Source organism: Vibrio sp. YT-17, from assembly GCF_033337375.1.
GTDB lineage: Bacteria > Pseudomonadota > Gammaproteobacteria > Enterobacterales > Vibrionaceae > Vibrio > Vibrio alginolyticus.
Window position 1 is genome coordinate 115,344 of sequence record NZ_JAWOQP010000011.1, and the last position, 53,118, is coordinate 168,461.

Sequence of the window (53,118 nt, forward strand, 5' to 3'; positions counted from 1 at the left end):
CTCTGGTGTTCTTCTGCAACCAAAGATCTTAGTTGAACAGGAAATCCAATCTGGTGCCTTGGTAGAAATTCTGCAGCAACATGCTCCCAAGCCAAAACCGATCCACCTGCTTTACCGTTCAAAACAGCTTTCCCTTAAAAACCGTACCTTGGTCGATTTTATTCTTTCTCATGTGAATCCATAACGTCACCCCATAAAGCGGCGACAATTTAATCATTTAATTAACTTTTATTCTCGATATGACAAATATTATTACTTGTTAATTGTCTTTATTTTTCATGTTGTTAGTCAGAGACACCCATTAACTAGGCATAATTTATTGATTCACACCAATTGCATTGCTCTGACAAAGTGACTAGGATTGCCGCCTTTCCTGAGTGAACTATCAAAAAAATATCGAGAAATTTAATCTAATTTCTCTTCCTGTTCGTGTGCAATCACAACATTTACACTCATTTCAAATTGCATAAGCACATTCCTTTGCTTATGAAAACGACATTGATTTCTCAACGCTTTTAGTCACGTATGTGACTTTTTGGCTTGAGAGAGATTTTTATTCAAGGTAGGTCACAAGGACGCTACCCCTTGACTGCATTTACTGGAGGATAAGATGCCTAAAGGTCTAATGCTGACTGACTTAGCCATCGCTGGCTTACTATTGATTTTGGCAAAAGTCATTCGCGTTCACGCGCCATTACTACAGCGTATGTACATTCCATCGGCGGTTCTCGCAGGATTATTCGGTCTAATTTTTGGACCAGCCCTGTTAGACTTACTGCCTTGGACCGATACGTTTACCGCTAACGCAAGCCTATTAACTGCTGCACTTTTTTCTGCGTTAGGTCTGGCAACGGATGTTCCATCACCTAAAACCGTCGCACAGCGTGCTGGCTCATTGTGGGCATTTAACCAAATCGCTTCTGTTTCTCAGTGGTTGTTTGCGGCAATGTTTGGTCTAGTTCTCACAACCTTCTTCTGGCCAGAGATTAATCCCGGCTTTGGTGTGACAATGTCTGCGGGCTTTATGGGCGGACATGGCTCTGCATCTGTTGTTGGTGAAATCTTCACGGGGCTTGGCTGGGAAGATGGCTTCACACTTGGCTTAACGTTCGCAACCGTGGGTATTTTCATTTCAATTTCTGTCGGCATGCTCATGCTGCAATTCGCATTGAAGATGGGTTGGATTCGTAGCTTTACGACCTTCGACAGCATGGATGAACACGAACGCAAAGGCCTTGTTAAGCCTGTTGATCAAGAACCGGTAATGAAAGACACCATGTCTTCCCTGTCAGTCGATTCTTTCGCGATTCACGCGGCGTTGGTTGTAGTGGTAACGGCTTTCTCGTATGTAGCGGCTAACTACTTATCTTCTTTCCACGATAAGGTACAAATTCCTACGTTCGTAACCGGCTTCCTTGGCGGCATGCTTGTGCGAATCATCGCGAAACAAACGAAAGCTTCACGCTATCTTTGTGACGGTGCATTCAAACACGCTGCGGGCATCAGTACTGATTATTTGATTATCTTTGGTATCTCAGCCATCAAGATTACCGTCTTAGCTCAGTATTTAATGCCGATGGTAGTGCTTGCAATCGGCGGTATCACCTTCACACTATGGCTAATCTTCTGGGTTGCCCCACGCATCATGGGCGAAGATTGGTTCGAGAAAGGCATTTTCTCTTGGGGTTGGTTAACCGGTACGGTTGCCATGGGTATTGCGTTGCTTCGTATTGTTGATCCAAAAATGCGTAGCAAGGTGCTTGATGATTACGCCATCGCTTATGTCCCAGGCTCAATCACTGACATCTTCATCATCTCTTTGATGCCAATCGCGATGTATAACGGCATGCACTGGCAAGCGCTTGGTGTAGGATTAGGTTACATCGCAATTGTCTTATTTATTTGGCGATTCATTTTTAAACGTAACCGCAGTGCTCTGACACACGAATCATAGTCGCTTTACTCGGGAGGATTTTGTCCTCTCGAGTTCATTCCTTGGTTTTTCTCAAAATCACTCCCTACCTCAAAAATAAGCAACTTGTTTTATATTTGAGATTTGCAATCCCGATCTCTTACTATCATTCTTTTTTAATACTTGACCTGAAAGTTTCTATATCAGAATAGCCGCCTATTCGTTTCTAAAACATGGAGAAAGGCTGTGCGTCGCTCTCAAGGATTTACTCTTATTGAACTCATTGTGTGCATCATCATTCTTGGTATTGTAAGCGTCGTTGCATTTCCTAAATTTCTTGACTTACAAAAAGATGCCAGAGTAGCGGTTCTATATGGAGCCAGAGAAGCACTCATGACCGCCAACAACTTTGTCTACACCAAAGCAGTGATTCAATCTCAAGAGACAGTAGATGGCGGCATAAAATATAACATTGATCTAGATAATGACGGCCATAACGACCTAATTGGTTACTTTGGATTTATCAAAAATGTTATTCCAGCAAAAGAGCTAGCAGGCTTTGATCCACAACTCACTATTAACACTTGGTACGGGGTAGACAGTCCAGACGAGCCCTACTTCCTTATTGGTTTTGCAAACAAGCCTGTTGGTCCAGAACATATGTGTTATGTCGAAGTTTACTACCCAGAAACTCCTGGTGGCCAAGTGAAATACAAAATACAAACTGACGATTGCTAATTCCCATAGAGAGTGGCAGTAACACTTTTACTTTTGGTGTCTTCATCGTTATTGCAAGGTAATGGCTCCAAAACCACCATTAACAACTATTTCACATAATGTCGTCGCACAGTTAGCTCATAGAGATAAAACCAGTAATTTGCGCCGACACATGGCTATAATTGAAACAATCTATCGTTTTTAAACCCGCCTATAACTTGTGCTTGTAAACTCATCATTTCGCTCAATAATAGTTCTATAACAAATTCAATAATTTAAAGCGGGAGGCGTAATGAGAATATTCTGGCAGCTACGTTGGTATTTCCAACAAAAGTGGAGGCACTATGTCGGATCCATTCTGCTTTTCGCTGTGATATCAGCACTACAGCTTGTTCCGCCCAAAGCAGTTGGCATCATAGTTGACGGCGTCGTAGACAACACTTTAGATACAAATACGCTGATTCTATGGCTCTCAGGGTTAACTGTACTGATCTTTACCATTTATGGGTGTCGCATCTTATGGCGAATTTGGCTTTTCGGCGCAAGCTGGGAGCTCGGGACCATTCTACGTAACCGTCTATATAGGCATTTATCGACACAGCCACCTCGTTTTTTTGAACGTTACAAGACGGGGGATCTGATGGCTCGTGGCACTAATGATGTGCGTAATATCGTTATGACAGCCGGCGAAGGGGTTTTAACCGCCGCAGACTCTTTGATCACTGGTATTGCGGTTTTAATCATTATGGTAACGCAAGTAAGCTGGAAGCTCACCGTAATGGCGCTTCTTCCAATGCCATTTCTTGCCATCATCATCTTCTTTATTGTGCGCATCCTACATCAACGCTTTCGTGTCGCTCAGGAAGCCTTTTCTACCATGTCAGACATGACACAAGAGTCACTTAATGGCGTGCGAATGCTGCGTGCTTTCGGATTAGAAAACCAAGAGCAGCAACGTTTTGAAGAGGTTGTGGATGATACTGGCGAAAAGAACATCGCTGTTGCAAGAGTCGATGCTAGATTTGACCCGGCAATTCAGTTAACCATCGGTCTTTCTTTCCTTCTTAGTGTCGCTGCTGGTGCTTACCTTGTTGATAAAGGTGAGATCACGCTTGGTGATCTGACCGCATTTACGATGTATTTAGGGTTGATGATATGGCCGATGCTGGCATTCGCATTCCTATTTAACATTTTAGAAAGAGGCTCAGCTGCATGGAACCGACTACAAGAGATCTTTGATGAAAAGCCAGAAATTATCAGTGGTAATAAGCCAATAGAAAATAAACCACTTCCGTTGAAAATTGATATCGACGATTTCCACTGGTCTAGTGATTTACCGCCCGCTTTGACGGAAGTAAACATCGAACTTGAACCCGGAAAAATGTTGGGAGTTGCAGGGCCTGTAGGAAGCGGAAAATCGACCCTGTTAACACTACTTTTGCGTCAACATGATTTAGAAAACGGCTCAATTAAATTCGGTGATGTCGAGATCAAGGATGCCCTACTTCCACAGTGGCGCAACCGTTTTGCTGTCGTTAACCAAAGTCCGTTTCTATTCTCCAAATCTATCTTCGACAATATTGCCTTAGGCAACCCTAATGCAGAGAAAGAAGAAGTCTATAAAGCAGCAAAGTTAGCCTGTATACATGACGATATTGAGAAGTTTCCTGAAGGCTACCAAACAGAAGTTGGTGAAAAAGGCATTACACTCTCCGGCGGGCAAAAACAACGTATTGCGATAGCACGCGCTATGCTGCTGAATGCCCAAGTGTTGGTTTTGGACGATGCACTTTCCGCTGTTGATGGACGGACCGAACATCAAATCCTTAAGAATTTGGAAACACACTACCGTGATCAAGCCCTAATCGTTATTGCACACCGCCTCACCGCATTGGAAGCAGCAGACGAGATCATTGTCTTGAATCACGGCCACATTACTGAACGTGGGCAACATAGCGCTTTATTAGCGCATCAGGGATGGTACGCCGAAATGTTCGAGTACCAAAAACTAGAACAGGCGATGGAGGAATAATGAATGAACCAGACCAGCACGTTTAAACGGTTAATGTCTTACCCATTATCTCAACCAAAGCCAATGATTAAAGGACTCGCCTTGCTGTTTATTGCAGCGTTAGCTAGCGCCGGCGGCCCTTGGTTGATTCAATATTTCATTGATGAGCACATCGCTAAAGGTGACTATTCACAAAATGTTCTGATTTCGCTAGCAGTAGGTTATATCGCTCTTCAGATCGTATCGGCAACATTCCAGTATTTTCAGTCATTGCAATTTAGCATTGTCGCGGCTAACACGATCAAAGCGATTCGTAAGCAAGTATTTTCTGGCGTGATTAAGCAGCCGTTATCTGCGTTTGATTACACGCCTGCTGGAAAATTGGTGTCGCGAATTACCAACGATACGGAATCTTTACAGCAATTTTATGAGCTTTTGATCGCGACCGTGGTAAAAAACGTGGTCATGATTGTCGTAATGCTTGGCGTTATGTTTTTCATGAGTTGGAAGCTCACACTCGTTGTGCTTGTATTGCTGCCGATCGTCATCGGCTTTATGTACTTGTTTAAACAGCTAAGTACAGAAAGCTACCGAAAGATGCGTGACCTATTGACCGATATAAATGCGAATCTGAGTGAATCCATTCAAGGGATGAGTGTCATCCAATTAATGCAACAAGAAGAGCGTTTTAATAAACAGTTCAACGAGCTAACCGCAGAGCATCTGGTGGCATCTAAACGAGTGATTCGGCTAAACGGCTATCTGCTAAGACCATTAATGGACTTACTCGCTGGTCTTGCGTTGCTTTGCTTGGTTGCGATCTTTGGTTTTAATGGTATTGAGTTGATTGGTGTGGGGGTACTGTATGCATTTATCAGTTATCTTGCTCGAGTTACTGAACCACTAATTGAGATGACTCAGCAACTTGCTCTACTTCAGCAGGCGTTAGTATCAAGCGAACGTGTTTTTGAATTGATTGATGCGAAAGAACAAACTTACGGGGGCTATCATCAACCATTAAGGTCAGGTGCTATCGAACTTAAAGACCTCACATTTAGCTACGATGGTAAACAGGACGTCCTAAAAGACATTTCGTTGAAGGCCAACCACCAAGACTTTATCGCGCTTGTCGGGCATACGGGAAGCGGTAAAAGCACATTAGCGTCACTGTTAATGGGCTTTTATCCAACGCAATGTGGTGAACTGCTCATAGATGGTCGTCCACTTAAAACATTAGGGAAAGACGTACTTCGCAAAGATGTGGCAATGGTTCAACAAGATCCACATATTCTCCCTGCTTCAGTCAGAGAAAACATCTCTCTCAGTCGGGCGGTTGATGACAATCAAATATGGGATGCGTTAGACAAGGTAGGTTTGGCAGAACAAATTCATCGTTACCCTAACGGGCTAGACACGCAGTTAGGTCAAGGCGAAACTAATTTATCTGCAGGTCAGAAACAGCTTTTGGCGTTAGCACGTGTGCTTGTGGTAAAACCTAAGATATTGATATTAGATGAAGCAACCGCAAATATTGACTCAGGAACAGAGGCTTTAATCCAAAAGAGCTTGGCGGTACTCAGACAAGACATGACGCTCGTTGTTATTGCTCATCGGCTTTCAACTATCCTAGATGCAGACCAAATCATTGTTCTTCATCATGGGGAGTTAGTCGAGAAAGGCACACACAAAGCACTCTTAACGCAAAATGGTCGTTATGCTCAAATGTATCAGTTACAGCAAGCAAACCGACATCTACAACAGATTGAAGAAGACACCAAGCAACTCGAAGAAGCGGTGTGATTTTATGCCCGTGCCTTCTTTTTATTTAGTTGGCATGGGCATAATTGGTGTAACTTCAAAATTTAGCCTTGTTAGCTTCCAATTTCTTCATAATGTGAACTAATTTTCTATTTCTTACCTATTATTGACATAACCCCTCGCTATATCGCGCAAGGTCGTTGTAAAATCGTACGGTACTTAAGTCTACTGCCTGTGGCATTGGACGGAATTCCGCTTTCTAATTATGCACATTAATCTCATGACACAAGTCCATGGACAAAGATAAGTTTACTAACATCTATCGCTTGCCTGGTTCGATTCAAATTCGTATCGGTAAATGGCAAAAGACGTTCCGCGGCACCTCTGATTTAGTTTTACATCAGGCGCTAATGGAGCGTAATAAGCAATTTAAGAAGCCAGACTTTTTACCTAAAGGCTGGTGTGTCACTCCTATTGATGAAAACGACATTACCATTACGCATCACGGTAAATATATCCAAACCGTTATGCGCACAATGCTGGACAGAAAGGTCTCATACAAGCGACTGTTCCTATCTCGAATGACTCTCGAAGAAGGTGAAAAAGTGCTCCACAATTACAAGCTGGAGTGGGTAAGAAAACATAACCAGATCGCCAAAAAGTACAATCAAATTAAAAAGAAACAATATATGAACTTTGCAAGAGAAGAAGAGGAAACCCTCTACCCTTCGATTCCAAAGGGTGAGTTTGACAAAACGTTATGGAACAAACTTGTCGTATCATCGTTTGGCCCGCAGAAAAAGTACAAAAACCCGCACTTTGTCCGTAAAGCCGATTTCTAAATAAACACCCCTAAAGTTAGGGGTGTTTATTTATACGTTAACTCACCAGTCGTAAGTTAAACTTGCAATAACATTTTGTCGGTCGCCATACCAACAAAAACCATCACATGTCGCTATGTACTTTTTATCCGCGATGTTTTTAGCTGCGACTTGTAGCTTGTAATCGCCGATTCGATAACTGACCGTCGCATCCATTAAGAAATAACTTGGTACTTTTAGTCTCTCTTCATTGTCTCCGTATGACTCACCTGTATAGCGCGCGCCTAAGCCAACAGCAAAGCCATCAAGAGGTCCATCAAAGAAACGATAATGTGCCCAAGCTGATGACACGGTATTCGCCACTTGGGAAGGTGTTTTGCCAACCCATGCCTTATTGATGTCTTCTTTTATCTCTGCATCAACGTACGCAATGTTCCCGATCAATGTTAAGGATGGTGTCACATTAGCTACAGCTTCAAACTCAACGCCGTTATTTTCTATTTTTCCTATTTGCGTTAATTCACTCAAGTAGATACGAGCCAAGTTTTCTTTTGTTGCCCGATACGTTGCAATATTGAAATAACCATCAAATGAATCCGGTTGGTATTTCATACCGATTTCAAATTGATCACCGCTTTCAGGCTTCGCTGGCTTACCATTGCTGTCTTCTTGAATAATTGGATCAAAGTACTGAGAGTAACTAAAGTATGGCGTGAAGCCAGAATCAGAAATATAAGCCGTTCCCACGCTAAACGTCCACTCTCCATTATCGACTTTCGTGCGAGCACCCGTGGTAACATTATGTACTTCATTACTTGTATCGTCGTAACGTGCGCCCAATAACATCGCCCATTTATCGTTGATCAGCATATGATCTTGAAAGTAGACGCCGAGCTGCTGATTATCGATTTTCGTTCTTTGTTTATCGGTTTCGCTCAATGGTTGTAGCGTATTCGGATCGAGTAACATTATGTTATCCAAATAAGTAGGATTAAATACATTAAACCTAGGATCGGGCAAAGCTCCCATTGGTGTGTTTAATAATGCATTACCATCAGCAACTATAGGGTCATTGGCAAAATCTTTACCATCGATACTGATCATTTGAAAATCTATGCCCAACATCAAGTTATGCTCAACACTTCCCCCATTTACTTGGTGCATCAAACGATTATCGATATTAAAAGCATCAGATGACCCATCTTCTGTTGAAGCACCCCGAAGTATGGTTTTGCGTTCATTTGATGGGTCCAAAGCCGGCCCCAACGCAGGCACGTCAGCCGAGTAAACGTACGAATACATTTGTCTTAGCTTAACATCCATTTCGCTGTAACGAGCTGCTTGAACAAATGAAGTGGTATCATTAAATGCATGAGAAAACTCATAGCCTAAAGACACCTGCTCACGCTCAAACGTCTCCCAGTTAGGATTGCCTATCGCTAAACTATCACTGATCTTTCCATTTTTGTTTGGCGTTAACGTTCCTTCAACTGGCAAAAATTGCAGATAAGGATCTGAGTCGTCTTTTTGATAGCTCGTTAGAAAGGTAATTTCAGACGTCTCATTAAATTTGTACGTCATCGATGGAGAGAGAAGAATGCGCTCTGCTTCTACCCCACTAATTCTCGTCCCATTTTTTCTCGCTAACCCTTGAAAGCGGAAAGCTAACTGCTCACTCACCTCAGAGTTTACGTCAAGAGAAAGTTGTTTACGGTCTTCAGAACCGTACTCCAAAGATACAAGTCCTGACCCCCCATCAAATTGAGGTCGCTTACTGACAACATTGATAACCCCACCTGGAGGGTTTTGCCCATAAAGAACAGACGCTGCACCACGTAAAACTTCAACCCTCTCTAACGCAAACGGATCTATTTGCCAACTATAGAAGCCAGAAGAATATAAACGGGTACCATCTTGATACAACCCGCTGTTCGCCTGTTTAAAACCACGAATAATAAACCAATCTTGCTTGTTATCTTCGCCAAAATAGTTAGTTTGAATGCTTGGTGTGTACTGTAGCGCGTCAGAAACGCTAATAGAGGCACGATCATCCATTTGCTCTCGCGTAACAACAGACACCGCTCTTGGAGTCTCATTGATGGCAATATCAGTTTTTGTCGCTGCCCGACTCTTCGCTCCAAGATAACTAAAATCAGGACCAACTGCACTGTCTTGCTGCTGTCCAATCACAACTATATTTTCATCTTCCTGAGCCAAGACATTTGGCGTTGATAAAGCTAATACAATCGCCATTGACGTTGGTGTCAGCATAAACTGCCGAGTCATATTCTTCTCCTTTTTGTCGGCAGCCAAACCAACCCTTCGTGAATTCAGCGACCGCTGAAAGAAAAGCGAGTTACGGCATCGCCAGTTGTTTCCGTAAAAGACAAACCAGAGGTTTTGCATAAAGCACTCGCATAGGTTCCGAATGCCACTACGAGTGCTTATTTGTATAAGTACTTTCTTGGTTGAGGCTTAGCTCATCTCTATAAGCGGCGTAAACCCCACATTAAATACAAACCGCCAATGAGAGACGCCATAAGCCCTGTTGGTATTTCTTGCGGGTAAAGGACCTGTCGTCCCAACCAATCAGCCAACAACATCACCCCTGCCCCCAGTATCGCGGCGCATAACATGTGTTGTGACGCTTTGTTAAAACCAAATAAGCGAGCTAAATGCGGAGCCAACAACCCAACAAAGCTAATCGGGCCAACAACCAATGTCGCACTGACCGTGAGACAAGCAACTAAAAGAAGCAGTATTGCGCGTGAACGATCAACTCGAATTCCAAGTGCTTTAGAGGAAGCGGCACCGACAGGAAGAATATCTAGCCATCTTACGCAGAGAAAACTCAACCCTATAAAGACAAGCGCAGATAAAGACAATGGGAGTAACGTTTCAACCGAGACATAGTAGGTAGACCCAGACAACCAAGCCAATGCTTGATAACTTCTTGGGTCACCAGTGGCTAGAATAAAGCTCTGTATTGCATTCATCAGTGCGGTTATCGCAATACCAGTCAACAAAATACGCTCCGGCTGAAAGCCTGACTTACGGTTTAGCAGCACAATGACTAATACCGTCGCTAATGCACCTACGAGCCCGCCTAGAGAAAGAGTGAAAATTGACGAACCAAACCCAGTAAACATCGCGATGATCAATCCCATTGCTGTCCCTGAACTGATACCGATCACTTCAGGACTTGCCATTGGGTTTCCACTTAGGCGTTGAATCATGGTTCCAGCAATCGCTAACATTGCCCCCGCAATTGCTGCTGCAAATAATCTAGGTGCGCGCCACTCCAAAAAAATCCAATTTTGGCTAGCAAATAAGTTTGCCCACCCTTCATTTTGCACAGCAACCGTGGCAAAAAGAACAACAGAAATTAACGTGCCGATCAACGCCAATGAGATCGCTTTAGGGTTTAGCTTGTAAACATGTTCACGATGTCGAGTTAACACTGTTTGAGTATGGCCCTGCGTCTTTTGTGATAAGCGAGGTAACAGCCATAACAGTAGCGGAGCGCCCAGTGCAGCGGTTGCAGCTCCCGTTGGTATAAAACTCGCCATTAGCCCTGGCAGTTGCTGAATAACCAAATCGGTTAAAGTCAATAACATGGCACCAATCAGCATTGATACCCAAAGCTTATGCTGGATTTTATTGATACCTATCAATCGAGTAATCGCTGGCGCCGCTAACCCGATGAAACCGATGATTCCTACCGCAGAAACCACCCAAGAAGTGATTAACACCGCAAGCCCAAGACAGACAAAACGCAACTTAGCTAACGAGACACCTAAACTCTTGGCACCTTGCTCGGAGAGTTCCAACAGACTTAACGGCTTTGCAATCACAAATGCAATGATCGTAGCAAGTGCGATTCGAGGGGCAAGATACGAGAAATCTCCCCATCCACTCTGAACAAGCGAACCCGCTCCCCATATCATTAACCCATTCAGCTTTTCGGTATTCATCATCAGAATAACCGTACTTAATGATGCAAAGTACAGGTTTATCACTAACCCAGAAACGACGACAACCGTTGGAGATAACGCTCGTCGCCATGACAACAGCATCACCAACCCCATCGATATCACACCGCCGATGAGAGCAACCAAATTAGGCGCGATATCCAACATCCAAGGTGCGAATAGCGTAGCTAACATCAAAGCAAAACTTGAACCGCTCGCCACACCAAGTGTCGTGGGTGAAGCGAGAGGGTTACGCAGCACTTGCTGCATCAATACCCCAGCAACCGCTAATCCAGCACCAGATATAATCGTGGTGAAGACTCGAGGCCACCAGCTAAAGTGAAGTAAAACAGAATCGATAGATTGAAAGTTAGGCTCCCATAAACTGATTAGAGCCAACGAAAATGAGCTTACTTGGTACAATTGGAAAGCACCAATAGAAAAGGTAAATGCCGAAAGTAACACCACAAAGCTTAAAGGCATCGTTTTCATTGTGTTAACTCCTCGACCTTACTCGCCGTAACTAACTCTGCGAAACGGAGAGCTGAAGGCATAGAACCAAAACTCCAAACGGGTGCGACTTGCATGACCTTTTCACCAGATTGTTGAACAACATATTGCCAAAATGGGTCTTGAGAGAGCTGCTCCGCTCCACCGTAAGGTAATGGCTCTACGATAACAATTTGAGCTTTTATGCCAGCTAACTTGTCGATGCCAACTAGGCTAAAGCCCCAGCTATTCGTCTTTTCATTCCATGCATTACTCAGCCCAATCTTTTCGATAGCCTGAGAGTAAAGACTATTTTGACCAAAAACACGAACGTGCTTCGTATCCATAAACTGAATCATTAAAAGCGGCGGCTGGTCTTTGTTTATGCGCTGTTTTAATAAAGAGAAACGTTTTTCATATTGTTGGATAAGCGCCTCTGCTTCCGCTTCTCTTCCCAGCTCTTCACCAAACCTCCGAGTGAAACGAGTAAGTACCGACCAATCTGTGATCCCGCTTTCATATAAGTCAATCGTGGTAACGGGGGCAATATCGACTAAACGATGCTTCATTGAGGAGAAGTACGGGGCAATAAAAATACGGTCAGGTCTGAGCTCGTAAATACGCTCTATATTGGGTTGAGTTCTTAACCCTACATCCTTAGTTTGAGGTGGTAACGGTGGCGATTTTACCCAAGCATCGTAATCTTGCCCTTGAGCGACGCCTACGGGCACAACCCCTAACGCCAACATCGTTTCAGTTTGTGTCCAATCAACCGACATCACCCGAGGTGATGCGTCAGCTAGTGCTTGAAAAGAACTGACCAAAAGCGCACTAAGTGAGAGAGCGAAAGAGAAATGTTTAAGTCGAGTGTTTGTACTGCTCATTATTCCAACCTTTAGCTTGGCATCGCCACCGGGTAACCCGCAGGGTGGTCAGAGATCATCATCTCTATCCCATATATGTCCCTCAACTTAGGTTCAGTAAACACCTGTTCAACATTGCCTTGTGCAATCAAATCACCTTGATGTAATGCAACGATGTAGTCGCAAAATCGTGCAGCCAAGTTGATGTCGTGTAATACGATAATAACGCCCAAGCCCAGTTCTTGACTGAGTTTAGAGATAAGCTTCAACATATCGACTTGATGGCTGATATCTAGCGCAGACAAAGGCTCATCAAGAAGCAAATACTCGGTTTTTTGGGCTAACAGCATAGCTAGCCACACACGTTGACGCTCTCCTCCAGATAACGTGTCCACTAAGCGATCTGCGTATTTTAGTGTGCCTGTCATCGCCATTGCTTCTTCAACAATGTCGTGATCTTTCTTACTCAAACGTCCAAGTAAACCATGCCATGGATAACGACCAAAACCGACTAAATCTCGACCTAAAATACTGTCGGTCACTGGAAGATGCTGAGGCAAGTAGGCAATGTGTTGGGCGAATTTTTTCGCTGAGAGATCGTTAATGCTCGTTCCATGCAGAACCACGTCACCAGCGGTGTATGGCTGTTGCTGTGCCAGCAACTTTAACAATGTGGATTTTCCTGAACCATTGTGTCCAACAAGAGCGTATGTTTTTCCGGGTTCAAATGTCACATCAAACGCTTTTAGCAATGACTTGCCTTCAATCTCAAACTGGAGTGCTTTAGCTTCCAACATCCCTACTTCACCTAATAGCCATTTACGAATAACAGTTATTCAGAGCTCTCATTCGTTGATCACGTTTGCCGTTCTTATTCAACAGAACGATTAATAAGGGAGGTTTTATATAACAACAAAGATACAAATGCAAACCGTTGTCATTATCATTACATCAACAAGATCATTGAGAGAATTGCTAAGTGTTAGTGATAATTTGCTCTGCTGAACTTCATTAGTAAATTATAGGCAGGTCAACGAGAGCAGCGGTCTCCCACTGCTCTCGCATAAATTTGAACGAATACTGCAGCGTATGAAGAAATGAAAAATGCCGCAGTGAATACATTAATGACGAGCGTCAGCGCCAAACTCTACTTCTTTATAGATATCGGCCAGCGACTTTTTACCTTGTTTGTCTTTGGCTGAACGCTTTTTCTTAGTTTGATAATGGTATTCTTGCTCCTGAAGTGCTTGTTCGTGCTCTTTTGCTGACTCAACAAACTCAGGATTTGCAAGTGCTTGTTGGCGTAAGCGGTTTACTCTTTCAAGGGTTTCCCACAACATACTTCACCTCCAAACTTATTACTGTATATAAAAACAGTATTGTTTAAATATTCCTCCTCGTCAACATTTCAACTTTGTTACTGCTCTTCACATTAACCCCAAGCCTGTATAGTGCTCGGGATATTTGTGGATGATTTGCTTTATATAACCTTGATGCTCTCGCAGAGCATCAACACATTCTCGAGATAACCATCCCTGATATACCCATTTTTCAAGTTCTAACAATGCGTATGGGATGGACCACGCTTGTCTATACGGATGGTGCGTCGTCATAAAATCAAAGGCATTTGCGACAGCCGTAATTTGCGCGGCGATTGGTATATCATCATTGGTTAAACCATAAGGATAACCAGTGCCATTTAAGTTTTCGTACTGATAAGTAACCATCTGCAAAAACAAAGTCACACTCGGGTGAACCGGATTTCCGATACGGGTAACTATGTCATCCGCTGAATCGATACAACGCTCAATATGTTGAATCAATATCGCCTCTTGTTCTTGAGAGTAATTTGTTCGGCGGCTAGCAATTTCAACTGGCAGCTGACTATCACCGAGCGCATGGAACTGAGCAAAAATACCAATATCTTCGACCATTTCGTCATTCAGGTGATAACGATCCGCTAACTGCGTTGCGATAATTTGACTGTAGTACTTCATGCGTTTGGTATGCGCGTAATACTCAGGTGAATAGCCTGGCATCATACATTGCATTCGGTTCGCTAGCGTTTCTATCGCATTGACTACTTGAGTCTCTGATTCAACCGCAAATCGAATCATTTCGAAATAAGGTTTAAGACCATTCAGCGCTTCTAAACTAAACGCATCACGTTGAGTGGAGTTCAAAAATACAAAACCAGTAAAAGCTTTATTGTCATAACAAGGAATAGCAGCCGACGACTGATATCCGTGTTTGAGTAAAATTTGAACCCGAGGACAGTGATTAATATCATGAAGGTCTTCGACGATACGAGGAACCGCGTTTTTAGAGGCAATATTGAGGTGGTGGAGTTTACGGAATGCTGATTCGTGATGGGCTAAACACCAAGTGTCAAACTCACTTTCTGCAAATGATTTGAGCACATCTTGGTCTGGGTGATATTTTGCAAATGACACCCTATCAATACATGGCAAGTGCGCCTGCATCCTGCCTTTTAGCGTTTGCAGTTGCTCGTTAAGCGGTTTTGCAAACGGGTAAAAACTCCGGTGCGCCATGCTTCACCTCCACACCAAAGCAGAGAAACAAGAAAAGCTCATTGTGTTGCAAATTCAATGGTATTTTGAGCGGTTTTCTCCACTTAAATTATCGATATACCACAACTTAAGTGTACGAAATAAAAGCACATTTCTACCAATTTTTTCACCGGATATCTTACGGTAATTTGATCCAGATTAAAAAAGCCAACGAGCAAAACTCGTTGGCCTAACAATACTGATTGATTACGATGGATTCAGTAACTAGAGGTTATTCAAAGAACGTTCTAAACAACTAGCCTAGAGCAGGAAGCACACCTAGCGTAATTAACACCTGAGCTAATACGATACCAGTGCCAGCAATGCCCGTTATCACTAGCGCACCTTGACCACCAGCGACGCGGTACTCCCCAGTAAAATCATCCGATTTACGAACCTTGATCACCATAACCAAAGGCAAAAAGATGGCTAAAATCGCTAAGGCAATCGCTGCATAGCCCAAAGCCATAATAAAGCCTTGAGGATAGAAAAGTGCGAAGCCTAGCGGTGGAGTAAACGTCACTAGTGCCGCAATCAAACGATTAGGCTTATCGTTACTTCCTTTGATGGTATCACCCAAAAATTCGAATAGACCCAAACTCACGCCAAGGAACGATGTCAACAATGCCAAGTCAGCAAACACACCAACAATGCTACCCAAATTTGATTGGTGTACTGTCTGAGATAGTTGACCAATCAGTGCGCTCAACCCTCCGTTCTCAACAAGCGTACTTTGGCTAACCACACCCAACGTCACGATTTGCCAAAAGATATAAATAACGAGTGGAATCGTCGAACCAATAATAACGGCTTTGCGTAAAGAAGAAGTGTCACCGTCTAAGTAATTCACAATTGCAGGTATACTTCCGTGGAAACCAAACGAAGTAAAGATCACCGGAATCGCTGCTACAACAAGGCCTTGTTCGATTGGCATACTTAACAAGTAAGATTCCGTAACGTTTGGAGCAAGAAAAGAAAGCACCGCAACCATCGCAATGAGCTTCATCGCGAACAGAACTCGGTTTACTTTATCGACCGTACCGGTACCCACTGTCACAACTAAAGTCACAATCAAGGTAAAGATTATCGTTGATGTAGGCCCTGAAATATCGAGGTCAAACCATTGTGCAAGGCGGTCTCCGAACTGAGCACCACCGCCAGCGATATACGCTGCACATAATGAGTAGAAAAGAAACAACATCGCAAAACTTGCCACCCACTTGCCTTTTAGACCTAGGATCTGTTTCGCCAAAGTATGAAGTGTAGCACTACTCTCCGCATGTTGATGAAGCTCAAGCATAAGCAAGGCAGTGAAAGCCATCAGAGCCCATAAACCTAGCATGATGATAATTGAAGTTGAAAAACCAATGCCGGCAGAGGCAAGTGGAAGCGCTAGCATACCAGCGCCTATTGTAGTGCCCGCAATAATTAGCGTACTACCGAATACTTTAGAACGACTCATTGTATATTAATCTTTACACTTTATTAGAAATTATCAGTATTAGATCGGGCAACGGCGGACCGAAACCAACACCATATTTGTATTGCCGTCGATATTGTAGGATCTTTAGCAGAAGATCAAGCAAAGTGTAAGGATAAAAAACCACACATGTAAACTATAATTTACGCCTTGCTGATATTTAACAATAACTGTGTGCATTCTTCCCTGTTCATGAACTTGGGAACAGGGTAATTCCAGTGCGCCTCTTTCAGAATTAAATCAACAAGCGCATCAGCATCTTCACGTTGAATGAGCGCACTGGTTTGCTCAATATCAATAGTTGAAAACAAGGACTCCAGATTCGCCAAAAAATGCTGAGCACTTGCGTTACCTAACTGCCCCTCGGCCGTCAACTCATCGAGCTTTCTTAGTTGAGGCTCAATCTCTGATAATGAAAAGCGCAGCACAGGCAACAAGGCTAATCCGTTTGCCATACCATGAGGTATTCCATATCTCGCACCGAATGTGTGAGCAAAGGCATGAACATAACCCAAACTCGCTTTGGTAAATGCTAAACCCGCGTAATAGGATGCCATAGCCATTTTATGACGAGCTTCGACATCATCCCCTTGCATCACAGCCCTAGGAAGATATTTAAAAATGAGTTTAATAGCGGCAACCGAATAAGCCATCGTTTCTTGAGTAGCGTTTTTCGATACATAGGCCTCAATAGCGTGGGTTAATGCATCAACGCCAGTATCAGCCGTGATCTTAGGAGGTAAACCAATCATTAAATTCGCATCTAAAGCTGCCATTAGTGGCACCAACTTTGGATCCATTAAAGGGGTTTTAATGTGTGAGGAGGGATCTGACACGACCGCAGCGATAGTAACTTCACTTCCGGTTCCAGCCGTTGTTGGAATAGCAAAAAGCGGCGCTGGCATTCGCCATACTTTCAATAGTCCAGCTAATTTTTTTATTGGCCGTTTATTGGTAACTTTCGCAGCGATAACTTTTGCACAATCCATTGCAGAGCCGCCACCCAAAGCTAATATGCCCTCACAATGAAAACGATGATAAGCCTCTAGACCACTCTCTACCTGATCATAGGTAGGATCGGGCTTAACTTGCGAGAAAACATCTAACTGTAAATCGAGTTGTGCTGCTGCCTCAAGCACCTTATCTACAATACCGACTTGGACCAACCCTTCGTCGGTAACTAACAAAACGCGTTTAAATCCCAGCTCGGCCATCGATTCTAATAGCTCATTCATCGAACCAGGGCCGGAAAACAAGGTTGGTCTCGGCATAGGAAGGATAAGGGCTGCTATTTTTAACCCTGCGGTGTAAGTCCGATATAAACGATGCTTCAACATACGAAATCCTTTTCATTTAGAGCTATCATTCTAGCTACTTTTACCACCTATGCTTACTTTGCAATCACACATTTTCAATAAACTTATCTCACCAAAAAGGCTAACATCGCTGGGAAGCCGTACCATTTTATTATCTTTCCTCAACAACATGAGCTACAGAGAAAATATTTTCAACGACGCTCTATTGTCATGTTGTTAACAAGCTGCTTTACCTAATACTCTGTTAGTTACAGAGCAAGCCTCGAAGAAGTCTTCTTATTTTTTGCCTTCAAGAACAACAATATAAATTCTGTTAATCACACATCAATACCGTGTGTCTCTGGTTGAGCCCGAACACGATTTACAAAAATAAAAATAAGAATGCGTTACATCATGATTTATTGTCGTTTTCAAATAAGTCAACAAGAGCAACAATAATCTTTCAAAACTTATACTTAGTTCAAATATCTGACTCTTAACCATGAGCTTCAGGTGATATTATTATGCAACTAGGATTATTATCCCGCCCATAATCAAAACTATGTCTAAACGCCCACCTTTTTGGGGTCTATTCGCTGTCGTACCCAATTTTTCCTATCACCTTCTGATTTGGGTTTAGCGTGGGCTAATTAGCAATGTCGGTATAAACCATGAATCATTCTTGCCATTCCCATACGGACATGGGCTTTGAAGTCGATCTGAAACAAGCACTTATCTGGGTTGCTCGAGCACTCGACTATGTAGGTGTTGATGATACGCACCATAGCCATCGTGTCGCTTACATCGCTTACCAATGTGCTCGGGTCATGAACTGGGAACCAGAAAAAGCGGAGTTTTGCTACTTCGCAGGGATGATCCACGATTGTGGGGTCTCCGAAACACAAGAACATAAAATGTTACTTGAGGAGTTGGTGCCACAAGATGTAAAAACACATTGCTTAAGAGGATACCGAAGCCTCAAGCAGTGTCGTTTGTTGCGTCAGTTTGCTACACCTGTTCTTTACCACCATACACATTGGAGTGAACTAAAATATCTTGATTTACCGCCTTTTGAAAAAGAGGTCGCTGCCCTACTCTATTTAGCCGACCGTCTCGATTTTATGCGTTCCAAATACGTCATGAACTGCCACTGTGACATTGTCACACTTCATGAAGAACTAATTGCAGAATGCATCATGGCAAACGCTGGAACTTTGTTTAATCCAGACATGGCTAAGGCAATGGTTAAGCTCGTTATGACCGACGCATTTTGGTTCGCGATGGAGTCTGAAAATATAGAAACCATCGGATTAAACTTTAAAAGCATTGATTGGCTTCAAAAACAGCTCACCATCCAAGATATGAATAGTTTGGGAATGTTTATCGCTCGAATTGTTGACGCAAAAAGCCCATTTACTTATCAACATTCGCAAAAAGTGGCGGAGTTATCTCGGTATCTAGCCATCAAGCTTGGGTTCTGTGAGCACGACCAAGAGATGTTATTTATTACTGGGTTGGTGCATGATATCGGAAAGTTAAAAACACCAGATGAGATTCTTCATAAAGAAGGCTCTCTTAATAAACAAGAGTATACGCGCATTAAACGCCATACAATTGATACTCAGCTCGCATTACACAAAGTGTTTCCCAACGCTAAAATAGCGGAGTGGGCCTCTAATCATCACGAGCGTTTGGACGGTTCTGGCTATCCTTATCATAAAACAGGAGACGAACTCGATGTACCTTCGCGTATTGTCGCGGTTGCCGATGTTTTTCAAGCTCTGTCTCAGGACCGTCCCTACCGAGGACGAATGGCGCAAGCACAAATCGCCGCGATTATGGGCGAGCAAGTCGCTAAACAAGAACTTTGTTCTGACGTCTATGCAGTGCTAGAGCGAAACATGACCGAGTGTTACGAGCTATCAACTAATGTTTAATCGATAAAGGGCGTATCTACGCCCTTTGCTGATTTTGTGCAGGTTGTAAACCAATCATTTTGCAATATCAAGTACATTGTCTCGCACACCATTGATTCTGAACCAACCTGCAATACTGAAACGCTCAGCATTGGTCGGTAAAACCTCATGCGGGAATTGCTCAGATAAGAATAAAAGTAAGCGTCCTGATTGAGGAGGGATGGTTGCTATCTTATTATCATTTAGATCGTAAACCACCAATTCACCTGCATCCTTTTCCGTCCAAGATTCGTTCATGTAAAAAACGGTTGTCAATCGACGGTTTTCATTACCTTTAAAACAATCTAGATGCTTTTGGTAGAAATCCCCTTCCTCGTACTTGGCAAAGTGAGCTTCATACTCAAAAAGTCCTAGAAACAAGTGACGGTTCACTTCTTGGCGTATTTCTTCCATCTTATCTAAGTAAGAAGTAACCGCGTGCCCCATATTGGGCGATAACCATTGAATTTTGTCACTTCGAATTGACTCAATACGAGTCACATCGTCATTACGACCAATACGCGCTTTTTTCCAGTTACTTGGAATGCAGTCTCGTAATTGAGCCACTTCTTGTTCAGAAAGAAAATCATCCCAGATGTAGTAGCCATGGGTTGCTAACGCATCGATCATTTTATCCATTATTGTCGTTCACTCATATTAGTTGGGCGGTCTATATAAAAAATCTTCAACCTCACAACAAATGCGATTTTTTGTCGAAACGACAACAAAATAAAAAGAGAGCAAAAATAGGTGATGACGAATATAAAAATGCCGCTCATATGAGCGGCAATATCTTTTATTATTGACGAGCTTCTAATCTCGTTGGATGAACTCGCAACGGACTAAGACGTTTAATAGTCGGGCGTTGTTTGTTTTTTAACTGGATATGACAAAGTTCCAGAATTAAGCCGAATGCCATCGCAAAGTACACATAACCTTTGTTGATATGAATTTCGAAGCCTTCTGCCATCAATAAACCACCTAACAAAACGAGGAATAACAAAGCAAGTGTCTTAAAACCAGGGTAACACGACACCAGGTTATTTATTTTTTCGGCTGTCATGACCATCACGATAGCTGACGAAACAATCGCTGCGACCATAAGTGGGACATCACTTGTCAAACCAACGGCGGTTATCACCGAGTCCATCGAGAATACAGCATCCACGGCAACAATCTGCAACAGAACTACCGCTAAACCAGTACGGGCGTGAGTTGAGTGAGCAGACTCGTTGTGATTTAACCAACTCCACAACTCTTTCAGGCTTTTAGCCAAGAGGAATGCACCACCCGCAATCATGATGATGTCTCTTCCGGTAAACGATTGTTTCGCCAAAGAAAATAGTGGTTGAGTCAGTTGCATGATCCAAGAGATTGAAAACACTAAACCAATACGAGCAATAACAGCAAGACCAATACCAAGGTTTCTTGCCAGCTTACGTTGGTGCAGCGGCAGTCTTTCACATAAGACAGAGATAAAAACGACGTTATCAACGCCTAAGACAACTTCAAGCGCAAACAAAGTGGCGAAAATAGCCCAAGCTTCTGGTTGCATAAAAAGTTCTAGCATGAGCATGTCTCCAATAATAAGAAGACATATGGTGAAGGGTTTTGTCGACTAAAGGGGTCGTCCATTAATTATTTATACCTTTGTTACTGAGGGAGCATGAGTAAATCACCAAACAATCAACAAAACAATATCTATTTTAATTAACAAGGAACAAGTTTAATTCGTGTACAAATCAATCAACTCCTCCAAATTGATTAAAATTACATAGAAGCTTTAGAATTGAATAAATGAAAGCATTAAAGTCCAACAAAACTAAGATAAATTTCTAGACTTATAAGCACCATCAATCCTTATGCAACCCATCAAATGCATTGAGCTCAAAGAGAAACAGGCGTATTTCCGAGATAAACAATAGTAAAAATTTGTTTCATGCTGATATACTGCCAAAAATCATAAGAAACCATGCTATTTATGGACTACATTGCTCTTTCGCGTATAAGCCTTAAACATCTAACTGTTTTACATATGTTGTTAACCACTCACAGCGTCACACTTGCGGCAGAACGCTTGTGTGTAACACCATCGAGCGTCAGTAAAACGCTCGGACAGTTGCGCGAAACGCTAAAGGATGACCTTTTTTACCGTGATGGCACTCGCTTAGTGCCGACAGCATTTGCGCTGCATATAGGCCCATCAATCCATGGCATACTCTCCAGTATGAATGGGTTATTACATCAAGGCTCTTTTAATCCGGCTTACTATCAAGGTAGTTTTTCATTAGCAATGCGTGAAAGTTCGTTTGAGCTCTTTGCGCCAGTTCTACAGCACTTGTCCCAACAACTGAGCAATCACGCGCACTTGAATGTCCATGCGAAAGAGGAAATGAGTTTCGATGCATTAGCAAGAGGTCAAGTGGATTTTTTGTTGCTTCCTCACGATCTCAGCCAACCACCCACACAAAATAAAGACTTGGTATGGAAAACCATTTTGAAAGACGAAATGGTTTGCTTAATGAGAGCATCGAACCCACTCGCTGAGCAACCCTTATCTGTTGAAAGTTACCTTTGTGCAAGACACATCGGTATTCATGATAAAGATCTGTCACAACCTTATTTTGAGCAAAATCTCACCCAAAGGCATTCAAAGCGAAACTTGGCCATGCGTGTAGCCGACTTTGGTTCAGCTGCGGTGATGTGTCAGCACTCGGATTACTTGTTCACATGCTCCAAGCTTTGGGCAAGAGCGGCAATGCAAGCAAAAGGTTTGGTTGAGCAAGCTCTTCCATTCGATTACGGGCAAGTAGCCTACAGCCTCGTTTGGAACAAAGCGAGCTTAAACGATCCCGCTTTAAAATGGTTACAGCAACAATTACTCGACGCTTGCGCCATGTTAGATTTAGATGCCTGTGATGCGTAAGCATAGATAAACAACGGTACTACGTGAGTACTGTCGGCACGGTGATAGGGTTACTCACGTAGCATCGAAGCTCTGATTTTAAGCGTTCGATATCATGATGAGAGCACATATCCCAAGTTAACGCCTCCCCCATTACTCCGTGATGCTGAAAGGCATTTAAACGGATAAGCACCGATTCAGGAAGAGTACTCAAGTAACGTCCAATTGCTACGATTTCTATATCTAAATCACTTTTTTGGGGAATATGCAGTAAGCGGACCTCGTACAATTTTTCGTGTTCAGCTAGGTAATGAAGGGTTTTAAATACACGATGATTATCACGCCCAGTTAGCCACTGATGCGTCTCCGTCTGCCACGCTTTCAAGTCGATCATTGCGCCATCCAGAAAAGGGAGAATACGCTGCCAACCAGCAACCGCTAAAGAACCGTTACTGTCGATGAAACAAGAGAGGTGCCGTAATTCAGGATCTTGTTTTATCCCTTTAAACAGCTCAATAATGAAAGGAAGTTGTAAGGTAGATTCCCCACCGGATACAGTAACACCACTGATGAAAAAGCGATGTTTGCGTATCAAATCGAGCATTGTTACTACAGAGTAGTCAGTAATTTTTGGATTAGATTGGTTCTGACATATCTCTATACAATGATCGCAGTGGGTGCACTCCTCTTTAAGCCAAACAACGTTGTTGTTTTCGTCGAACTTCAATGCGCCTGCTGAACATTCACTCACACACTCACCACAATGATTACAATGGTTTATCGTGTGAGGATTGTGGCAGTTCAAACACTGATAGTTACAACCCTGTAGAAAGATGACTAGACGATTTCCTGGCCCATCAACACAAGAGAAAGGAAGGATATGAGTGACTTTTGCCAAAAGGCTTCCACTTCGTCTAGACATCTTGTTCTTTCCTAAACCGAACTTATGCCTGCGTGTAAGTCGGTGTTACTTCATGACTCACCACACGTGGTGAGCGTTCTAAAATTTTGGTATTTTTTGCTGCTTCCGCACCTAGAAACGTCGTGTTGGTTCTCGAACCTTCTTTATCATATTTCGCGACATCTGAAAGTTTGATCATGTAGCCTGTCACGCGAATTAAGTCATTTGAAGTGACATTCGCGGTAAACTCACGATAACCAGCATTTAGTGCCCCTTTACATAAATTGAACATCGCTTCTGGGTTAGATTTCACCGTTTCATCAATCGTCAAAATATCGCTGATACCCGCACGATAATACTGATGATGCTTCGCCGTTGCTTGTACATAAGTGACAGGGTCTGGCTCTGCACCATAAGGCAGACGTACACCTGGCGTAGCATCATGATCTAAGCTAATGCCGCCTTGTGCATGTAAGAGCGCTTTGCCATCTAAACCATATTTCACCGGGGTTGAGTCTACCAGTTTAGCCAGTGTTGCTGAAACATCATGAGCAAAAGTATTTGCTCGATCATTTTTTCCGTATCGCCCTATTTGCCCTTCTTTTTCAAATAGAAGGTTTACCGCTTCGGCCATGCCGTACACGCCATACATTGGCGCGAAATAGGACTCTTTTATCAACCCTTCTTGCGTCAAAAAGCCTTGAAAGAAGTTCGATTTTTCATGCAAGTGCGTGCTTCTTGCGTTTATGAGCTCGACCATTAATCGATGGTAAGAAGGCAACGCACTGTTTAAGAAGTCGTTACAGTCTGATGCTCGTTTTGCAACTTCTTTTAAATTCATTCGCACCAATGTGTTCGATCCACCTGCTAATGGAAGCGAGTTGTAGCAACTTACAATACCAAAGCGTGAGCCGTTGTAGGCTTTCGCGTGCATTGGGTAATTGGCGATATGCGGTTTACTGCATTCACAAATGTTCTGTGTCGCTTGACGAAGTAAATCATCAGGTGTAACTGTCTCGTCGTACATAAAGGTGAGATTCGGTGCGATCTGCTTGAGCTCCGCATCTACTTTTAAAACAGTGCGACAAATAATGTTGTCTGTCGGTCCGACATTCACATGCATAAACGCATCTGGCAATGTGCGATCCAGCATGACCCAAAAATGTTTTAACTTTTTGTAAATCTGGCTCTCTGTTAGGTCGCCTATGTAAGGCAACAAGACATCATCTAACTGACCTAAGTAAACCGGAATGTTCGTTACCGAAGGAACATGATGGTAAATGATGGTAAGCATATTCAGCGCATCATCGAAATCATCAGCCGGAGACAACTCTAAATAGTCTGAGCCTTGCGATAGAAATTTAGCGTAATCAGGCAACACGTAGCGAGGTTTAAACGGTGCATGACCTTCAAACATATCGCAGATGATGCCTTCATCCATTGCTTGTCTCAGTGATGGAGATACGGTCATGTAAGGAATGCACGCTTCCGCCTCTAAAGCTAAAAAACTCGACTTCTGTTTTGGAGAAAGACGGACGTCGGTCGCGATATCTAGAAAACGTTGTTGTAGTTTAGAAAGGCTTGTCATCTAAGATATTCCTACAAAGTAACCACAAGCCCACAAGACAAAATACGAGCTCTACCCCTAAAGAGTAACGTGATTTTACTCCTGCTTGGCTGTTGCCACTAATGAAAATAAACAAAACGTCTATTTCCATTCTGGAAATAAGACAAAGCTAAATTAGCGCATTCCAACTTACTATATGGGAAAACCTAACTGCGTACCGAAGTCTGTCTTATTTATCGGTTTGCCGTCGACAACATCACGCCAGCACCAATAAATACTCCACCAGTCAAACGATTGAACAACTTCGCTCTTCCAGCGACAAACAACCAATCAGAGGCTTTTACCCCTAACAATGCATAAAATGTTAGCCAGCTAAGCTCAAAAACCACAAATGTAGACGCGAAAATCGCGTATTGAGCCAGTAGCGGTGCGGAAGGTTCAATGAATTGAGGAAACAAAGCGGTGAAAAAGACTATCGCTTTGGGGTTACTAGCGCCAACAATGAAACCACTAGTGAACGCGCTGAACGCTGTCGCGGAACTTTGAGTCGTTGCCGTTTTATTAAAATCTGTCTGAGATGAGCGCAACGCTTGAATACCTAACCAGATTAAATAAGCGGCACCACACCATTTGATAATATTAAAAACTAACTCAGATGAAGCAATGACAACTCCCAGCCCGGTAAATGAGAGCGTAAGGATGATCGTAATCGCAGACAAACTGCCAAGTGCAGTCATGAAAGCAATACGAAACCCACTACTCACTCCTTTACTCAAACACAACAGTGAGCTTGGTCCTGGTGAAGCAGTGAGCACGAGAATGGCAAGAGTGTAAAAAATCCATGTATCTATTTGCATTGGCATCCCTTCCAGAAAAATGAGGTTTATAGCCCATTGTGTATAGAACTATTTTATCGCCCGGTTTCTATCCATGAAGCCGAGGTCTTAATAACCATCTTGCATCTAAATAACTTAGAAAAAATTAATAGATAGTTATGCAAATAAAATACGATCTACATGCAAGGATGTAAAGCCTGTTGTATAAGCTTATCTATTTCTCTTAATCATAAAAAGGCTTAGGATCGATCTCTAACGATGAAGGCGCTATCGCTCTTTCAATTTTGTACGCACTCGTTTTTAAATCCACCATCGTGACATCAATGTATCGTTTATACTTGCGGGAGTAGAAACATTTCACTTCTGGCTTTAATGCTTGAGATTCATTTGAAGACCAAACAATACCAACACGCCCATCGTTCAACTCGACAATGGAGCCTACGGGGTACATCCCAATGCAATTAATGAATTTGTAAACTAAGTCGGCGTCTAAATGAAATGGCGTTAGACTCAACAAGATTTTAAACGCTTCGGCAGAACTCATGCCTTTTTTGTAACAGCGATCAGCCGTTAGCGCATCGTAGATATCTACAATACAGCTCATACGGCCGTGAATTGGAATCTCCTCCCCCTTCAAGCCTCTAGGATAACCATTGCCATCTAACTTCTCGTGGTGCATCAAACAAACATCACGGCTTACTTCACTAAGCCCTTTTACGTGAAGGATAATCTCACCTGCGAACACTTGATGTAGCTTCATATGTTCAAATTCTTCAGGCGTTAGCTTCGCTGGCTTGTGCAAGATCTTATCATCGACTTTAATTTTACCTACATCATGAATAATGCCACCTACAGCAAGCTGTTTTAGCGTTGGTTTATCCAAGCCCAAGTACTTACCGAATGACACTAAAAGACAAGCGACATTGACGGAGTGTTCCAATAAATAAGAATCTTTTTTTCGGAGTGCAGAGACACACTGCAACGCATCTGAGTCAATAAAAACACTCTCAATGACATCGTCAGCCCAAGCTTCTACTTCATCAACTTCTATGATTTTTCCTTCAAAAGTTTGATTCAATAGTTTTTGCGCCAAATCTTTTGCTTCGGCGATCAGCCTTTTGGCTCGCTTGTGTTGGATGTCTCTCGAACGATAAGCTCGTTGACCCCTCTTAAAATCGGAGTGTTTCTGCTCTCGCGTCTCTTTAGTGGCATCAGTTGATTCATCTACAGGCTTGAAGACACACTGCTGCGAAGATAATGTTTGATCTACCCAAACATACTTTACGCCACTTGTAGCAAGCTTCTTAATGCCTTCAGGGCTAGATATCCGCCCTGCATTGGCTAAATTGACGCGCTTGTTGTGCTCTATCGCGGTAACAAACATACCAACGCCGATATCAGCGAGCGCAATTTTGATTGAATTTTTCGGATCGTACTGCATATAAAGAAGGCTTACTCGATATTAACGTCCGCATTATAAGAGATTTGATTACTTGGCGTGATAATAAATTTGAATTGATTACAATTAATGAGCATCCTGTCAATTAATAATCGGTCGCGCTCATTAAGTCCTTTTTGTTATTATGGTTTTATCCAAGATAACATATATACAAATGACGTTAGAAAACCGCACATTGATACCGACACAACTGAAAATAACTTTAGGATAATTATTCATAAATATTTATAGATTGCGGACGGCATCAATAACTGTATTTTATAAATGATTTTTACTGTTGACTATTTTTTATAAATGTCGATGATTAGCCGCCTAATCTTAGTATGTTATTAACCTAGTAGCGCATAAAATGATAGCCAAACAATTTGAACTGACACTTTTGTGATTGTAATGTACGCCAGCAGATCAACTCTATGTTATCAACCCCAACACTCATCTCTGATGCTAAAAGGCTCGAGGAGGAAATATCTTGACCACCATATTTGACCAACAAGTCTCAGATAGTGACCGAGAGTTCCTAAAAATCGTCGAAGAACGATTCATTCATATCTTCGATGTATTTAACGAAGGCCTCTTTTACATGGATGAGTTTGGCACCATGGTATTTTATAACAAGGGCTTTTATGAGCAGCTTGGTATCAACGCTGGTCGAATCAGCTTAGAGCAATGGTTAGACCTTGTTCACCCTCTCGATCGAGAAAGACTCTCCACTCGGGTCGATGCTCACATCATTACCAACAACACGAGGGTCACAACGACCTACCGCGTGCGTAAACCCAATGGACAGTACGTCTGGATTGAAGGCGTAGCCATGACCAAAGAAACAGAACATGGTCATTATATGGTTGGTAGCCACCGTGATATTTCTGAACGCAAGCTGATGGAAAGCTACATTCATCAAGTCGCATTTCATGACAATGCGTCAGGTATGGCTAATCGCGCCCATCTCTTGCTGGATATTGAAGATAGTGTGCGAGCCACCGATTCTTGTGCATCTATCTGTTACATTCAGATAGAAGAGATTAAATCTTACTTAAATCAATATGGCAGCGAGTTGGTCGATGGGTTAGTGGAAAAATTGCTACAAACTCTCAGTCACCTACCTTCTCCAAATAGTTCTGTATATCGCGTACATGATGATGACTTTGCGATTTTGATTCACGATGAATGCTCGGTAGAAACGCTGCAAAGTTATGCCGAAAGTTTAAAGGAAACCTACCACGAGGCAGTGATTGAAGAGGGCCAATACTTAGGAAGTAACATTAGTATTGGTTTGTATCCTTGCATAGATCCAAGTCACTCAGCAGAGGAAATATTACGTAAAGCAGCACGAACTTGTCAGTACGCAAGCGAGCAGAATAAAGACCGTGTTGCGGTTTACAGTGAGAAAACTCAGCATGCCGTAGACCGTTATTTCTTTATTGAGCAAGGTCTAAAAAGTGCACTAGAAAAACAGACATTAAGCGTTAAGTTTCAGCCAATTATTGACGCCAAAAGCTCAAAAGTGGTGAGCTTCGAATCTCTGGTTCGCTGGCGTAGCAAAGAGTTTGGCGAAATTTATCCAGACGAATTCATCCCCGTGGCAGAGAACAAAGGTTTGATTGTCGAACTCGGATATCAAGTCTTTGCCAAAGCGTGTGAATTTATCAAAAACTACCGTGAGCGTTACCAAAACCAAGTTCGCGTCAACGTGAATGTTTCTGTACTTCAGTTAATGAACAGTGAATTCCCTGCGCGAATTAAAGCCATGGCGGATGAGGTTGGTGTCGATCCTGAGTCTATTGTGTTGGAACTAACAGAAACGTTTATTTTGGATAATAATCAGACAGCCATTGCCCCTCTGAATACCCTCAGGGAACTAGGATTTGCACTCTCTCTGGATGACTTTGGATCGGGTTACAGTTCATTAAATAGCTTCTTCGACCTCCCGATGACACAAATCAAAATTGATAGGTCGATGGCGTGGAAAACACTAACCAACCGCTCTTCACAAGAATATCTGAAGTTTCTTATCACTATGTGCCAGGAAAATAATATTGAAGTAGTGATTGAAGGAATTGAAGACGCCAAAATGTGTGAATTTTTTACCGAAATGGGCGTCGATTATCTGCAAGGTTATTGGTTCTCTAAGCCACTTTCTGTTGCCAGTGCAAGCCGCTATTCGTTGAGTTAAGCATACTAGAGCAATATTCCGCACGGCCACGTTAAACATGCTGAACTATTCACTATAGATTTCAGACACTAACTGGCCGTGACGAAAACAAGCTTAATGTCCCCCGATTAACGTAGACGTTCAAACACCACACTCTGATCTAAATGCTCGTGATACTGAGTGTAATCTAAGCCCACATCAAAGATATATTGGGTCACCAGGTTTCTAACGCACTCTATTAATTGGCTTGCTTGCCATGGTTTTTCAAAGTAGCGGTCAATGCCTGCGGAGTTGATCGCATTAATCGTATCGGTGTGCGTCGCTTGCCCGGTAAGAAGCACTTTCCTCGTAAAGCCAAAACGACCGTCCTTTGATACATCGGTCAGCAGTTCTACTCCCGTTTTACCTGGCATCACATGATCGGAAATAATCAATGCGATCATCTCGCCTTCTGCATCAAATTCATCCATCAGTTCTAGAGCCTCACCTGCTGATTCGCAGTCTTCGACATTCAACCACTGATTTAACGGCTCTAAATCTTGTAGAACCGCGCTTAGTACCTCTCGTTGGTCATCAACGCAAATCACATTAAGCTTCTCCATGTTCACCCTCTACTGGTAACTTGATTCTAAAAATCGTTTTTTCACTGTCGCTCTTTACCACAATAGAGCCGTTATATCCGGCGATAATGCGCTTTACAATCGACAGACCTAACCCTAAACCAAACGACAAGCCCCCCTTTTTAGTAGTGAAGTTTGGCCGGAAAATTTTTCTACGTGTCGCTTCATCAATTTCTGGTCCGTTGTTAGCAATCGTGACCAAAATTTTACCCTTACTCTCCCGAGTATGTATTTCGATACCGGGTTTCTCCGTTTCACCAAGTGCATCGCACGCATTCTTTAATATATTTACCCAAACTTGGACGAGTTCGGTTTGAGAACCAATAAAAGCAGGTAAATCCGCAGGGCTAAAACGAACACTCACTCGTCTTAAGTCACTTTGCAATAGAGCCAAGGCGCGATTGATTGAATCATTGATGTTAATCGCTTCATCCAAGTCGATATCCGTGCGCCCCAATTGTTTTACGGATCGTACAATGCCAACGGTATGTTTAGAGGCAATGCGTAAGTCATGGAGATCTCGTCCCATTTGCCAGAAACGTATCGCTTCTTCTGGTCTTTTTAGCCAATGTTCCGAAAGGAAATTATTTGGAACGGCACGTGCAAGATCACGAGCAACCTCCTTGGTTAAACCGTAGTATTTTTCGAAGTGGCGCCCCCGCTTTCTCGCTTCGCTAGAAGAGACTTTCTGCCCTTGCATTAAACCAAAATCAAAAAATTGACTCGCTTCCGGATGAACTTCTTCAAGCAGTTCCATGATAACTGTCTCTAGCCGTTCTGATTTACTGCTTACAACGCCTATCGCATTGTTCAACTCATGAGCAATACCCGCTGCAAGCTGCCCCAACGTTGTCATTTGCTCTGCGGTATGAAGCTTTTGTAGTGCTTTTTCTTTAGCCAATGCCTCTTGCATTGCGCGCCGTTGACGACGAGATAATTCGTTAACCATCACAGGCATAAATTGTGTCGTCAATGGTCCGTATGTCGCCTCTTCCACGGCGGGCGTATCGCGCTGTATCCAAGCCAATTCAACATCGGTTTGAGCAATCACTGTCGAAGAGGCAGTCCACGTACCAGAAAAGAAACTGTGTACGCCAATAAACGCACCTTGAGACGCAGAAAATACCTGGATCGGTTTCTTGTCATCTTCCGCGTAATAGCCCGCCAGCTCTCCCGAAAGCACATAGTACAAGCGATCGTTGTAGCCTGCTTGCTCAATAAGCACCGACCCGGATAAAACCGTTAATCGGCGTTCAAGGTGATTAAAGTAGCGTTGTACTAACGCGTCTAACTTCGTTTCGTACATGGGTTATCCAATATGCCCAACAGTATGTAAAATCCACACCATCACAAAACTGAGTAATACGCCAATCACGCCTAGCACGGCACCGATACGAGCCATTTGGCCGCTCTCGACATGCCCTGTTGCATGAGCTAACGCGTTTGGTGGCGTACTGATTGGTAACGACATACCGAGTGAAGCGGCAAATGTCACGACCAAGATTAGAGTAACTTCACCGCCGAGAGGCGTTAGCGAAGCCATAGAAGTACCCAGCGCAGCCATAATCGGCATCAGCAAGTTTGCGGTGGCTGTATGCGACATAAAGTTTGCCATTAACAAGCACAAGAAAGCCGCACCAAACAAGACAACATATGGCGAGAACTGATCAAACGGAATGCTGTGTACCACCAGCTTCGCAAGCCCGGTTTTATCTAGAGCAAGACCCAGAGCAATACCGCCTGACACCAACCAAAGCACATCCCAAGAGATTTTCTTCAAGTCTTCTTTGTTGATGATGCCCGTCAATGAGAACACTGCGACCGGAATTAATGCTACTGTGTAAGAATTCATTCCATGTGCAGAACCCATCAACCAAAGAATAATCGTGCCGGCAAAGGTGACGTAAACCATTATTGCTTTGGGTGTTTTCAAAAACTTGCTTTTAATGTTCAGATCGATGGTGGTTTGTTCGGCTTTATACAAAAAGCCAATCAGAAACCAGGCTAACGCCATCATCACGATAACGAATGGCACACCAAATACCATCCATTCACCAAACGTAATTAAGTTGTCACCAACCAAATATTTTAGGGCGATGGCATTCGGTGGCGTGCCGATTGGAGTACCAATGCCACCAATGTTGGCCGCAACAGGAATACACAAAGCGAATGCAATTCGACCTGGGTCTTTAGGCCCGAAAACCGCTATCACAGGGGTTAAAATGGACAACATCATCGCTGTTGTTGCGGTGTTTGACATAAACATGGAAAAAACAGCGGTGATCAGCATCAACCCCAGCATAACGAACTTTGGTTTTTGTCCAAATGGTTTGAGTAACACTCGGGCTAAGTTGACATCTAACCTGTACTTTGTCGCCGCCATAGCCAAAAAGAAACCGCCGAGGAAGAGCATGATAATCGGACTAGCGAAGGTCGCCATTATCTCGTTGTATTGTAATAGCTCACCAAAATGTGGCTGCCCTTCTTGCAAACGAAAGAGCACAATACCTTTATTTGATACAAGCAATAGCTCTAGGACAATGATCACAACCGACGTGGCGTAGATTGGAATTGGCTCGAATACCCAGCAAAGTGCGGCAAGCAAGAAGATTGCAATCACTCTTTGCTGGATGATAGTAATGCCATCAAATGGGAACGCAGAGAGAGGCATTAACCAAACAAGCAATGGTATCAATGTTGGAACAACGTATTTGAGATAAGGGCGCATAGTACTACTTCTCTTCCTGAGATGGTTAGCCAGACACATTTGGCGTTTGGAACGCTATTACCCGCCGCAAAACCAAAACTTTCAGACTGTTTTTAAGCCTTCAGAGACGAAATGCGGTAATGGCGTTCCAGAGAAGATTATGTACACTGTTTTCAAACAAAACATTGGTGCGAGATCAATGAACTCGCTTTCACATTGGAAAACATTTTATATCTGTGTTCAAGCTCACTAAATGCTCACTATTTAAGTTAAATATACTTTTCCATCATAAAGTTAGTTAAGGTTTCTCCCCTAACCTCAACACGTTGTCGAGACTTAACTGTGAAACCCATTTTCTCGTAAAAAGGTCGGGCGGTAATACTCACTTCAGAATACAGTCGTTTTATCCCCTGTACTTTCGCCTGTGAAAAAAGAAAAGACATCAAATCACGACCAACACCTTGTCCTTGGTATTCATGATGGCAAAAGAAATGATCAATCAAGCCGTCACCTTGCAAATCACAATAGCCAACGACCTGCCCTTCTATCTCCGCGACATAGGGTTGAATATCGTCCATTTTGCGTTGCCACACATCGAGGTCAAAATCTGATGGTGCCCAAGCGGAAACTTGTGATTCCGTGTAATCGCGACGATTAATGATTCGCACAGTATGGTAAAAGAGTGCCCACAGTGTTGGGGCATCCTCGGTGCGATAGCAGCGTATTGAGAGCATCAATTTCCTCATTCTTATTCAATAAATACTAAGCATTAACGCAAAGTGATACTAGTGAACTCATCATTTTCAATGCCAATCACTAAAGGCTTCCCAATCTGATCACTGTTCATCAGTACGGTTGTATTCAGCTCTCGGCTTGATCTGCGTATTTTGCTTTTTCTTATGATATGAACATTCACAATATAATCGGAATACTCCTTTATGATTCCGCCGGAAAATTCTACGTGCTCACTTTCATTGTCTCGGACAACATGAAATTTTCGATTGGCTTGAATATCAGTACTGATGGAGGAGTCACCATAGCTCAGCACAACGGACGTTGGTTCGCTATCTTGATTGGCAAAACAGCCAAATGCGAACATGCTTAATGCGAGTATACTTTTTGATTTAAACATTAATTATTCTATTTCTAGTTATTTTTCTGCTATTTGCATGACCAAACAGCACTTGTTCTGTGAGCGCCTATTGTGCCATAGCTGAACGCTGACTCTAAACGCGCAAAAAGATGAGCGATGAAAATTCCGTCCAAAACAAGCAAATGTGAGACAATGTGAGGGTCCCAAACTCACTCAATCAGTCAAAATCCACTGTAAACCTCTGTTTTTTAATGCTTTTAATTCATGTAGCCGTGTAAGGAATACATACAACCTCTTACTTTTTCATACGCAACTAGACGAATCGTTCGAGAAATACGGCATCGTCTATGCCACATGTTACAAATCGGCTTACCTTATTATTACGTATGAACTGGAATTATGGCACTAACTTCCCTCTCTCTTTTAATAAGGATAGGATTTCAACAATCAGGCTTGCCACGTTTTTATAGCTAAAATCAGTAGAGCGTTACCAGCATCGGTTGGTCTAGGAGCAATAAATGAAAGACCTTCTCAACTTTACTCACCTTGTAAAAATTGGGTTCATGTCAATCGCGGTTATGCTGGGTGGATGCACTCAAGTAGATTGGCGTACTGCTAGCAGAGAACCTGCGGGTATCGCACCCGACCCTTCTAATGTTAAGCATGCTGTGATTGAGTTTTACGCCGCAGATGCGTTTGGTTGGCGAGGCTGGTTTGCTGTTCATACATGGTTTGCAATAAAGCCTGAAAATGCGAACGAATATACAGTGTATGAAGTAGTCGGCTGGAGAGTGAATCGCGGACAACCCGCTCTATATCAGTACCAAACTGGGACGCCAGATCGATATTGGTATGGTGCAAAACCAGAAAAGATCCTCTCCATACAAGGTGAAAAGGCCCGCCAGCTTATCCCTAAAATACAAAGTGTTATTAACCAATACCCTTGGGCTGAAGAATATACGCTGTTTCCAGGGCCAAATAGCAATACATTTCCGGCTTGGGTGGGTAAACAAATTCCAGAATTAGAGCTGAACTTGCCGTTTCGCGCAATTGGTAGCGGTTACGCCAGCGATTAACAGCAAAGATTAGTCACTGGCTCGTTTTATGTTCAGCATAAAGCGCAATATCTATTGTGCGTCGTCACCCAACTCCGTTCTATTTCTTCCATTATGTTTCGCTTTATACAGTGCATTATCGGCGTCTTTCATTACCGCTTCAATTGGTGTGTCATTGCCTTTCCAGTGAGAAACGCCCAACGAAACCGTGACCTTACCAACCACCTGAAAGTCATGTTGTTCCACGTTGTGTCTAATACGCTCTGCAACATCCATAGCGTGGTTTACGTCTGTTTTTTCCAAAAACATCATAAACTCTTCACCGCCAGAACGACACAGGTGATCATTAGAGCGAGCTTGGTCTTTCATTAACTGCGCAAACTCTCTAAGTAAGTTGTCACCCACGTCATGGCCATAGTTATCGTTTACGCTCTTAAAGTGGTCAATATCTAGCGCCAAAACAGAGAACGCGGTATTTTCCTGCTTAAACAAACCAAGAACTTTATCTAATCCACGTCGATTCAATAATCCAGTCATCGAATCTGTTAATGTATCCAGTTGCAGCTTATCAATGGTTTTTGACACGATACCAAATGCTTTAAGAAAACTAAGCTTCAAATGTGAGACCTCAAAATACCAAGACTTAACCAGTTTGAGGTCATCGATAGATGATGAATGTTCTTCGACACCTCGCACAGCACCCGCTAACTGCCAAAGTGGTCTAGAAATAAGAAGGGACAAGAACCAAATTAGCAACAAAGTTAATAAACCAATTGGAATCGACTTAAGGAAAACATTCCACATCTGTTCATCTAGCACAGATAACGTCATCGATTTCGGGCGCTGAGCAACAATTCCCCATCCTGATGACTTTACTGGTGCATAACCAGCAAGCATTTCGACGCCGCGAGAGTTAACAATTTCTTTGTTACCGCTCTGCCCCATCGTCACCGCTTTGATTGCCTCATTATCGTCGATTACTTCACCAACTCTCGACTGATCTGGGTGATAAATCAGAGTGTTACTCTCATCGACAACGTAAAGGAAAGAACCATCTTTGTATGCGTGCTGGCTGAGTAACTCTGCAAGAATATTTTCTTTTTCTAGATAAATAGTGCCGCCGATATAACCTAAATATTCATTAGATTGAGAAAATATAGGGTATGAGATGGTTAACAAGTAATTTCCAGCGGGCGATATAAATGGTTCAGTAACAACCGGTGCTTGAGCGTTTAAAGACTGGCGTTTTCTTTCACCCACTAACCTTACACCTTTCACCTGAAGTGTTTCAGGGGATACAGAAATAATAACCCCTTTTGCATTAACGACAACCACAGAGTTAAATGATTTGGTTTGCGTTCTTAATCTCTCAGCCTCTTTATCAAGAAGCTGAGCGTCATGCATCTTGTCTTTTAGCACGTTCGCACTGTATTTTAGCTGCGACATTGAGCTTTCTATGAAAGAGTCTGTCATTTCAGACATTTTTTGGGCGTAAACACGGTTTGATTCTAACGTGTTATTGATGATGAGATCCCTTTGAACACGATAAATCGAGTAGAATGCGTTGATCAAAGTGACAAGCACACTGAACACACATAGGGTGACAATAAGATTTCTAAGATTGAGTTTTTCTTTTCTTCTAAAAGACATTGCCAATGGCCAACTTTGAAGGCTTTCTATATGAATGAGCGTATAGGTTATATGAAATTGATTTGATTTTCAGGTAGTAAGTTGGGATCAATGTTAATATTTGCTCACATTAAAGAACACTTTATGAGCTAAAAAGAGAATTCAGTAGCACGATAAAGAACCGTGCTACTTTCATATTTGGCGTTTAAGAGGGTTTTGTCTCTGTCATCGTTTTTAATATATCCACAACTAGCTGATGATCATCTAACTGCGGTAAACCCGATACCGTCACAACCCCAACCAAACCAGACCCAGAAAGCCGAATTGGGAACGCGCCACCATGAGCACAGTACTCACGAGCATCGAGATGAGGCTGATTTTCGAAATCACGTTGCTTTTGCTTGTTGTACAGAGAAAGATAGTAAGAGCTGTGGCCATACCTTAATACTGAGTTTCGCTTCCTACGGACCCAATCTAAATGATCAGCACAGGTTCCTGCCATCGCGTATTGAAATAGCGTTTGTCCAAAGCCGTAAACCTCAATAGCAACAGCCGCGCCGCGAGCTTCAGCCTCTTCTTTTAGAGCGAGGCCGATAGACCACGCAATATGATGATTAAATTCCGCCAACTGAAGTTCATGCTCTTGCCGGGCCACGAGTTCAAGCGTCAAACTCATGGTTTCACCTGAATCGTTTTACCCGTTTTACTGCTTTCCAATGCCATCTCAATCAGAGCGATATTCTGTACTGCTTGAGCGGCAGGGACCGGGTTATCAGTGCCCAAACGAATGGCGTCTGCCACACCAACAAAGTAAGCTTGGTACGCGCCTCTCTCCGTTTTGATAGTTTGCGCACCATCTTCGTCGTAACGGACGCCGTATAACGCCTCATCTTCTTCCGACCAAGCATCGTTTTCCGGCAAACGGCCTTCTTTTAAGTAGCCCTCTTGAGGATCTAATCCGAACTTTTCATATTTAGCTTCCGTACCCAATACTTTGTATCGGAGATTCGGCTCTGGGCTATACAAGTTTGAATGCAAGTGCACAATATGCTCAGGGTAATGAAGTATCAAGTTGTAATAATCAATCGTCGTCGCGCCCGGACGCATCATTCGACATTGTGCGTCTATCGCATCTGGCAAGCCAAACAACACCAATGCTTGATCGAGAAGATGAGGAGCAAGGTCGAATAGAATACCACCACCATCTTGAGCTAGCTCTCGCCATCGTTGACGAACTTCAGGGCGGTAACGGTCAAAGTGTGACTCAAACAGCTTTATATCACCTAACTTACCTTGTTCGATAAGAGATTTAACCGTGAGAAAATCTCCATCCCAACGTCTATTGTGAAAAACGCTCAGCACTAGACCTTTCTCTTCCGCCAAGGCGATAAGTTCATTACCGTCTTCTATACGAGTAACAAACGGTTTCTCGACGATGACGTGTTTCCCATTGTTCAACGCACGCTTTGCAAGTTCGTAATGTACGTCATTTGGCGCAGTAATGATTACGAGCTCTGCATCACTATCATCGAGTAAAGTATTCGCATCAGAAAACCACTTGGCATCTGGCCAATCATTTTGAACCGCCTCCTGTTGACGAGAGCTTATCGCGCTCAGCGTTAAATTTGGTAGCGCTTTAATGAAGGGTAAATGAAACGTTTTTGCTGAATATCCGTAACCAATCACAGCGGTTTTTACGGGATCGTAAGCCATTCTAAGATTCCTTATTTCGGTGACACAACAATACATTCAATATCATTGTGATCGAGGAGTTGTTGAAAATCTGATTGAGGGGGATGATCGGTAATAATGATGTCGATCTTTGACAAATCACATACGTGGTGGAAATTGTCGCTACCAATTTTTCGGGATTCACAAACGACGATGACCTGCTGAGCTTGAGCAATCATCGCTTGTTTCATTGTAGCTTCTAACAAACTATTTGTTGTCAGCCCTCGGGATGTCAATGCACACACGCCAATGAACGCTTTGTTCACGTGATACTGCTGCATTTGCTGCTCTGCTTGCGCCCCTAAAACTGCTCTGGCATAAGGGTCAAAGTGTCCGCCTAAGAAATAAACGTCCATTGTGTCGTTTGTTTCAGCAGCGGTCAGTACATCAATGCTGTTAGTGACGACGTTGAGCTTGTTTTCTCCACAATGTGCTTTTCCTGCATAGAGTGGGAGCAGAGACAAAATGGTGCTGGTATCAATAACAAGATGGTCGCGCTCATCCAACAACGCTGCGGCAGCTTGAGCTAGTCGATGTTTAACGTCACTCACGGGTCGACTCGCGTATGCCTCGGTATGGGAAGAGATCGGCGCAAGCATGACACCACCTCGTATTCTTTGTAACCCAGGTTGCTGACTCAACTTAACTAAGTCTCGACGAGCTGAATCTCGCGAGATACCAAAGTACTCACAAACTTCAGACAACGTTACTTTGTTTTGCTGCTCCAGCTTCGCTCTGAGTGCTACGAGTCTTTCTTCTTGTGTCATGACTTAAATTCACTTAAGTGGTTTTAAGTAAACTTGCCACAATAATAGAAAAATTACCAACAAAACCACTTACAACCAACTCAATTGACCAAAGATAAATGAGCAGCAAGGCAAAACTTCCTAGGACGGTACGTTCACTCAAGCCCACATAGTTAGGCGTATGAAGTTTATTTATACCCGTTTAAAACAACTGGCTCATCTAGCCCTAACTTCACTCTATTTCTTTTAATAAGCGCTTTTGGTAGTGGAATAAACCCAGCATTTCGTACCTGTTGTGTATTGTGGTCGGTTGTAAGGAGTTCAAATAGCTTTGATTTTTTGATCTTCTGATTAGTGTCGAATTGTTTATTTATATAAACGTAATAGACCACGGAAAATGGATAGCGAAGAGAATAGATGCAATCTGTGCTCAAAGAGCATGAGTCATCGTTATGATGAACAGAGAGAGCCTTGTAGCTCGACCACTGTTCTGAGTATTTAAAATCGGAGTATCGCATATAAGCTTTGGCTGAAAAGTCGTCGCTTAAAGCCCGTTTCAATCGGTCTTCATCAAGCGTTTGAATCGATGATTGACAACCATTAGAGCTCACATCTGGGTTACTTAAACGCATCTCCCCGAAAGCATACGTATTTGCATCACAGCGTTTCAATTCACTAACGGAAACACTATCTACCGTACTCTTTTGACTATTGATTACGACAATAGCGTTTGCCATTAAAAACAAACGTGTAGGCCTGTGGCCTCTTTCTCGTTGAAATCGGGAGATGTTTTCATCTGACCATTTCTTAGATGTGATCGCAATAGAGGCTCCGTCATTTAGCATGTCGTTAAAACCACCAGACTGAGATGCAAGCGCTACATTTACACTTGGCTCATCTATCAATGTTTCTATCGTTTCTAGTATCTCTGGTTCGACAAAAATCGATGTTCGAGCCTCAGAGTCAGCAAATGCCAGCGGTGAAATCAAACATGAAGCTAGAGCAAAGAAAGGCAAGACTTTAATTTTCATAATTCAACTCCAACTTCGAATTAGGTGTCAACTCGCTGTCCGAACTAAATATAGTCCACGCTTGTTCAGTACTTTCAGCTTTCGTGTTTACAACAGCAATTGTGCGCCTTTCCCGTTTTTTTAGTTGTACCGTCAATGCCGTATTCTGATAAAACTCTTGCTCTTCAATTCGATTATCTTGAATGCCGTTTCTCACTAGCAATTTTCGTATAGCTGCCGTTCTTTTCTTTGCCAACGCTTTGTTGTATTCGAGTGACGCTTCAGGGCTTGTGTCTCCTATCAGTATGACTTGCGCATTTGGGTTACTCTGAAGCAATGCTTTCAACTCGCTTAGCGGCATATCATGAGATGACGTTACCTGATGCTCATCCATCGCAAAGAAAAAACTGATCAGGTGTGTCTGCGAGTCGTTGACCCAATTCGCACAGCCCTCACTGTCAACAACCACACCTTTGGGCGTATCTGCGCAGTTATCTCGTTGGTTTATCACGCCATCACTATCATTGTCTTTAAGGTCGTTGTACTGGTAAGTGGTCAACATCGTATCCGGTGATTCAGCACAGCCTGCTAACATGAAAACTAGAAGACTCGTCACTGCGAATTTATCCATTATTGTTCTCCTTCCAGTTCTCTGGATACTCAACTCGCAACGCATAAGTCAGAATCCCCATCGAGTTGAATAAACGGTAAGTGGCAACCAAATGATCGTACTTTGTTCGGGTATAGTTCCGTCTCGCAACAAACGTTTCAACTTTGGCATCTAATACATCTAACAAACTGCGTCGCCCTACATTGAACTGCTGGATGTACCCTAATTCAGTTACTTTCGCCGCATCAACGTTGACTTTTAAATACTCCATTTGCTGTTGAAGCAATGTATGTGCGTCCCATGCCAGCCTTACACCTTCATTCGCATCTAGTTCTGCATTTGCTCGAATAGCCCTTGCCTCCTCAACTCTCCAGGCGGATGACTCCACTCGGGAGTCTGTAGAAAAGCCGTTAAAAAGATCGTAGTTGACCGTCAGCATAACCTTTGCATCTTCGTTAATGCCTTCAATATTATCCACGTTGTCTGTTTTGTTGGCTGACAGCTCAAGCTTGAGCTCTGGGTAGTAATCCCCCTTTTCTCTTTTTACTTCATGTCGAGCCGCCTCTAAATCTTTCATCGCCGACTGTATGGATGGGTGCAACCTAACCGCTTGTTTGAGTGCTTCGTCCAGCTTATTCGGAAGCAACTCCTGCGGGTAAACAGGTTCAACTAAGTTTTGCGGCGCTCGACCAACCAAACGTACAAATCTTGTTCTAGCATCGGAAAGATTGTTTTGGGCGGCAATCAATGAGGACTGTGTTGTCGCGACACGCGAAGAAACCTGCGCTAAGTCGGAGTTGCTGGTTAAACCTTTTTCTTTTTTATCTAGAATGAAACGGTAGATCTCTTGGTGTTCATTTAGGTTTCTTTCTGTCAGTTTCATCAACTCTCGGGCATGTAAAACATCCACATACGCTCTGACAGTATCTAATGCAACATTTTCCGCAGATGCCAATAAGCCCAAGCGTTCAGCTTCAGCCTCGTAAGATAGGCGATCAACATCAGCACTTGTTTTAAATCCATCAAATAACAGTTGGGAGATTCTTACGCCCATCTCCGTTCTTTCTAATGTTCTATCTTCACTGTCGATGTAGTTTCCGTTGTTATATCGAGTACCTTCGTACCCTGCTGCAGCATACAAATTAACCTGAGGAAGAAATGAACCATTTATGGCATTTCGGTCTCGTACCATCGACTCATAGCGAGAATAGCGAGCAAGCAAACTGGGGGAGCTATCGAGAGATAACGTAACTGACTCTTCTAAAGTCAAAGCGTTTGGCGACGATGATACTGCAAACAAGACCAATAACGTTGATTTAAGCCGCATCTTATATCCTTATGTCTATCTTTCTCTGAGCGAATTCTCTTTCGCACGTAATATAGGTTTTAACCAATAATTCAGTACTGTTTTTTCTCCTGTAAGAATGTCTACCACAACCTGCATTCCCGGGATGATCGTAAACTTATCATCAACCTTGAAAGTAACGTTGGCACGGTAGTAGGCATTGCCCTCTTCATTTTGAAGTGCATCGGCGCTTACGTAGGTCACTTCTCCTTCTAGACCTCCGTAAATGACAAAGTCATAGGCAGACAACTTTACCGTTGCCGGCAGGCCAGGCCTTATGAAGGCGATATTCTGAGGAGAAATTCTCGCTTCAACGATTAACGTGCTATTACGAGGGACTATTTCTAAAATAGGCTCACCCGGCTTAACCACACCTCCGATGGTTCTGACAAAAACATCTTTGATGGTTCCATCGACCGGAGAAAGTAACTGCGTTCGATTCAACTGATCCGCAATCGCCTGACGACTTTCATTGAGCTGCGCTAGTTGCGTCACAACTTCATTGAGCTGCCCTTGTGCCTCTGCCCTAAAAGCAAGCGCAGTACCACGATAATCTGCGATGGATTCAGAATACACAGCCCTTTGTTTTTGGGCAGCAGCTTGTGAACTCGCGATGTCTCCTTTGAGCTTTATAACGTCTCTATTCAGTTTTAATAATTCCACTTCAGCTACCGCGCCACTAGAAACCACCTCTCTCAGCATATCTCGCTCTTTCGAGACAATAACCAGACTGCTTTTTAGTGTTTGAATGGTATTCAAGGTATCTAGATAAGCTTGCGATTGTTGCTCAATTCGCAATTTAGCCTCCTCCAGCTCAGACTCCAGTTGGCTCAACCGCTCAAGATAGTTTGCTTTGGCATTCAGATAGGCAGAGTGGCCGGTCATCGAAATATCAAATGTCTGAGGCTCGATACTCACTTGTTGTTTCCAATCCAGTTGGAGGCTATTCACTTTTACCGTTTCTAATTCAATTTGAAGCCTCTGCTTTCTGGCGAGCAAAGATTCAACTTGTTCAGAGGTCTCCGAATAGGTCGACTTAAACCTTGTATCATCCAGAATAGCGATGGTTTGCCCCTTAGTGACGCTTTCACCAGGCATGACAAGTAACTCCTTTAGAATGCCTCCCTCTAAGCTCTGAATCGTCTGAACAGACAAAGTAGGAACAACTTTTCCTTCGCCGACAACCACTTCGTCTAACCTCGCCCACGAGGCCCAAATAATCACACTCAGCACTAACGCGGCAGACAACCAAATCAACGTTCTCGAACGGTTTGCTAAATGAGCATTACTCCAACGAACTGTGCTCATCATTGACCTCCTTCGCGTACAATTGATACTGCGCGTACTCTGTTCGTTTTCGCGTTAGACTGTTGTTTAGCAAAAATTTCTTGGGGCGCTCCTTCCCTCAAAATTGTGCCTTTATCAAGCACAACAATTCGATCACAAAGCGATAATAAGGAATGTTTATGAGAGCTAATAATCATCGTCGTCGAGTGCGGCAACGATTTGAGAGCATTAAACAACGCATTCTCAGCAGGCTGGTCTAAGGAACTGGTTGGCTCGTCTAAAATTAATGCTGCTGGGTTTCGATAAAAAGCTCTTGAAATCGCTACAGCTTGCCTTTGCCCCCCCGACAAATAACGCCCTCCTTCTCCGACTTGCGTTTCTAGGCCATGAGGAAGGCGGCTCATGTACTGGTTCAAACCCGATAATTCTATCGCACGGCGTAATCGTTCTTGATCAATAACATGATGTCCTAATACTATGTTTTCCATAATGCTGCCGTATATAAGATGCGAATCTTGGCCAACCCAACCCGTTTTCTCTCTTATCAATTCGGCGGGCCAAAGCTGACTGTCAATGTCATCAAAATAAACGCTACCCTGTAAGGTACTGAGTTGATTGGTAATAATAGAAAGGAGTGTAGACTTTCCTGCTCCTGCACTACCAATAACGCCAACGCGTTCGCCTTGCTTGATAGTAAGATTAATATCTCTCAAACATGGCATATCAACATCTGGGTATTGGAAGCTCACGTTTTCTAAACGTATATTCCCTGTAAATTCGGCAGACGTAATGACCTGACTGCGTTGCACCTCCTGAGGTAAAGACATGATAGAATTTAAGCCTTCAACCGCTGTTTTTGTCTGTTGATAGCGAAGTAACAGCATAGCTAACTGGTTAATCGCCCCTGCAGCACGACCGCTAAGCATGACAATAGCAATGAGCTCCCCCATGCTGAGCAATCCCTCAGAAATTCTGTACACGCCTGTTACAAGTAACATTACGGTAATTATCTGCTGGCTAGATTGAATGGAGTAAGCAACGATATTCGAATAGTTTCGCGATTGATTTTGCCAATCAGAAAGCATGGATACCGTTTGCTCCCAACGCTTTTGTGCTTCTCCCGTAGCGTTATTTTGCTTAATCTCTTTTAAAGAGGACAATGAATCAAACAAGTGAGCTTGTCGCTTCATGGATAGTGCAGCACTTTCCGTATGTGATTGTTCTATTTTTGCTTTTACCGCAAAGCCAAGGATCAGCAGGGTAAACATGACGGCAATAGGTATGAACATCATTGCCCCACCTAGCCAACCTATTAAGACTAAAAATAACAACGTAAATGGGAGATCAACTAAGGTCACAAGAGATGCAGAAGTAAAAAAATCGCGAACACTATCAAAATCTTGTAGTTGTCGAGCGAATGCACCGACTGATGCAGGACGGTGTTCAAGTTTCATCCCCATAACTTTAGAAAAAAGTATCGAAGAAAGCTTGTTATCGATGTACTTACCCGCGGTATCAGTGACAACTCCCCTTGCTTTACGCAATAGCCAATCAAAAATAATGATGACGGAGACACCAGCGACCAAAACCCATAATGTACTGAAAGCTTGATTAGGCACTACACGATCGTAAACGTTCATAGTGAAAAGCGGAATAACTAGCGCTAGCGTATTGATAAGGAAAGAGGCAATCAAAAGATCTCGATACCACGGAGACATTTCTTTCACTACGGCGAAAAGCCAATGTTCATTATAATCCGCTTGAATAGAACTTATCCGTTTGTCCAGCTCTGGACGCATAGAAACTTGCCATGCTTGAGGCTGGAATTGATTATGCAGTTCCTCGCTCGTGACGTATTGCGTTTCACCTTGATCTTCACTAAATAACGTGACTTGATAATCGCTGTTATGTCGCTCAGATATAATAGCGGGTTGTAACGTCTTCCTATTGATTACCACCAATGGAAAGCTCAACATTGCGGTGGATTTTAAATCGATTAATGTGAGTTCAAGATCGGCTCGCTCAGCGGCTCTGATGAATAAGCCACTATCCAATCTACCCTCAACAAGAGGTAATCCAGAAAGCACCTTTTTTGTATGGTGTCTAACCTCAAAATAACGCATCAACCAAGTTAACGATTGCCCCCAAGGATCGTTAGTCAGCTCACTTGATGAGGATGAGTGATGCTTCATGACATACCACCTACTAGCAAGTTGTTGTCATCAATCATCTTCTGTAAGACATTTTCTTCGGCTACGCCAGTCGAGTCACCTTTGTAAAGCTGATCGAGAGTGACGCCCTGCATAAGAATCTGTTGTTTTGTCCCCGTCTCTTCTGGTTTTATGTGAAGCGTTACGCCATCATCATTCTCTGTTAAATCGAGCTTATTATCGACTTCTGTTATCGAGGTAGCGGTGATTATCGAGGCGATGTCAATTGTGTCATTATCATCACCAATAACGGATATTTGGAAGTCGTTGATCACATCGTACGAGGGCTTTAACTCGTTACCGAGCCCTGAACTGTCAAACTGGAATACATCGCTGCCACTTCCTCCAATAAGCAAATCATTAGCATCTGTCGCAAGTAATGTTTGGCCCCCTTCTTCCACTAAGGCAACATTGACTGTCTGAGCAGCACCTTCTGCGACTGTAGCACCCAGTGTTGCAATCGGTTTTATCGACAACGTAAAATCACTTGCACCGCTAAACCCGCCAACGATGGAAAGATCAGCGACATCCTCTTGATCAACAGTATAAAAGCCGTTCAATCTTTCACCATGACTCAACTCTAGATCTGTTGGTAATCCGCGAATCTCCACACTTCCAAACTCTTCGGGTGCAGGGTTGACTAAATTCATGCTCAACCCTAAAGGAATACTCCCAGACGCTTCAGACACAATAGATTGATAATCGGCCGTTAGTGTTGGCTCATCAGCTTCAGGGGTAACAACAATGGTTAGATCGGTGCTTTGCACATCTCCAAAATCGGTTTCGAGTGTCTCTGACACTATCGCTTGATCAAACGTTCTAACATTGAGAGCAACATCCATCGTTCCAAATGCATCCTTCGGAACGAACTCCAAACCTGACACTTCATTTGCTCGCACTAATACCGTCGCCACGGCATTGCCCGCGTCATCGAAGGTAAAGGATGAGAATTGAGTTCCAATACGAATCCTACCTAAGCCTTCCAATGCAGAGGGTTCAGAGCTTGCTTTGATCAACATCGACACTTCTATATATTCGTTGCTATTTGTTTCAAAACCGCTCGCTAAAAAGTCAATCGAAACGGAATCACCTTCATCTCCAGTGAACGTGTTAGAGGTTGTATTCAACGATACATCGTCGCCAATCGGTTTTACGCCGACGTTGAACTGAGAAGTGGTATAGTTATAGTCGTTTGATCCAGACTCTTGGGTAATAGCTTGCAGTGTTAGTGAAATATCCCCACTAAAATCTAGTGGCGGTAGAAAGTAAACCTTATCAAGTTGTGCTTGAGTTAGCTGCCACTCCTTGCTCTCACCATCCGTTGAACCGTTATCAGGGAGTAATTCGAACGTCCCATTATTGTCCCAAACCAACACAGCTCCGTCTGGCACTCCTGTCATGACCAAAGACATCGACTCAGAACCATCTTGATCGATTAATGATGCAGATAAGTTTCCTAAATAAATATAATTATCTTCATCACCAACTACGTCTTCTGTTTCCAGAACCGCTTTATCAACCACTGGGGCAATGGTAACGGTAACTTCTGTTGATTTAGTTTGAGTATCTTTCGCACTGTCAGTACTTAAACAACTTCCCGTGACTTCATCAGTAATGTTTGCGTCAACGGAAATAACAAGCTCTCCACTGTAGTTTTCAGGTGGGATTAACTGAATTTCGTTTAGACGCGTAACATCTGTCACTACCCATGTTCCATCACCGTTGTCAATGAGTAGGCTCGGGTCCACGGCAGTAAACCGCGCATTCTCGTCAGACACAGATAAAGAAACCCAATTGACACTTTCAAGGCCAGTCGCTGCGTCACCTTCTCCAGTAATGGACTGCATTGGCCCTTCACTATCGCCCAATACAAGAGCAAGATTCAGGTTGGTTATAGTATCTTCTTGAACCGTAACTTCGCTTGGTGCTATCGCGATATCATCGACAACAGGAGAGATTTGTACCGTAATGGTCTGAGAGGTTGTTTTCGAGTCACCATCGCATGGGGCCGTTTCTGTCACTTCTAAATTGAAAGTAATGCAACCAGCAAAGTCCTCATCCACGCCAGTAAGCGTCAAGGAAGACAATCCAGCGCTAGAAATTGAATAGCCCAACAGATTGCCTGCATTATCATAAGCAGGTATCACACCTTCGCCAGTAAGCTCGACTCCTTCAGGTAAAGAATCTGCGGCGACAAAGAAGGAAACTAAGTTACCATCACTACTCGCCACATCAGGGGTTAAAAACGCCCCAATTGAGACATCTTCACCTTCTTTACCTACAATATCCCCACTTTGAACGCTTCCTGGTTCACCAGGATCAGCACACTGGTCTCCATCTCCTTCATGGCCAGTAATTTGAATTTGGAACTGGCCTGTGATGTATTGGGCATCCGTTCCATCTCGAACATACGCTAACACATTCACATCAAGTATCTCTGTGTTAGATGGGCTATAAATCGATGCGCCAGCAAGCAAATCTTGAGCGGTTTCCAACACGCTATCACTTGTGATTCCTTCCATTGGAATCAGCCAGTTCCCATCGGCATCTTGAGAAGCACCATTCGGATGAGTAACAATGAGGTCTTGACCCTGCGGTATCTGTAAAACGATGTAATCGAGATACTCTGAACCATCAATATCCGCTTCTGTAAATGTAATGCCTCCACTCACGTCAACAGCAGACCCATCCGTACTTGTGAATACTTCAGTCGCGCCTTCTAAACGTGTTTTGTCAATATCTTCATTACCAATATCCACTTTTCCAGAAACCACGACGCTCAAAGAGCCATTGATTGCCTTTACATCAGCCTCCAGCGTAGGAGGCGTGTCTGTCACTTCGTACTGAACTTCCAGGCTAAATGTCCCACTTAGGTCTTCATTAGCTTTTACAGTGATTCGTCCACTGTTTAACAACTCAGATAATGTTGCCGAGCTACCATCAAGTAGTTCATTGAGTTCTAACGGTAAGTTACTTTCCTCTACTGCATTACCATCAAAGTAAAGCGTTAAGCCATCTGGAATGGATACAATGGTGTATCCTGTCAAGGACTCACTAGAATCTATATCTTGATTAACGACAGGCTCAAGATTTAGTGTGATGAAATTGTCCTCAATACCATTGCTTTGTAATTCTTGACCGTCAGTTTGATCAACAATAGGTGAGATTTCCATTTCCACTTTAAGAGGGGTTTCAGCAGAATCACCATCCGGCTCTGTTGAAACGACGATAACATCCATGCTCAGTGTTCCACTAAAATCTTGCTCTGTTTTGAGGTAAGTGTTTTCAAGAACAGCGTTCGAGACCTGATAAACTGGCCCCGTTATTGGGTCCACGTATGCAATTGGAAGAGCAATAGGGTCACCATTTACATCTGTCAGTTGTGTTCCCAAAGGGATGTTCTGAAGCAAGATATTAATTTCTTCTGATAGATCGTCGTCTGATGTCTGGATGATAAAATCCAGTTGTATCAGGTTATCTTCGTCTAACGTAGAGAGATTACTAATTACTTTAGTCGCTTGATCATATTGCCAATTCCCCTGTCCACCATCTAGGACGATTGGTTCATCGACCACGCCTTTTAGCTTAATGTCAATGGTTGCAAATTGGCTCTCGGCGGTTTCATTAAGAGGTGCTAAGCCATCAATAGTCGACTCTGTTGAAATGGCGGTTACTTGAAGGGATAGAGATTCAGTAAATGAGCTGATGTCCGATTTTGGTTGAAGTAACGCCTCTGAATTGGCTAGAGCATTGGAGGTCACTAGGTAGGTATTAATACCGATAAGCGTAATCCCAGCTCCGACAGGCAATGTCCAACCATCTTGAACTTCTATGCGATAAGACAGAGACTCCGAGCCATCTGTGTCAGTGAGCCGCCCTAGGATGTACTCTTTTAAGTCAATCGCTTGGTCTTCAAGCCCCTGAATGTTTTTAACGGTCAGCGTAGGCACATCGGCATCTGGAGATATATCGATAACAACTTGCTCAGTGATCTCCGCTGTTTTATCTTGCTCATCGGCAAACACACTACCCGATTCAGTCGTTACTGCCGTTACATCAAAAGTAAATCTTCCGGCTAAGTTTTCGTTAGATGTGATTTCAATTTGATCTAACTCGGATTGGCTATACGCTTTCCCTTCCTCAATAGCACTTCCGTTAAGTGTTAATATAAGCCCATCTGGAATATTCGAAATTTGGTAGTGGAGCGTTTCAGAACCGTCTTGGTCAAACTTTTCAGCGACAATATTGAGCGAAAGTGATTCAGCGGAATCTTCAACACTTTGATAAGAAAAGTCCGAATCACTAGACCACTCTGGCAAATCTGCAACCGGTAAAACGTTAACATTTAACGTGTTATTGCCTTGTAATACAAAACCATCTGGTTCGACATCAGATACGATTAATGCAGACACTGCTAACGAAACTTTGATAGTGTTGCCCGACAGGTTTAGCGCTGGTTGATAAGTGAGATCACCATTTGGAACGGTGAATATACCCACCCCCATTAGCTCTGTACCAGAAAGACTAATAAATCCGTCATTATCATCATCTTCAAGGCGCACTCCGTCTAAAAACAGAGCCCCTCCTTGTAGAGATTCAACAGAGATCCTTATCGCTTCAACACGCTCATTATTCTCCGTATCCCCAGGAGAAACTCTAATCGGTAACGCGACTGGCGTGGGGTCTCCACTGTTATTCGCGCCATTATCTTCTAACGTATCTACATTAACGGTTCGAATAAAGCCCCTGGCATCATCAAGAATTAATTGAGCTTCACTGCTTGCTTGGTCACCGTCTGCATCCGTCACAGTTATCGTTAGATCATCAAGCAAACCACCTACAGGCGTATTAACAATAAGCTCGGTAGTTAGCGTAAATGTCCCATCTTGAGCAATAGTCAGCGTTCCATATTTTAAGTTACCATCACTACTATTGATTAAATCGATGGTCCAAGCATCATTGCTAAATACCGAACTCGCCGTATCGTGTGTTTCACCTGCATAGGTCAAACTTGAAATCAACGTGCCATCTGAACTGATTAAGTCGGCATTATTGCTAAACCAGTTTCCCGAAAACTCATCCCCCTCGGTAAGTTCAATTTCTATTGGTGAGCTTGTGTCTTCAGGGATATCATCTACTACACTAACGGTATATGTCTCAGCTTCAGACTGGTCGCCATCCTTATCAACGGCATAAATTGAAAAACTGAGTTCTAATGTGTTCTCGTCCGCTGGAACACCGTCAGGTTCATCGTGTTCAAGTGCACGGTATAGATCAAACTCGACAGTCCCATCGGTATTAAATCTAATTCTAAAGACGTCTTGCTCGCTTTCATCTCTTGCATATAACCAACCATTCGAGTCCGGTGAATCAAGCGCAACCAGGCTGCCACTACTTGTTTTATAGCCGAGCGCATTGAACATATCGATATTCACGCTCACACTGGCGATAGAGTCTGAACCTTGTACTAGCGTAATGGATGGTGACGAGCCCTCGATGCCAGAATCAAGCGAATCATCATTCAGCCCGCTTTCATTGACTGTGATTCCCTCTGTAATTACTAGTTCCGGAAACAAGCCATCATAGACCAGTATGTTGGACTCCGTAGAGATCTCGCTTCCATCAGAATCTCTCGCCACGATGGGCATAGAGATCGACAATTGCGTCCCATCACCTAAAACATGGTCAAGCGAGTGATAAAGCTCTACAGTTACATTAACCGTAGACGTATCATTTGATGGCAAAGAGAAGTCACTAGGTAACGTGACCCTAAATATAACGTCTCCATTGTCTGAAATTGCGTCAAAGCTTCCATCATTGTTATCGTACCAAGTGACAGCCTCTCCGTTGTAAGTAACTGCATCACCAAGTGTAGTTTTGACAGTATCTCCATCATTTATGTCAACACCCAGATACACAATCGGATCGAATGATGACGTAACTATCACATCCGTATTCGCTATGGCTGAAACCCCATCAGAAGCAATGTTTGTATCGACAGGTGTTTCAGTCAACTCGACATTGCCACTATTGATTAGCGCTTGTCCATTGTCGTTATCTATCACATTAATGTCTAAAACGACCGACGTGTTATCTTGGTCTGAGTCCATTGCAGTAACAACGAGAGGTACGTTTGGATCAGTATTTTCTTGTTGGTCGAGAGCCTGAAAAAGCTCAAAGGAGTAGGTAATGTCGCTATTTGCATCAATAGGTAATGAAGCATTGAGGGTAGCTTGAAAGATGGGAATCTGAGTTTGCCCATCTTCGTCAAGAATATAACCATCAAGTGTTTTGCCATCCGCAGAGACTTGATAAAGCACAACTTGTTCACCACTCGTCAACAAGGGTTGTTCAGAGACGATGAACGACAAAGATTCGAGGTAATCACTGCCAACCTCAACTTGAAAATTCCCTGAGCTCAACACACTTCCATTTGCGAGATCAAATTCTTTTACTTCTACCCCATTCAAATTATTTAAAGTTGGGTCTGTGCCATCCTTTAGAACATAATCAATTTCATTCTCTACAAGCGGTGTGGCATCTAAATCTACGCCACCAATGGTCAACGGGAAGGTTACCGTATCACTGCTATTGAATTGATCGATAGGGTGCTCAAGAGTAAGTGAAATTGAAGCTAATACATCGTTACCCGACTCAACGCCACTCAATGTTAACGTAAATACAGTGACACCATTCGCAAATGCTGTAATTTGCTTTCCACTGGAACTTAACGTGTAGCTAAGCTCATTATCAGAGACTGAGCTTGTAAGCCCTAATGCTTCTAACTTAGTAATAGATGACCCACCGAAATACAAACTACTCGGATCCGGATTGTCAGATCCCGCGACAATATTGACAGTTCCTTCAAAGTTCAATATCGGGCCATCCAAAGGGACTTCTGTTACGTCTATAGTCGCATTGCCTACGTAACCTGCTTGTCCATCAGTAATGTCAATGGTCGCGTTAGCCAAGCCATAGTCTTGGGAGTCATCTGCAGCTAAATAGCTGAAAGAAACACTTTGCTCGACCGAATGATCTAGGTTTCGACCTGCATCAAACTGCCAAGAGCCATCAGAAAATACGGTTAATTCGCCTTTTTCTAAACTAAAACTTACGGATCCCCCCTCTAGAATTGACTTCTGCTCCCCGCCAGCCTCTACAAATTTCACATAAAGTGTTCCATCAAGATCAATATCATTTTCAAGTAGATTGCCCGTAATTGTTTGATCTTCTAAGACTGAGTATGTGTCATCTCTAATCACCGGATCAGAGTCATAAATAGTAATCGTTAACGGTGCCACAACCGTCTCTTGTGTACCGTCAGCATCACTTTGAATGCTTTCAACCAATACGTTAGTCACCAGCTCATCTTGACCTACACCATGATCAATCGCTTCATAAAAAGTAATTTGA

At 43.1% G+C, this 53,118-nt stretch carries 39 protein-coding genes (1 of these 39 cut by a window edge); 10 read left to right on the plus strand and 29 right to left on the minus strand.

Annotation, left to right across the window (positions count from 1 at the left end; translation table 11 throughout):
* The 6 genes from R7F67_RS12705 to R7F67_RS12730 form a co-directional block, all read left to right on the plus strand.
* Positions 1 to 184, plus strand: the end of a protein-coding gene (locus tag R7F67_RS12705; RefSeq protein WP_182039594.1) for a LysR family transcriptional regulator. The gene continues 695 nt to the left of window position 1, outside the view; only the last 184 of its 879 coding nucleotides appear in the window; its start codon lies off the left edge, out of view; its stop codon occupies positions 182 to 184.
* 426 nt (positions 185 to 610) lie between these two features.
* Positions 611 to 1,954: a sodium/glutamate symporter gene (locus R7F67_RS12710; RefSeq protein WP_213874456.1), complete on the plus strand. Its 1,344-nt coding sequence runs from the start codon at positions 611 to 613 to the stop codon at positions 1,952 to 1,954.
* A 204-nt stretch (positions 1,955 to 2,158) separates the two neighbouring features.
* Positions 2,159 to 2,650 carry a type II secretion system protein gene (locus R7F67_RS12715; protein ID WP_005389069.1) on the plus strand — a complete coding sequence of 164 codons (492 nt, stop codon included), beginning with the start codon at positions 2,159 to 2,161 and terminating at the stop codon, positions 2,648 to 2,650.
* Between the two features lie 271 nt (positions 2,651 to 2,921).
* Entirely contained in the window at positions 2,922 to 4,661 is a 1,740-nt protein-coding gene (locus tag R7F67_RS12720) for an ABC transporter transmembrane domain-containing protein (protein ID WP_136977072.1), read from the plus strand.
* Positions 4,662 to 4,664: 3 nt separating this feature from the next.
* Positions 4,665 to 6,440, plus strand: a complete 1,776-nt coding sequence (locus R7F67_RS12725; RefSeq protein ID WP_258475719.1) for an ABC transporter transmembrane domain-containing protein — start codon at positions 4,665 to 4,667, stop codon at positions 6,438 to 6,440.
* A 251-nt stretch (positions 6,441 to 6,691) separates the two neighbouring features.
* A complete protein-coding gene (locus tag R7F67_RS12730; protein WP_054576911.1) occupies positions 6,692 to 7,240 on the plus strand; it encodes a hypothetical protein in 549 nt (182 codons plus the stop codon).
* A gap of 42 nt (positions 7,241 to 7,282) precedes the next feature.
* Here the strand turns inward: R7F67_RS12730 and R7F67_RS12735 are convergent, their stop codons facing one another.
* The 8 genes from R7F67_RS12735 to R7F67_RS12770 all read right to left on the minus strand — a co-directional run bounded on the left by R7F67_RS12735 (position 7,283) and on the right by R7F67_RS12770 (position 17,929).
* Positions 7,283 to 9,505 carry a TonB-dependent siderophore receptor gene (locus R7F67_RS12735; protein WP_258475720.1) on the minus strand — a complete coding sequence of 741 codons (2,223 nt, stop codon included), beginning with the start codon at positions 9,503 to 9,505 and terminating at the stop codon, positions 7,283 to 7,285.
* A 200-nt stretch (positions 9,506 to 9,705) separates the two neighbouring features.
* Complete coding sequence (fhuB, locus tag R7F67_RS12740) at positions 9,706 to 11,682, minus strand: Fe(3+)-hydroxamate ABC transporter permease FhuB (protein ID WP_054576913.1); 1,977 nt, start codon at positions 11,680 to 11,682, stop codon at positions 9,706 to 9,708.
* Positions 11,679 to 12,563 (minus strand): iron-siderophore ABC transporter substrate-binding protein, encoded by an 885-nt coding sequence (locus R7F67_RS12745; protein ID WP_054574124.1) that lies wholly within the window; start codon positions 12,561 to 12,563, stop codon positions 11,679 to 11,681. The genes fhuB and R7F67_RS12745 overlap by 4 nt, the downstream gene beginning before the upstream one ends.
* Before the next feature lie 11 nt (positions 12,564 to 12,574).
* Complete coding sequence (locus tag R7F67_RS12750; RefSeq protein ID WP_005377721.1) at positions 12,575 to 13,339, minus strand: ABC transporter ATP-binding protein; 765 nt, start codon at positions 13,337 to 13,339, stop codon at positions 12,575 to 12,577.
* A 324-nt stretch (positions 13,340 to 13,663) separates the two neighbouring features.
* Positions 13,664 to 13,882 carry a hypothetical protein gene (locus tag R7F67_RS12755; RefSeq protein WP_005377723.1) on the minus strand — a complete coding sequence of 73 codons (219 nt, stop codon included), beginning with the start codon at positions 13,880 to 13,882 and terminating at the stop codon, positions 13,664 to 13,666.
* 87 nt (positions 13,883 to 13,969) lie between these two features.
* The gene (locus tag R7F67_RS12760) at positions 13,970 to 15,094 is read right to left on the minus strand and encodes an HD-GYP domain-containing protein (protein WP_258475723.1); all 1,125 of its coding nucleotides are present in this window, start codon (positions 15,092 to 15,094) and stop codon (positions 13,970 to 13,972) included.
* Between the two features lie 274 nt (positions 15,095 to 15,368).
* Positions 15,369 to 16,574: an aromatic amino acid transport family protein gene (locus tag R7F67_RS12765; protein ID WP_054576914.1), complete on the minus strand. Its 1,206-nt coding sequence runs from the start codon at positions 16,572 to 16,574 to the stop codon at positions 15,369 to 15,371.
* 161 nt (positions 16,575 to 16,735) lie between these two features.
* Positions 16,736 to 17,929, minus strand: coding sequence for an iron-containing alcohol dehydrogenase (locus R7F67_RS12770; RefSeq protein WP_053307066.1), 1,194 nt, complete (start codon positions 17,927 to 17,929; stop codon positions 16,736 to 16,738).
* 629 nt (positions 17,930 to 18,558) lie between these two features.
* On the opposite strand from R7F67_RS12770, the gene R7F67_RS12775 reads away from it, so the two are divergent.
* Positions 18,559 to 19,824: an HD domain-containing phosphohydrolase gene (locus R7F67_RS12775; protein ID WP_054576915.1), complete on the plus strand. Its 1,266-nt coding sequence runs from the start codon at positions 18,559 to 18,561 to the stop codon at positions 19,822 to 19,824.
* A 54-nt stretch (positions 19,825 to 19,878) separates the two neighbouring features.
* Here R7F67_RS12775 and R7F67_RS12780 read toward each other — a convergent pair whose 3' ends face one another.
* On the minus strand, positions 19,879 to 20,481 hold the full coding sequence (locus tag R7F67_RS12780) for a 2OG-Fe(II) oxygenase (protein ID WP_005377733.1): 603 nt from the start codon (positions 20,479 to 20,481) through the stop codon (positions 19,879 to 19,881).
* Positions 20,482 to 20,641: 160 nt separating this feature from the next.
* Positions 20,642 to 21,412, minus strand: a complete 771-nt coding sequence (locus tag R7F67_RS12785) for a TerC family protein (protein ID WP_042522881.1) — start codon at positions 21,410 to 21,412, stop codon at positions 20,642 to 20,644.
* 411 nt (positions 21,413 to 21,823) lie between these two features.
* On the opposite strand from R7F67_RS12785, the gene R7F67_RS12790 reads away from it, so the two are divergent.
* Entirely contained in the window at positions 21,824 to 22,768 is a 945-nt protein-coding gene (locus R7F67_RS12790; RefSeq protein ID WP_042522879.1) for a LysR family transcriptional regulator, read from the plus strand.
* A 19-nt stretch (positions 22,769 to 22,787) separates the two neighbouring features.
* Here R7F67_RS12790 and R7F67_RS12795 read toward each other — a convergent pair whose 3' ends face one another.
* The 4 genes from R7F67_RS12795 to R7F67_RS12810 form a co-directional block, all read right to left on the minus strand.
* Entirely contained in the window at positions 22,788 to 23,669 is an 882-nt protein-coding gene (locus tag R7F67_RS12795) for a YjjW family glycine radical enzyme activase (protein WP_042522877.1), read from the minus strand.
* Positions 23,670 to 23,691: 22 nt separating this feature from the next.
* Positions 23,692 to 25,236, minus strand: coding sequence for a YjjI family glycine radical enzyme (locus tag R7F67_RS12800; protein ID WP_054576916.1), 1,545 nt, complete (start codon positions 25,234 to 25,236; stop codon positions 23,692 to 23,694).
* A 212-nt stretch (positions 25,237 to 25,448) separates the two neighbouring features.
* Positions 25,449 to 26,072, minus strand: a complete 624-nt coding sequence (locus tag R7F67_RS12805; RefSeq protein ID WP_005377741.1) for a LysE family translocator — start codon at positions 26,070 to 26,072, stop codon at positions 25,449 to 25,451.
* Positions 26,073 to 26,274: 202 nt separating this feature from the next.
* Positions 26,275 to 27,492, minus strand: a complete 1,218-nt coding sequence (locus R7F67_RS12810; protein WP_258475725.1) for an HD-GYP domain-containing protein — start codon at positions 27,490 to 27,492, stop codon at positions 26,275 to 26,277.
* 487 nt (positions 27,493 to 27,979) lie between these two features.
* Here R7F67_RS12810 and R7F67_RS12815 point away from each other — a divergent pair, with 487 nt between their 5' ends.
* Positions 27,980 to 29,683: a putative bifunctional diguanylate cyclase/phosphodiesterase gene (locus R7F67_RS12815; RefSeq protein WP_005377743.1), complete on the plus strand. Its 1,704-nt coding sequence runs from the start codon at positions 27,980 to 27,982 to the stop codon at positions 29,681 to 29,683.
* Positions 29,684 to 29,790: 107 nt separating this feature from the next.
* Here the strand turns inward: R7F67_RS12815 and R7F67_RS12820 are convergent, their stop codons facing one another.
* The 5 genes from R7F67_RS12820 to R7F67_RS12840 all read right to left on the minus strand — a co-directional run bounded on the left by R7F67_RS12820 (position 29,791) and on the right by R7F67_RS12840 (position 34,121).
* Entirely contained in the window at positions 29,791 to 30,264 is a 474-nt protein-coding gene (locus R7F67_RS12820; protein WP_005377744.1) for a response regulator, read from the minus strand.
* A complete protein-coding gene (locus R7F67_RS12825) occupies positions 30,251 to 31,588 on the minus strand; it encodes an ATP-binding protein (protein WP_005389108.1) in 1,338 nt (445 codons plus the stop codon). Before R7F67_RS12825 ends, R7F67_RS12820 begins: the two co-directional genes overlap by 14 nt.
* 3 nt (positions 31,589 to 31,591) lie before the next feature.
* A complete protein-coding gene (locus tag R7F67_RS12830; protein WP_054576918.1) occupies positions 31,592 to 33,010 on the minus strand; it encodes an SLC13 family permease in 1,419 nt (472 codons plus the stop codon).
* A 248-nt stretch (positions 33,011 to 33,258) separates the two neighbouring features.
* Positions 33,259 to 33,723 carry a GNAT family N-acetyltransferase gene (locus tag R7F67_RS12835; protein ID WP_017820619.1) on the minus strand — a complete coding sequence of 155 codons (465 nt, stop codon included), beginning with the start codon at positions 33,721 to 33,723 and terminating at the stop codon, positions 33,259 to 33,261.
* Positions 33,724 to 33,758: 35 nt separating this feature from the next.
* Positions 33,759 to 34,121, minus strand: a complete 363-nt coding sequence (locus tag R7F67_RS12840) for a hypothetical protein (RefSeq protein WP_054865587.1) — start codon at positions 34,119 to 34,121, stop codon at positions 33,759 to 33,761.
* Between the two features lie 479 nt (positions 34,122 to 34,600).
* Between R7F67_RS12840 and R7F67_RS12845 the strand changes: the two genes are divergently transcribed.
* Positions 34,601 to 35,158 (plus strand): DUF3750 domain-containing protein, encoded by a 558-nt coding sequence (locus R7F67_RS12845; protein ID WP_054865586.1) that lies wholly within the window; start codon positions 34,601 to 34,603, stop codon positions 35,156 to 35,158.
* Positions 35,159 to 35,209: 51 nt separating this feature from the next.
* On the opposite strand, the gene R7F67_RS12850 is transcribed toward R7F67_RS12845, so the two are convergent.
* The 10 genes from R7F67_RS12850 to R7F67_RS12895 all read right to left on the minus strand — a co-directional run bounded on the left by R7F67_RS12850 (position 35,210) and on the right by R7F67_RS12895 (position 53,066).
* A complete protein-coding gene (locus tag R7F67_RS12850) occupies positions 35,210 to 36,787 on the minus strand; it encodes a sensor domain-containing diguanylate cyclase (RefSeq protein ID WP_005389121.1) in 1,578 nt (525 codons plus the stop codon).
* Between the two features lie 184 nt (positions 36,788 to 36,971).
* Positions 36,972 to 37,442 (minus strand): heme-degrading domain-containing protein, encoded by a 471-nt coding sequence (locus tag R7F67_RS12855; RefSeq protein ID WP_005389124.1) that lies wholly within the window; start codon positions 37,440 to 37,442, stop codon positions 36,972 to 36,974.
* A complete protein-coding gene (locus R7F67_RS12860) occupies positions 37,439 to 38,479 on the minus strand; it encodes an oxidoreductase (RefSeq protein ID WP_005377752.1) in 1,041 nt (346 codons plus the stop codon). Before R7F67_RS12860 ends, R7F67_RS12855 begins: the two co-directional genes overlap by 4 nt.
* 11 nt (positions 38,480 to 38,490) lie before the next feature.
* Entirely contained in the window at positions 38,491 to 39,264 is a 774-nt protein-coding gene (locus R7F67_RS12865) for a DeoR/GlpR family DNA-binding transcription regulator (RefSeq protein ID WP_025766712.1), read from the minus strand.
* Positions 39,265 to 39,431: 167 nt separating this feature from the next.
* Positions 39,432 to 40,274: a phosphate ABC transporter substrate-binding protein gene (locus R7F67_RS12870; RefSeq protein ID WP_225496831.1), complete on the minus strand. Its 843-nt coding sequence runs from the start codon at positions 40,272 to 40,274 to the stop codon at positions 39,432 to 39,434.
* A complete protein-coding gene (locus tag R7F67_RS12875; RefSeq protein ID WP_225496830.1) occupies positions 40,264 to 40,884 on the minus strand; it encodes an OmpA family protein in 621 nt (206 codons plus the stop codon). The genes R7F67_RS12870 and R7F67_RS12875 overlap by 11 nt, the downstream gene beginning before the upstream one ends.
* Positions 40,877 to 42,190: a TolC family outer membrane protein gene (locus R7F67_RS12880; protein WP_130544900.1), complete on the minus strand. Its 1,314-nt coding sequence runs from the start codon at positions 42,188 to 42,190 to the stop codon at positions 40,877 to 40,879. Before R7F67_RS12880 ends, R7F67_RS12875 begins: the two co-directional genes overlap by 8 nt.
* Before the next feature lie 15 nt (positions 42,191 to 42,205).
* Positions 42,206 to 43,519 carry an HlyD family type I secretion periplasmic adaptor subunit gene (locus R7F67_RS12885; RefSeq protein WP_047102180.1) on the minus strand — a complete coding sequence of 438 codons (1,314 nt, stop codon included), beginning with the start codon at positions 43,517 to 43,519 and terminating at the stop codon, positions 42,206 to 42,208.
* On the minus strand, positions 43,516 to 45,687 hold the full coding sequence (locus R7F67_RS12890) for a type I secretion system permease/ATPase (RefSeq protein WP_318057204.1): 2,172 nt from the start codon (positions 45,685 to 45,687) through the stop codon (positions 43,516 to 43,518). Before R7F67_RS12890 ends, R7F67_RS12885 begins: the two co-directional genes overlap by 4 nt.
* Positions 45,684 to 53,066 (minus strand): Ig-like domain-containing protein, encoded by a 7,383-nt coding sequence (locus R7F67_RS12895; protein WP_318057205.1) that lies wholly within the window; start codon positions 53,064 to 53,066, stop codon positions 45,684 to 45,686. Before R7F67_RS12895 ends, R7F67_RS12890 begins: the two co-directional genes overlap by 4 nt.
* Positions 53,067 to 53,118 lie beyond the last annotated feature (52 nt).

Excerpts from the sequence above, each read along its gene's own strand:
- R7F67_RS12710 (WP_213874456.1), top strand. The coding sequence starts at position 611 with ATGCCTAAAGGTCTAATGCTGACTGACTTAGCCATCGCTGGCTTACTA.
- R7F67_RS12720 (WP_136977072.1), top strand. The coding sequence starts at position 2,922 with ATGAGAATATTCTGGCAGCTACGTTGGTATTTCCAACAAAAGTGGAGG.
- R7F67_RS12725 (WP_258475719.1), top strand. The coding sequence starts at position 4,665 with ATGAACCAGACCAGCACGTTTAAACGGTTAATGTCTTACCCATTATCT.
- R7F67_RS12730 (WP_054576911.1), top strand. The coding sequence starts at position 6,692 with ATGGACAAAGATAAGTTTACTAACATCTATCGCTTGCCTGGTTCGATT.
- R7F67_RS12735 (WP_258475720.1), bottom strand. The coding sequence starts at position 9,505 with ATGACTCGGCAGTTTATGCTGACACCAACGTCAATGGCGATTGTATTA.
- fhuB (WP_054576913.1), bottom strand. The coding sequence starts at position 11,682 with ATGAAAACGATGCCTTTAAGCTTTGTGGTGTTACTTTCGGCATTTACC.
- R7F67_RS12745 (WP_054574124.1), bottom strand. The coding sequence starts at position 12,563 with ATGAGCAGTACAAACACTCGACTTAAACATTTCTCTTTCGCTCTCTCA.
- R7F67_RS12750 (WP_005377721.1), bottom strand. The coding sequence starts at position 13,339 with ATGTTGGAAGCTAAAGCACTCCAGTTTGAGATTGAAGGCAAGTCATTG.
- R7F67_RS12755 (WP_005377723.1), bottom strand. The coding sequence starts at position 13,882 with ATGTTGTGGGAAACCCTTGAAAGAGTAAACCGCTTACGCCAACAAGCA.
- R7F67_RS12760 (WP_258475723.1), bottom strand. The coding sequence starts at position 15,094 with ATGGCGCACCGGAGTTTTTACCCGTTTGCAAAACCGCTTAACGAGCAA.
- R7F67_RS12765 (WP_054576914.1), bottom strand. The coding sequence starts at position 16,574 with ATGAGTCGTTCTAAAGTATTCGGTAGTACGCTAATTATTGCGGGCACT.
- R7F67_RS12770 (WP_053307066.1), bottom strand. The coding sequence starts at position 17,929 with ATGTTGAAGCATCGTTTATATCGGACTTACACCGCAGGGTTAAAAATA.
- R7F67_RS12775 (WP_054576915.1), top strand. The coding sequence starts at position 18,559 with ATGAATCATTCTTGCCATTCCCATACGGACATGGGCTTTGAAGTCGAT.
- R7F67_RS12780 (WP_005377733.1), bottom strand. The coding sequence starts at position 20,481 with ATGGATAAAATGATCGATGCGTTAGCAACCCATGGCTACTACATCTGG.
- R7F67_RS12785 (WP_042522881.1), bottom strand. The coding sequence starts at position 21,412 with ATGCTAGAACTTTTTATGCAACCAGAAGCTTGGGCTATTTTCGCCACT.
- R7F67_RS12790 (WP_042522879.1), top strand. The coding sequence starts at position 21,824 with ATGGACTACATTGCTCTTTCGCGTATAAGCCTTAAACATCTAACTGTT.
- R7F67_RS12795 (WP_042522877.1), bottom strand. The coding sequence starts at position 23,669 with ATGTCTAGACGAAGTGGAAGCCTTTTGGCAAAAGTCACTCATATCCTT.
- R7F67_RS12800 (WP_054576916.1), bottom strand. The coding sequence starts at position 25,236 with ATGACAAGCCTTTCTAAACTACAACAACGTTTTCTAGATATCGCGACC.
- R7F67_RS12805 (WP_005377741.1), bottom strand. The coding sequence starts at position 26,072 with ATGCAAATAGATACATGGATTTTTTACACTCTTGCCATTCTCGTGCTC.
- R7F67_RS12810 (WP_258475725.1), bottom strand. The coding sequence starts at position 27,492 with ATGCAGTACGATCCGAAAAATTCAATCAAAATTGCGCTCGCTGATATC.
- R7F67_RS12820 (WP_005377744.1), bottom strand. The coding sequence starts at position 30,264 with ATGGAGAAGCTTAATGTGATTTGCGTTGATGACCAACGAGAGGTACTA.
- R7F67_RS12825 (WP_005389108.1), bottom strand. The coding sequence starts at position 31,588 with ATGTACGAAACGAAGTTAGACGCGTTAGTACAACGCTACTTTAATCAC.
- R7F67_RS12830 (WP_054576918.1), bottom strand. The coding sequence starts at position 33,010 with ATGCGCCCTTATCTCAAATACGTTGTTCCAACATTGATACCATTGCTT.
- R7F67_RS12835 (WP_017820619.1), bottom strand. The coding sequence starts at position 33,723 with ATGCTCTCAATACGCTGCTATCGCACCGAGGATGCCCCAACACTGTGG.
- R7F67_RS12840 (WP_054865587.1), bottom strand. The coding sequence starts at position 34,121 with ATGTTTAAATCAAAAAGTATACTCGCATTAAGCATGTTCGCATTTGGC.
- R7F67_RS12845 (WP_054865586.1), top strand. The coding sequence starts at position 34,601 with ATGAAAGACCTTCTCAACTTTACTCACCTTGTAAAAATTGGGTTCATG.
- R7F67_RS12850 (WP_005389121.1), bottom strand. The coding sequence starts at position 36,787 with ATGTCTTTTAGAAGAAAAGAAAAACTCAATCTTAGAAATCTTATTGTC.
- R7F67_RS12855 (WP_005389124.1), bottom strand. The coding sequence starts at position 37,442 with ATGAGTTTGACGCTTGAACTCGTGGCCCGGCAAGAGCATGAACTTCAG.
- R7F67_RS12860 (WP_005377752.1), bottom strand. The coding sequence starts at position 38,479 with ATGGCTTACGATCCCGTAAAAACCGCTGTGATTGGTTACGGATATTCA.
- R7F67_RS12865 (WP_025766712.1), bottom strand. The coding sequence starts at position 39,264 with ATGACACAAGAAGAAAGACTCGTAGCACTCAGAGCGAAGCTGGAGCAG.
- R7F67_RS12870 (WP_225496831.1), bottom strand. The coding sequence starts at position 40,274 with ATGAAAATTAAAGTCTTGCCTTTCTTTGCTCTAGCTTCATGTTTGATT.
- R7F67_RS12875 (WP_225496830.1), bottom strand. The coding sequence starts at position 40,884 with ATGGATAAATTCGCAGTGACGAGTCTTCTAGTTTTCATGTTAGCAGGC.
- R7F67_RS12880 (WP_130544900.1), bottom strand. The coding sequence starts at position 42,190 with ATGCGGCTTAAATCAACGTTATTGGTCTTGTTTGCAGTATCATCGTCG.
- R7F67_RS12885 (WP_047102180.1), bottom strand. The coding sequence starts at position 43,519 with ATGATGAGCACAGTTCGTTGGAGTAATGCTCATTTAGCAAACCGTTCG.
- R7F67_RS12890 (WP_318057204.1), bottom strand. The coding sequence starts at position 45,687 with ATGAAGCATCACTCATCCTCATCAAGTGAGCTGACTAACGATCCTTGG.